Origin of the sequence: Undibacterium sp. Rencai35W (assembly GCF_049340185.1) — a bacterium.
Lineage (GTDB): Bacteria > Pseudomonadota > Gammaproteobacteria > Burkholderiales > Burkholderiaceae_D > Undibacterium.
The window spans coordinates 57,672-114,216 of the sequence record NZ_JBMPPC010000009.1 but is presented as its reverse complement, the minus strand read 5'-3'; the positions used below and the strand labels follow the sequence as shown (position 1 = coordinate 114,216).

Genomic DNA, 56,545 nt, shown 5'->3' with positions numbered 1-56,545 from the left:
AAGTACGCAAAAGAAGGCGACCGCACAGTCGCTGCCCTTCGGGTTCCCGTTTGAGCAGGTCAAAAAATGGGAAGTGTCCGAAACTCGCCTGCGGCTCAGACAACGGACACTTCTTTTTCCATTTTCTAACCTGCTCAAACGGCAGCGCCACAGCGGGTTACAAATCAACTGCAACTGCAACTTCAACTTCAAAAGCAAATCAACGGCAATAGCGTTGCGTGCCGTTTGCGTTCATCGTCGGGTGCGCCGTGCACACCATTTTCGTTGAATTACTGATGTCGTCTGCCTGGGTTGCCGGCCGGTGGTAGACCGGCGGCTACGTACTTTTCTTGCTTCGCCAAGAAAAGTACGCAAAAGAAGGCGACCGCACAGTCGCTGCCCTTCGGGTTCCCGTTTGAGCAGGTCAAAAAATGGGAAGTGTCCGAAACTCGCCTGCGGCTCAGACAACGGACACTTCTTTTTCCATTTTCTGACCTGCTCAAACGGCAGCGCCACAGCGGGTTACAAATCAACTGCAACTGCAACTGCAACTGCAACCTCAAAAGTAAATCAACGGCAATAGCGTTGCGTGCCGTTTAGGTTAGATTTCGTTGATGGTGAAATGCTGGCAGGCAAAATCTGCCTCACTCCTAAGCTTCAGAATTCGGCGAGTCATTTTGTCGGTTACTGCGTGTCTGGTTTGAGCTCTGCCATATCTAAACAGACATATCGTGCAAGGCTACGCTGACCGGTGAGTAATTGGTCAGCGAGCTTAACGGCGTCTTTGATAAGGCTTTATTTGTTCATGCAGGTCGCTGCTGTCTTTGACGTGCGCTCTGTGAGTATCAGCGACATGATTGCCAGCGCAGGGAGCAGCACGGTGGAGAGCAGACTCGGTGCGCCGACGATTGAGGAGGCGATGATGGCACCTGCCCACAGCACGGAATTGATGATCAGTGATTGACGATTCATGGTGACTCCTTCGGTTTTGACGTGCGTTAAATAAAGCGGTCTGTTGATCTAAAAAGATATCTCTAAAGATTCATCCAGGACTTCTAAAAAACCTTTAATCGAGTGTCGATGTAAGCCTTACTTTTGCTAGTCCTGCCTTTGCTCTGTGCCTCTGTGGTGAGAGGTCTTGATTTCTATATCAGTACCGTCGATGCGATTTTTCAATGTGGTGATTTTTAGAAATTTCCATCACTGACTTCGCAATCCCCATGCGGCTTTCAGGCTGATATTGGCTGCAAGTCCGCATAAACACTAGGCTTTCAATTTTGGGGGTATAACTTGTGTGTTTTGATTGCATCAGTATTGTCTTTATGAACGTCAGATGCAAACAAAGTTCCTTCCTACTATTTCTCTACAGCACAAAACCACCAAGTTTCGTACAAATTCACTGATATTTGCCATGGAACTGTCACATCCGTGGTCTAGAATATTTTTAGTACCAAAGGAATGACATCAATGTTGTGGCAGTAAATCTATAGCGTCAAAGAGTGGCCAACTAGCTTGATTGGAGACTGGCGATGGGTGATATTGATAATGCTTTAGCGCAAGCAGTTCGTTCGGCAAATGCGGCGGCGTTAAGCCGGTGGCGAGAGCGGACGGTGGTGCGGGAGGCGGGTCTTGCCAGAATTTCCCAGAGCGGCATCGGTGCGGCTGACCCGGCTGATCAGGTGCGTGCACATACTTTGCGTGAATCGGCCCGGGTTAATTTGCGTTTTCAAGAGCGGATTATCGGGCCGACGATGGACTTTACGATGGTGGCGCCGGGCGATCTGGCGCTGAAGGCGGCGGCTCCCGTGGCGCGGATTGTCAGATTGCCGGGTAATGGCTACAGCCCCAGCGCGATTGCGACTGGCTTTATGGTGGCACCGGGTTTGCTGATGACGAACCACCATGTTTTTCCCCGCAAGGAGGAGGCTTTTCAGGCGGCGGCTAATTTTGGTTATATCCAGGATGAGCGTGGTATCGCTGCCGGAACTTATTTCACGATTGACGTCGAACGTTTTTATTTTGCAGATCCTGTGCTGGATTTTGCGCTGGTCGGCGTGTCCGACAGCGGCACCAATGGCGAGCATCTCGCTGATGTCGGTGTGTGTCGCTTGATTGTTGCTACTGGTAAGACCCTGACCGGTATGCCTGTCAATATCATCCAGCATCCTGATGGCGGGCCACGTACGTTTGCGGTAACCAATAATCGTCTGGTGGATATTTTGTCTGAAGGTTTTCTTCATTACGAAACGGATACCTTGCCCGGCTCGTCCGGATCCCCTTTATTCAACGCCAATTGGGAGTTACTGGGCGTCCATCACGCGGGGATTCCGAAAATCGTCAATGATCAGGTAATTACCCGTAGCGGTCAGCCTTTTAATGAGGATGCCGATAGCGAGAATGATGTCATCTGGGTTGCCAACGAAGGCGCGCGCATCAGTGCGGTGATCAAGCGACTCGGGGCTTTGTATGCGAGCGCATCTGCTAACTCATCTGCCAACTCATTGACGACTGCGTCCGCAGCGTCATCCGGACTCTCTTCCGCGCAGCGACTGATGCTGGAGCGATTACTGACTAGCACCACAGACCCTCTGGTCGCCTACACCGCGAGTTCTCAAGCTGTTTCCTCCTCTGAAAGAAGTGCCATGGCAAACAATCTATTTTCATTCAACGGTCCGGTGACGATACATGTGTATGCAGCAGGAAATTCGGCGAATAATATCAATGACGGCAGTACCGGAGCCGATACCGACAACGCCAGCAATGTCAGCAGCAACATCAACAATAGGGCATTCACCTTGGGTGCCGTCGCGACCGAGGCCAGACAAACTTTCGATCCGGATTATGCATCGCGTACTGGTTACGATGATCACTTTCTCGGTGTTGCCTTACCGCTACCCGTCATCGCGGCATCACGCCTGAGCGAGCTCTATTGCGTCAAGGATTATCAGAGCTATGCCGATACGGACCGTGCCGTGCCTGATGTGGATGTGTCGGGTCTGACGGCGGATGATCCGCTGATCCTGCATTACCACCATTATTCGCTGGCGTTCAATCAGGTATTTCGTATGTGTATGTGGACAGCGTCGAATGTCGATTACTCCGATGCAGCACGGCAGGACAAGCGCAAGCGTCAGGATCTGGGGGGTGAGGACTGGGCAGTGGATCCGCGCGTTCCTCCTGCACTGCAATTGAAGGATAAAGACATCTACGGACCCGGCAAGCGTATAGATCGCGGCCATATTGTGCGCAGAGAAGATAACTGCTGGGGTGCCGAAGGTGAAGAGACCGCGTTCGCCAATGCCGACAGCTATCACTGGACTAATTGCACACCGCAGCATGAGGCGTTTAATCAGGAGAACCCGAAAGACAACTTCACCAAACAAGCAATGTACGCCGGTGTGAAAGGTATCTGGGGTGAGTTTGAATCCGTCGTGCAAAAACAGGTGACAGCCGGTGGCGGTCAGGCGGTCTTGTTTGCCGGACCGGTGCTGACTGATGACAGTATCAAGTCCGTCAAGGTTGGCGGAGTGGCGATTGCCGTACCAACATTGTTCTGGAAAGTGGTTGTCGTCCCGGCCTCGCCCGCTCGCCGTCCCAAGTTGCTCGCCTACGGTTATGTATTGTCGCAGGCCGACGTGGTGAAAAAATATGGCCTGGAAATTCAGGAAGAATTAGTGGTGCCGCCTAAGTTTGAACGCATGCAGAAGTCGATTGCGGCGATTGGCGAAATGATCGGGATTGTTTTTCCTGACGAGGTCATCAACGCGGATCAGTTCGGTAAGTAAGACAAGGATCGCGAATCCGGATGGAGATGTCACTGGCTTGATGTTCCCTGACAGAGGATTTTAAGTCCCCAATAAAGGATTTCTAAAAACCTCCACATTGAACAATTACACCGGCGGACTTACGCAAAAAAATCTGGACCTCTCACCAGAGAGACACCAAGGAAAGGCAGGAGTAGCGGTGGGAGTCGGAATAAGAGCTTCCATGAAATATCGATGAAAGGATTATTAGAAATTCCCACTATCGAATCCGCAGACTGGGTGCGGCTTTCAGAGGCATTTCAGGCCAGAAGGCGCATCACGCTTGCGGATTCGTTTTTTAAATGTCCTTTTTATGGTTTTTGCAGCGCTGATTTTGCTCATCGCCGCTCATCACATATTCTCCTATGTCGCCTGCATGATTGGTATTCAGGCGATGCTTAGAATCTCGCTCTGGTGTACGGCAAGCTCGTCAATTGGCGCAGGTTTGTGAAGTAAAAATCCCTGCGCAAAATCAATCCCGATCTCCCGTAGTTTTGCCAGTACAGCCGGATGATCAACAAATTCAGCGACCGTTTTTACGCCCACTACTTTGGCGACGTCGGCAAAGCATCTGACTGCAGCTTCATCCAAAGGATCCGTGACGACATCTACGACGAATTGACCATCAATTTTTAAATAATCGACAGGCATTTTTTTCAGATAGCCGAATGACGATGCTCCGGCACCGAAATCATCTAAGGCGACGCGCACGCCGATCTCCCGGATCTGCTCGATAAACAGCGCGGCATCCGAGAGATTGGTGACGGCGGCTGTCTCGGTAATCTCCAGACATAGCCGTGAACAGATCCGCGATCCGGTGTCTTTGAGCAGATCAATTGCCCAGCGGTGAAAGGCGCGGTCACCGACTGACTGGCCTGATAAGTTGACGCTGAGTTTGCCGATGTGATCGATGGACGTGAGTGTTTTCATCCATGCGATGGTGTGCTTTAGCACCCATTTGTCGATCCGTGTCGCGAGCTGAAAACGTTCTGCTGCCGGTAAAAAAGCACCGGGTCCGATCAGCGATCCGTCCGTGTCTCGCATCCTCAGCAAGACTTCGGCATGCAAACCCGGCGACTGGTCGTTCAGGGCGATAATTTTTTGTGCATAGAGTACGAAATGATTGTCGTCGAGTGCCTGTTCTATCCGTGTTGTCCATTGCATTTCGCCATGACGGGCGCGCATCGCCAGATCGGTATCAAACCAGGCATGTACGCGATTTCGTCCCGCCTCTTTCGCTGCGTAGCATGAGGTATCGGCGGCCTGCATAATCGCTTCTGTAATGGGCCAGCGGCTGTCGACGGGGACCAGACCGATACTGGCACCGATACGAAAACGCCGGTTGTCATGCGTGAAGCGGAAATCATCCATCCGGTCACATATTTTTTGCGCCACCCGTTGCGCCTGATCGACGGAGCACTGCTCCAGAAGGATGGCAAACTCATCGCCGCCCAGTCGTGCCAGGGTATCGCGGGTCCGTGCAGTTTCTGCAAATAGCTTGGCGACCTGTTGCAGTAACTGATCGCCAACAGCATGTCCGCAGGCATCGTTGACCAGCTTGAACTGATCAAGATCGATGTAGAGCAGGGCATGCTGACTGTGATCGCTGTGTGCCATTTGCAGCACCCGCCGCAGCCGGACTTCAAACTCTGCACGGTTGACCAGACCGGTGAGCAGATCATGGCTGGCACGGAAATTCATTTCGCCGGAGAGACGGCGCTGCTCTGTCACGTCATGAAATACCAGCACTACACCGAGTACCTCGCCGCGTTCATTACGGATGGGAGCGGCAGAATCTTCAACGCCGTACTCAGTCCCGTTGCGGGAGATGAGTATCGTTCTGGTCGCCAGGCCAACCACTTTTTCTTGCGCCAGACAGGCCGTGATCGGATTGGCGGCGGGCTTGCGGGTTTCTTCATTGACGATGTGGAAGACCTGCGTCAGCGACCGACCTTTTGCCTCATCGACAAGCCATCCTGTCATCCGCTCTGCGACCGGATTGAGCCAGTTGATATACCCTTTAGAATCGGTGGTGATGACGGCGTCGCCGATGGATTTGAGCGTCACGTGCAGCAGGGCGTGCTGTTCAGCTAATTCCAGTGCGAGTTTTTTGGGGACTGAGATGTCGATGGCCGTGCCGACCATGCGCAGCGCCGTGCCCTCGGCGTCACGCTTAACGATGGCCGAGCCTTTAAGATAGTGCAGGCTGCCATCCGGCCAGATCACCCGGTATTCGGTATCAAAATTATTTTCTCCGCGCACCGCTTGCTTTGCTGCGTATTCTATTTTTTTCACATCGGCTGGATGGATCTGATTTAGCCAGAGTTCAATCGTGCTCGTTTCATTACGGGGCACCAGCCCGAATAGGCGGTACATCCACGCGTCCCATATCACAGTACCGCTGATCAGATCGTATTCCCAGATACCGATTGCGCCGCTATCGGTGGCGAGGGTGGTGCGGTCATTCGCGGCTTGCAATGCCAGGTTTTCTTCAACTCGCTGAGTGATGTCCTGAAAAGCACCGAATAGCCGTATCGGTTTTTTATCTGCGAATTCCACCGTACCTACTGCGCGCACCCAGATAGGACTTCCATCGGCACGGATAAACGGCAATTCAAGATCCCAGCCTTTTCCCTTCAAGATGGCGTTTTGTACGGCGCTCAATATGACAGGCTGAGCGGCAGGTGCATAGAAGCGTATGGCTTCATCCATCGTCGGTTTAAAACCGGCAGCCACACCATGAATGCGGCAGGTTTCATCCGACCAGTAAATATCGTTGGTAATCAGATCGACTTCCCATCCACCGATACCGGCCAACTTGCCTGTCCTGTCCAGAAACAATTGGCTTTTACGAAGATTCTCTTCCTGATGTTTGCGTTCGGTGATGTCGAGTAGCGTGCCTAGCATCCATTCCGGTTTGCCCTCGGAGGTCCAGCTGATGACTCTGCCACTGTCTAATACCCAGATCCATGATCCGTTTTTATGCCGCAAGCGAACTTCGCATTCATAGCGGTAGACGCGATTGTTAAAGTGATTTTCCAGCTCGAGCTGCGACAATATTCTATCGCTCGGATGGGTGAGGTCGACCCAGGTTTGGGCGCTCAGCTCACCTAATTCGGCCAGCGTCCTGCCGGTGATTTCTGCCCACCTCTCGTTGTATTTAATGGCGCCTGTCTGGAAATTTTTTTCCCAGGTGCCGACGTGCGTGCTTTCGATAATATCGGCAAACCGCTGCCCCTTCTCAAGCAGCGCCCGCTTGTCGCGATGTCCTTCGAGGATCGCCGCTGCCGTATCTGCCAGGCTCAGCAGAATCTCGCGCTGCTGTGCGTTGAGATGTTGAGGTTGTTTGTCCAGGACGCATAAGGTGCCGATGCGATGGCCGTCTCCGATACTGATCGGGGCGCCTGCATAAAAGCGAATGAGCGGCTCATTGATCACCAGCGGATTATCGGCAAAGCGATGATCTTGCAAGGTGTCCTGAATTTCAAGCATGCCATTTTCCAGAATCGCGAAGGAACAAAACGCCATATCCCGGGGAACCTCAGAAACACCGGGTAGGCCCAGGTTGGCCTTCAGCCACACTTTTTCGGTATCGACCAGGCTAATCAGGGATATCGGTACCCCGCACACCAGTGAGGCGGCTTTGACCAGCGCGTCCAGTTCGGCTTTGGGGCCGGTATCAAGAACATTCAGCGCGTGTAATGCCGCAATACGTTCAGATTCATTATGTGGGAAGGGAGGTGCGTCCAAGATCTTTCTCCTAAAGGAACCCACACTTGACGATGGACAATAGAAATAAGTGAGACAAGCATCAGTTCACCTTCAGTCTAGCCAAGAGAATTTTGATGTGCAGAAATATTTTTAGGTTTAGGGGCTTTTATCACAATCGTTTGCAATCCCTGTTACACCGTGTAAAACGAGCATCTTTTTAGTCGGCAGCGCAACTCTGATCGCGAGTTGGTGTTAAGGTCATTAGCGCAGCGGGGGTGATGGGGATGAATTAAAGGTGCAGGCGGTATTTATCCCGGACTGGCGCAAAATCGAAGACCTCTCACCATAGAGGCACAGAGACATCAAGGTAAAGGCAGGAGGAAAAGCCGGTTCCACGAAATATCGGTTAACGGGTTTTTAGTTGTCCTTCCGCATTGAACGCGCAGGCTGGGCGCGGCTTTCCAAGGTATTTCATGCCAGCAGGCGCGTGCTGCCTGCGGATTGGTTTTGATATTGATATTCCATGGAGACGTTTACTCTGTTTTTTCTCTCGCCTTTCCCTCTGTATCTCTGTGCCTTTGTGGTGAGAGGTCTTGGTTTTTGCCTTAGGCTGGCCACGAATTGCCAGGCTGATTTGATGCGCCAGTTGCTCATTTGACTGGTTGTACTGAATACCATGGAAGAACCGGAGACGGAAAGGCGATTTCTCTTTTGTGCGTTAGCGCACAGTCGTCATATCCGTCTTGGCTCATATTGTAATGATCACCCTGGAGTCACTATGCGCAATCAACAATCCCCCTTTTACGGCGCCGATGATGCTGATAACGCCGCTCACGATAGGGCGGCTGTTCCGAGCGAGGCGCAAATCCGTGCCATGGGCGACGATGCTTATATGAACAGCACGCAGCTCGCCTTTTTTGCCCGACGGCTCAAGGACATGGAGGCCGAGCTGCAACACAATATCAATGAAACGACGGAACACCTGCGAGAAACCGTGCTGGTGCCAGATCCGGCAGATCGTGCCACCATGGAAGAAGAACATACACTCGAATTAAGAGCCCGTGACCGCGAGCGCAAACTGCTCAAGAAAATTCAAACGTCGCTGACCAGCATCGGGCAAGGTGATTATGGCTGGTGCACTGAGACAGGCGACGCGATCGGGATACCGCGACTGTTAGCCCGGCCAACTGCCACGCTCTCTTTAGATGCGCAACAGCGACTCGAAGCTAAGCGCAAAATGTATGGCTAACGCATCCGGACAACCATTGATTCCATCTGCCGTTCACTCAAGACAATCCGGCCATTTGCGTAAATTGCGCACATAAAACCTCAACGACAGTAAGCGATAAAAAGTTAGTTTTTGTCATGTCGCTTTAATACTTATTTGAGATAATCTTACCTCGCTGTATCTGCGCTGAGATTGGCGGCAAGTCACTCGCTTATTGAGTGACTAAGTGGTCGATAAAGATCCTCGTGGCGAGGGCGGTCAGGCCAAGACTGCTGTCACATGATTCCATTCGTTTCCCCGCTGCTGCGAAGCCGATCTTGTGTCAATCCTTCGCATGTGACCGCAGTAGCGTCGAAGTAGCATCAGCATCAGCACCATCTTCGTCTCGCCAGGCCGGCGTGGTGTTGCGATATCTCTGTTCCATCTCTATCTCTAGGAGTTATGACATGCCAATACTGAAAATCGAGAACGCTCAGCAAGCCCCGGTCGAGTTATATTATGAAGACCATGGTAGCGGTTTGCCCGTTGTCCTGATCCATGGCTGGCCACTGAGCGGACGCTCGTGGGAGGCGCAAGTCCCGGCCCTGATAGAAGCCGGTTACCGCGTGATTACCTATGACCGACGCGGTTTTGGCTGGTCCTCACAGCCATGGTCTGGCTATGACTACGACCATTTTGCTGCCGACTTGCATCAACTGATGACCCATCTCGATCTGAAAAAAGCAACGCTGGTCGGATTCTCCATGGGCGGTGGCGAGGTCGCTCGCTATATCAGCAAATATGGCACGGAGCGTGTCGCCAAAGCTGTGTTTGCCGGCGCTGTCCCGCCGTATCTCTACAAGTCCGAAGACAATCCTGAAGGCGGCTTGGACGACGCAACCATCCAGCAGTTTCAGGGAGCCGTCACTAAAGACCGCATTGCCTTTCTGGATGCCTTCACCACGAATTTTTTCAGCGCCGGCGGCAAGTTGCTGGTCAGCGAAGCGCAACGCGTATATGCACGCGAAATCGCCTCATTTGCATCGCCGCAAGGCACGCTGGATTGCATAGGCGCATTCTCCTACACTGACTTCCGCAACGACCTGACTAAATGCACTGTCCCCACCCTGATCATCCACGGCGACGCCGACGCCATCGTACCGCTGGAAGTCAGCGGCGCCCGCACTCATAAAGCGATTAAAGGCAGTCAGCTATGCGTCATCAAGGGCGGCCCGCACGGATTTAATCTTTCTCATGCGGCGGAATTCAATCAGGGGTTGATTGAGTTTTTGGAGTCGTAAACCGGGAGGTGGGGCGCTTGATACGAGGATCAGGTCCTCGGGTGATCAGGCGCCAAAACTGCTCCACATGTGGGACAGAACTGGTCGAATGGTGCGACCTCATGCCCGTGAGCGCACTTCCGGCTTTTTAGCAGATGCGGGTTATTGATTGCTGAGTAAAGCGTTGCCAACGCTACGGCGTAGAAGACCATCCAATGTCCGGAAAAGAGCCGCACTTCGGTTCCATCATTTGACGCATTCAATCCGCCCTGATGACCTGGCATATTGTTCATACAAAAGATGAAATTAATCACGGCATAGCCGAATAAGCCATAGAGCATGTAGCGCGCCCAAACGGGACAACCCGACAGCGCCAATGTCCAAAAATCTGAGCGCTTGCCGTGACGTGACATACGGTTGGCAACCAGGATTGTCGGAAGCCAAACAGCGAAGATGCCTGCGTGCAAACTCCAGACCAGATGCCCACCCGGAATGGGAATCCCTGCCAAGGCACTGAGGTGACTCGCTATGCTGAGAAGCAGACCAAGGGCTGATAGCAGCATGAATGGGTATAAGAGGGCGTTCACGGTGTATTGAAAATCTAGTGTTCGAGCTTATTGGATTTGCACAGAAGCTAATTAGATAGAGTGCTTGTCACGAAAACTGGGAGCAGCGGGAGCATAGGTAAAATTTTTCTGGAAAGTCTTATAGCAATGGACTCCAGTTGACTGAGTTTAATATCTACTCAGTAAAACCAAATCTAGAAACTGCGTTCAAGAATCAGTTTTGATTTTACCTACAACATTGGCAAAGACGAAATAAATCTCGATCACCGATGTTGACCCAATTGTAGTCACTTTCTTTGTAAATTTTAGAATTTTCATCAACAGTTTGCGACTTTCTTAGGCAGTAAAAATCATCCAAAGCAACAAATCGCAGAATCTTTCCCATCTGCAAATATACTGAGTTTATAATCAGGCATATTTTCCAAACAGAGATCAAACAATGATGGAAGCCCATATGTCCTCGCAGATCCGTACCCTGTCGTATATCGAGAATGAAGACCACCCGGTATTTGGTACCCTGGTTGAGCAAATTTTGCATTTGCTGAACTCACGTCTGAGTTTCAGCGACATTCTGATTCATCAAAATAGTCCTATCATGCTGCGTCAGCCTAAGGGGCTGGTTGCGGTGACGGATTCGCCGATTACCAAAGAAGAACTTGAAGAATTTTTTGAGGTCATTGAGCCGAACTGGTCTGCACGGATACAGGATCGTGCATTTGACCGCTCGATTGATCTGAACACGGCGCGCATCCGCGCTAACTGTTTTACGTTTCAGGGTAAGAAGCGGCTGGGTTGCGTGATTCGTCGTTTTCCGCGTGAGCCGATGGAATTGAGTCAGCTGGGTTTGCGTCAGTGCGAACAGGATTTCGCTAAACTGACCAGCGGTCTGGTGTTGATCATCGGCGATACCTGCCAGGGTAAATCGACCACGATTGCGTCGATGCTTGATCAGATTAATAAGACCCGCTCTGGTCACATCATTACGATCGAAGATCCGGTCGAGACGCTGATACCGCAACGCAAATGCATTATCACGCAACGCGAAGTTGGCTTTGACGGTGACGTCGAGAGCTATTATCTGGGTGCTCTGGATGCTCTGCGTGAGCGTCCTGATGTGATTGTGATCGGCGAGATCCGCGATGCGCAGACTGCACAAGAGGCGCTGGCGCTGGCGGAGTCTGGTCCTCTCGTGCTGGCATCCCTGCATGCGCGTTCGACCGAGCTGGGGTTGCAAAAAATGTTGCGCTTGCTGGGTAACGGTGAGCCGCAGGCACAAGCACTGGCGCAGGCTTTGCGTGGGGTTCTATGTCAGGCGTTATTGCCGTCAGTTGAAGGCGAGCGCTATTACCTCGCGACGGAATGTCTGACCTCTAGTCCTGCGGTGGCGCGGATGATAGAAACCGGTGGCATCTCCGGTCTGCGGGCCTTGATGGACGGTGATGCAACCAAGCAGCATCCGGGTTGTTTTTCGATGAACATGTCTTTGAAGCAGCTGCTGATCGAGAAAAAAATTGGTCTGGAAGATGCACGTAATGCGACAACCGATCGTATCGGCTTTCTGGATGCCCTGAAAAAATAAACTGGCTTGTTAGCGGCTAAACAAGCTAAACAAGCTAAACAAGCTAAACAAGCTAAACAAGCTAAACAAGCTGAATCGATAATGGCGCATTAGTAAATAATGCGCCATTTTTATTTTGTTACTGGCTTATTTGTTACAGCCTTACGCAACGACTGTCACACCCTTCCAGAAGGCGACAAAGCTGGTGATTTGTTTTGCTGCATCTTTAGGATGTTCATAGGTCCAGGCGGCGTTGGGATTGACCTCATCATTGACGATGACATCGAAGTAATTTGCGGTGCCTTTCCAGCTGCAGACGGTTTCTTTCTCTGTACGCCGGAAATGCTCGGCTTTGATCGCATGCCGCGGGAAGTAAGTGTTGCCCTCGACCACGATGACTTCGGAGGCATCGGCATCGGCGATGACGGCATTGTTCCAGATAGCGCTTGGCATAAGGTTCCTTGTTGAGGTCATAGGGCAGCCGCTACGCTGCGGGCGAGGCGGATGCCAGTTCTTTGCCACCGGGCGGTGGAGGGGAAAAAATTACGATAGCTGATGCGTGAATGATCTTTCGGTGTAAAGCACGAGGAGCCGCGCAATACATATTGGTTCGCCATGAATTTGCCATTGTATTCACCGATGGCCCCCGCTGCTGTTGCGTAGCCGGGGTAGGGCGCGTAGCTGCTACTGGTCCATTGCCAGCAACAATCGAATAGTTGAGATATGGCGTTATCGCTGGCTTCCTGGCTATGCTGTTTTTCTTGCTGTGCAGCGTATTCCCATTCGGCTTCGGTCGGGAGCCGCGCACCTGCCCAGCTTGCATACGCGGATGCCTCAAAATACGATAAGTGACATACGGCTTGCTGCAGCGGCAGTTCGCGTAAGCCGTATAAACTATATTCTTGCCAGTCCGATCCGTGTCGCCAATACAGCGGATGCCGGATATGGTGCTGCTGTATCCAGTCCCAGCCTTCGGCGAGCCAGTGCACAGGATTCTGGTAGCCGCCATCGTCGATAAACGCCAGATAGTCGCCGTTGCTGACGAGCGTTGGCGCCAGTTGAAATGCTTCCACGAATTGCCGGTGCCTGGGCACTTCATTATCGAAGCAAAAACCATCGCCAGCATGACCGATTGTCACAAGCTCCGCTGCGAATGTGTGCCATTGCTGTGTCTGAACGGTGTCGGTGCAATGATCTGTTATGGCGTCATTTTTGCCCGCGGCGATACTTGCCAGCATTGCCGGAGCCATAGGATTGCAGGACAGGAGATGCTTGATGTCAGTCAGCATCAATTCCTGATGCTGCTGTTCATGCTGTATGCCCAGCTCAATTAACTCGTCCAGGCTAGCGGAGATGCTCGTCGCAGTCAGGGTTGTATTTAAGGATTCACTGGAGGGCGGACTAAATAACTGCTGCATACGCCGGTCAACGTCCTGCCGATATCCTAGTACCTCGTCGAGGCTGGGGCGTGTCAGTAAACCTCGCTGCGGTCGCGGATGTTTTTCTCCTATGCCGTTGTAATAGGAGTTAAACAGCAGTCGGAACGCCGGGTGAAAAGCCTGAAAGCCGGATTCAAATTCAGCCAGGATAAAGGTCTCGTAAAACCAGGTGGTATGCGCTAGATGCCATTTCAGCGGACTGGCGTCTGGCATCGATTGTGCACCCGCATCTTCAGCCGACAAGCAGGCCGCAATGCGCAGCGAACGCTCTCTGACTTGCATCCAGCGCTGTAACAGCTGATGTGGTAAGCGGTGTGATGGCATAGTAAGATCGTTCAAGTCAGAGCGCTTTAGCATAGACCACGGCGAACCATTCTGCAGCATCGGTCCAGTGGCGGGACTGGCCAAACCCTGCTGTATGAAGCAAACTCATGAAGGACTCCAGACTATATTTGTAGCTATTTTCGGTGTGAATACGCTCACCACGGATGAAGTGCCGGTGTTCACCAGGCCAGTGGATAGTCAGATCTTGCCGCGCTTCCAGATGCATTTCTATCCGCGATAGTTCCGCGTTGAAGAAGGCCCGGTGCTGCCATTGTTGAACATCAAAATCGGTACCTAGTTGCTGATTGATGTGTCGTAATACATTCAGGTTAAATGCGGCGGTCACGCCCAGCCCGTCATCATAGGCGGCATGCAATACAGCATGATCTTTGATCAGATCTATCCCGATCAGAATGCCGCCGTCTTCACCACATAAGGCGCGTAGTTGCTTGAGGAAGGCGAGTGCCATTTCCGGTTCAAAGTTACCGATGGACGAGCCAGGATAAAAGAACAGACGACGGTCGCTACGCACTTCGCCAGGCAAACGCCATTCTTGCGAAAAATCGATGCCTAGAGCGGTCATCTCTATATGCGGGAAGCGTTGCTGTAAGCGCCGTACGGCATCACGTAAATGATCCACTGAAATATCAATCGGCACATACTGATCCGGATGGAGTTGCGGAAACAGTCGTGCTGCTTTGGCGCAGTTACCCGCTCCCAGATCGATGAGCGTGCCGCCAGGCCCAATCGTATGTGCGATGTCACCCAAGTGCTCTGACATGATGCTGGCTTCGGTACGTGTCGGGTAATACTCCGGTAACACACAAATTGCTTCGAACAGGACTGAACCGACGGCATCATAAAAATATTTGGGGGAAGTATGTGCCCTGTCGGCCAGCAGCCCTGCGGCAAGTTCTTGCTGGATTGCCTTATTTTCGTGAACGATATCAGACATACACCACCTTTTATAAACCATCAGTAAGACCACTATGTGAGGCGCACTTGGAATGTTCAGTCGCCAGTAGAGCGGGCAACGAAGCAGGCAGCAAACCGGATCACAAGCTGGCGACGAAGCAAGATTCCTGTACTTTACCTGTTGGATAGTAGCTTGAATCAATGACCAGTGTTTGACATCAAAAAAGAGTTTTTCTATTGCAGATCAGCATGCTTTTCTTAAAGAAAATCCGGAGCTCATTTTTTTTGCGTTTTTCTCAAAATTTACCAGAAATTTAGCCAGAATTTGCTATAACGAGATAAGAGGCTTTGCATCGATGTACTTTGCTTCTGACCACCGTTGTTGACAAACTTGCCGTGACTCTCCTGCCAATACCGGCGTACAACGCAAAACCTCCGGGATACTTTTTTTCCAAAAAATGGAGGCCATTATGAAACGCCGACTGTATTTCATGCTCCCCGATGTGCCGAGTGCCAGGGCGATGCTGGATGAGTTGTTGCTGGCGCGTATCGACGAACGTAGTTTACATTTTCATGCCAAAGAAGGCAGCTTGCCGCGTGATATGCCGGAGGCGAATTTTTTTCAGAAAACAGATCTAATCCACGGTGCAGAAGTCGGGATGCTGATTGGCGCATTTTCGGGTTTGCTGGCTGGCAGCATGATCCTGATTTTTCCTCCCGAGGGCATAGAGTTGCGTACGATTTCTCTGCTGGTGTCGATACTCGGCGGCGCAGTTTTTGGTTCTTGGGCATCGGGGATGGCGGCTGCGGCGATTCCGAATTCCCGCCTGAAACAATTCAGTGAGGATATTGAACGTGGCCAGGTGCTTTTGATGGTTGATGTACCTTATCACCGGGTTGCCCAGGTCGAGGATCTGATTGCGAAGCGTCATCCGGAAGTGCGCTTTGGCGGTGTTGAACCGCATATGCCGGTATTTCCCTGATGATCTTAAATGGTTCCTTAAGCGATGCGGTCAGCATCTACTTGCTGTATCACCCAGGTAGCGTCATCCAGCGGCAAATCGTGTCCGGCTGCCGGATGCAGGCGTAGTTCGCATTGCCATTTTTTTGCCAGATGGATCGAGCATTGAGGATTGACCAGATCATCTTGTTCACCCGCCAGCATGAGTAGTGCTACTGAGGGTTTTTGTGCAGGGGCGCGGTAACACAATGCGGCCCGTAATTGGCGCCAGATATTACCGACTGAAATCGGCGCGCTCTCTGCATATGCCTGCCACTGTTTTAAAATCGGCTCTGCTACGGTAGTGCTCTGTTTGCTGGTTGTACTGGTAACGCACAAGATCAGCTGCTCGCGTTTTGCCACACTACCAAATAACATGATGAAGAGTAGTGCTGGATAATTCTTGGGTCTTAAACGGTGATAAAACGGATTGTGCGGAGCGAGGCTGGTGTTGATCAGCACGACCCGGCTGAGCTCTTCGGGATGGGCATCTGCCCATGCGACGGCGACCATGGCCCCCAGTGATACGGATAAGAGCTGATAGGGTGGCGCGTAGTCCCGTTTTTTCAGCTCATGACGGCAGAATTCTGCCATTTCTTGCACACTGCTGGCGCTTGTTTCCCGGTACAGCACACCGTTCCCCGGAAAGTCTAAGGTGACGATATCCTCGTCCGGATGCGCAGCTTGGAATTGCGTTGCAAATTCACCCCAGTGACGCGATTCACGCATCAGCCCGCGCAGCAGTACCCAGGTCATGGCCGATACCAGCGGGCGACGGCACGTTCTTGCAGGCGCAGACGGCTTGGCCCCTGTGCCAGCCACTGCTGATGCCCGCAGGTCGCGCGCATTAAGAAATCCAGCCAGGAATTATGACGGCGCAATACCCGTTGCAAGCGATGTTCCGCAATCGGATTGAACATACCGTGACGTGAGAATAATTGACGTGGATTCTTTTTCACCCACAACCACGATCCCATCTCCAGTGTGAGTGGTAAAAAAGTATTGCCATGATGCTGCTGTGATTGCAGATACAGATAATCCCAGACATCACCATGCGTCTGATATTGCAGGCTTTGCGGTTCAAATAGGTAGTGATGATTCGGATGTGTTTGCTGAAATAATTCTTCCAGCGACAAAATATCCGCCAGATGCGGAATCGGATGAACATCATGTGCATGCGGAAACCAGATCCGGTCACGCAGCCCAAAACCCGAATGACAATCAATCGCCATGCTGAACGAGCGGCCCAGCAACTCTTTTTGTACAACCTGACATAGCGCCTGATTTTCGACTTCCATTCCGGCATCGGCGGCACCGCGATACCAGGGGAGATGCCGGCTGATCCGATGACCGCCCACCAAAAAGGGAACCTTACCTTCGGCATTGACCGGTGCATTGCGCATCAGGTCGACACCTTGCGGATTGCAGCGGGTAGACTGCCACATGCCGCCGGGATTAATCAGCGGCATAAATACCAGCCGCACATCTTGCAACAGGTGATGCAGGCTTTTATCCCACGTCAGCCGTGTCAATAATCCACGCAAAAAACTCAGCAGGACTTGCGTGCCGATTCTCTCAAGACCATGAATGCCACCAAAAAAACCGATCGCCGGCAACGCGGGATCAGGATTGCCCAGGCAGATCTGATAGACCGGAAAACGTTGATGAGCCGCACTGACTTCGCAGACCACTTCTGCTTCCAGATGGCCGCGACCTAATTCCAATATACGTTCCAGTTCCTGCAGTTCTGGTAAAGCGGCCATGGCGAGGTCGGGTGAGTAAAGAGACCCGCCCATGCTAGTAGAGTCACATCAAGAACGCAAGGCGAATACCTTGATCCGGATTTTCCAATCGAAAATCCGAGCCGATGAAAAATAAAACCGACAGACAACAAAAAATTCCCTTTTGGAAAATATAATAGATTCATTATTTCCAAAAAAGCAAATAAAAATGAACTTGACACCGACCACTCCGGCGCTAGAACTCAGCGGACTGAGCAAGCAATTTGGCCGTCCTGCGGTCGATCAACTGAATCTGCAAGTCCGGCGCGGCGAGCTGTATGCCTTGCTGGGGCCGAATGGCGCGGGTAAGACGACGACTTTGCGCATGGTGGCGGGTCTGCTGGCACCGGACTCGGGCAGCATCCGGATACTGGGTACCGATCTCGCCAGTGAGCCCCATGTGGCCAAGCAAAAGCTCGCCTACTTGCCTGACGATCCCATGCTGTACAACAAGCTCAAGCCATTTGAATATCTGGAGTTCGTCGCGGGTTTGTGGGGAATGCCTGCGCAAATTGCACAAACCAAAGCGCAGGAATTACTCGACTGGCTTGATCTCAGCAAACATGCGGATGAACTGACCGAAGGGTTCTCGCGTGGCATGAAACAAAAACTCGCACTGGCCGGTGCGCTGATTCATTCGCCGGAACTGATTATCCTCGATGAGCCATTGACCGGACTGGACGCTGCCGCTGCGCGCCAGGTCAAGGATTTATTGCTGCGGCATGTGCAGGCCGGTGGCACGGTCATCCTGACCACGCATATTCTCGACGTGGCAGAGCGTCTGGCCGAGCGAATAGGGATTATTCAAAACGGCAAATTAATCGCCGAGGGTACTCTCGACGAGCTGCGTAGCCAGACCAGTCACGGTGCGACGACACTGGAGGACGTTTTCCTGCAACTCACGGAGCCGACATAATGGCGGGCCTGCTCCAATTGAAAGAGGGAAGCGCCGCCTGGCTGCTGGCGCATGAAATACGTTTGTTTTTTTATGATATGGGGGAGAGCAAGTCTGGCAAAAGGCGCAAACGCGGTATGTCACTGATGAGCAAACTCCTCATCATTGCGATGTTTTTGCTGGTGCATACCGTCGTCTGGCTGGTGATGCGCAAAATGCCGGTACTCAGCACCGAACCGCCTGCGATGATCATGATGGGGGCGGGTGCCGCACTGTTTGTGATATTTACCTTCATGCTTTCCTTTGGTCTGAACCGTAGCGTACGGGCCTTGTTTGAGCGCGGCGATCTGGACTTGCTCTTGTCTTCGCCGCTGGCATCGGAGACGATTTTCACGGTCAGGCTGACTGGCATTGTGATTGGTGTGGCGATGTTGTTTTTACTGATTTTGACACCGATTGCCCATGTGGGCTTGATTCTGGGACAGCCACGCTATCTGGGCGTTTATCCGGTCATCGTGAGTATGGCTTTGATCGCCTCATCCTTATCCATGATGCTGACCTTAAGCCTGGTGCGATGGCTAGGCGTGCGCCGCACGCTGGTTGCGGCGCAGTTGCTGGGGGCGGCGACTGGTGCGTCAATTTTTCTGATCATCCAGTTGATGAATCATCTGGATATCGCCTGGCGTCAAAAAGTTTTTGCTCAGATTCAGCCACTACTGGAACCTGGTCGCTTGCTGAGTGAGCAGAGCGTGGTCTGGTTACCTGCACATGCTTTGTTCGGTTCACCTTGGGCTGTGCTGGTCATGGCGGGCTTCGGCTTTGCTTGTTTCAAGCTGACGACATACTTGACACATGATTTTTTTGTACGAGGTGTACAGCAGGCAGGCGGCGTCAGTGCGGCATCGGTCACGGCACACGCACGTAATGGCGGCAAGCGCAAAGGCGCTCAGCATCAGTTCAAGTCAGGATTATGGCGCACCGTCGTTGTAAAAGAATGGCGCATGATCCTGCGCGATCCGCAGTTGATTTCTCAAGTCTTGCTGCAATTACTGTACCTGATGCCGATGTTTTTTATCGCGTACAAAAACGGTACAGTCTTGCCCGCTACTGCGGCGATGGTGATTTTTATCGGCGCATCGTTAGCAGGATCGTTGATCTGGGTCATGGTCTCTGCGGAGGACGCACCGGATTTGCTTATGTCTGCACCCGGCAGTCAGCGGACTATCCGCAACGCCAAGGTCACCGCGGCAGTGATTCCTTTGCTGATACTGATTGCGCCATTTTTACTCTGGCTTGGAGTGCAGGCGCCACTGAACGGACTGATGTTAACAATCGCTGCGTTCGCTGCAATGACAAATATCGCCATGCTGAATTTATGGCTGGCCAAGCCTGGCTCCAGAGCACAATTCAATAAACGCGGACAAGGGAACTGGTTGGCAAGTGTGCTTGAAGCCTTCAGTGCGATGTCATGGGCTGCGACTGTTTATTTCAGCATGCAGTATGGCTGGATAGGGCTGATACCGCTTGTTGCGGTGCTATTGTTATTGGGCTTTGCATGGTTGATGCGGATTGAACGAAATAGTCAATAATTGGTCAAACAGTATTCTTCCGGCTATACCTGAGTTCCGATTTTCCACTGATTTTTTACCTTTTTGATTGATCTTGCGATGACATTCTTTACTAAAAAACGAGTTGCTTGGGCTGTTGGTATTGTGGTCTTGGCCGGCGCGGCTGGCAGCTACTACCAGAAAAATCAAAAATCAAACAAGGAAGACGAGCCTAAGTTTAAAACTGCCATCGTTGATAAGGGCAACATCACGCAAACGGTGACCGCTAGCGGCACTTTAAATCCGGTCGCGCTGATCAACGTCGGTTCGCAAGTCTCCGGCACGGTCGTTGAGTTGAATGCTGATTTTAACGACCGGGTCAAAAAAGGTCAGGTGTTGCTGAAACTCGATCCGACTATTTTTAATGCACAGATCAAGCAAAGTGAAGCAAGTCTGGCATCCGCAGAGTCGTCGAAACGCCTGGCAGTCGCGAATTTTGAGCGCAATCAGAAGCTGGTCACGCAAAACTATATTTCTGGCAGTGTGCTGGATCAGGCCAAGCGCGAAGTCGAAGTTGCCGACGCCAATATCAAACTCGCCAAAGCCCAGCTCGACCGGGTACAGGCAGATTACAACAACAGCGTGATTCGCTCGCCGATCGACGGCGTGATTATTAAACGGACGATTGACATGGGACAGACTGTTGCTGCGTCATTCCAGACGCCCAATCTGTTCCAGATCGCCCGTGATCTGACCAAGATGCAGATCGATACCAGTGTCTCTGAGGCCGATGTCGGCGCCTTGAAAGACGGTCAGCCTGCACGCTTTGTCGTCGACGCGTATCCTGATCGCGAATTTGAAGCCAGCTTGCGTCAGTTCCGTCTTGCGGCCAACGTGCAGCAGAACGTCGTCACCTACAATGTGGTGCTCGATGTTGATAATAAGGACGAGTTACTGAAGCCCGGGATGACGGCTCAGGTTCGCCTGGTCGTCGGCAATCGCCAGAATGTCTTACGTATTCCGACCGCCGCATTGCGCTTTAAATTGAGTGACGAAGAGATCGCCAAAGAAGAAAAAGCGAAAAAAGAGGCAGCAAAAAAATCCGGTACCGAGAATGCATCCGCGTCAGCCAGTGCCAATGCGGTCCCTTATCCCGAAGCCGATGATGATATTGCGTTCCGCAGTAAAAGCGAGATGACGCGTTCGTTTAAAATATTTGTTCTGGATGAGAAAAACAAGGCAAAACCTGTCGATATCAAGATTGGATTGTCTAATTTTCGTTATACCGAGGTACTGTCCGGCGATCTGAAACTCGGCGATAAAGTCGTCATCCGCGCACTAGACAATGCCAGCACCAGCGCTCGCTAATGGGCAGCACTATGACTGCCTCCAATGCACTCAATGCGTCCAGTGACATGCCAAAGACACTGATTGATATCCATCAGGTTACCAAGAGCTATTTTTCCGGCGGTATCGAAACCCAGGTTCTGCACGGCATCGATCTGCTGGTGCCTCGCGGCGACTTCCTCGCCGTCATGGGGCAATCCGGCTCTGGTAAATCGACGCTGATGAATATTCTGGGCTGTCTCGATCAGGCGACCGGCGGCACGTATCTGCTCAATGGCGTCGATACCTTGACGCTTTCACGCAGCCAGCTGGCGACGATACGCAACCGTACGATTGGTTTTGTATTTCAGAGTTTTAATCTGATCAAGCGCATGAGTGTCGCGGAGAATGTTGCCTTGCCCCTGATTTACGCCGGAGTTTCGCGTGATAAGGCTTATAAAAAAGCATTGGTTGAACTGGAGCGGGTGGGATTAAAAGACTTGGCGAAACGTTTGCCGAATCAGCTATCCGGCGGACAGCAACAACGGGTAGCGATTGCCCGTGCACTGGTTGGCGATCCGCCTTTGATCCTGGCAGACGAGCCGACCGGCAATCTGGATACCCAGACTAGTGTTGAGATCATGCGGTCTTTGCAGCAGTTAAATGCGGAGCGTGGTATCACGATTTTACTGGTCACCCATGAGCCTGATATCGCGACCTATAGCAAGCGCCTGGTGCGCTTAAAAGACGGTCATGTCTTATACGACGGCCCGTCTGCCGAGGGTTTGCAACAGCTGGTGCAAAGCCATGAAGCACACGCGCTGGCTAGCCTGCAACAAGGATTAAGCGGGGTACAGGTATGAATTTTCTTCAGGTATTTATTGAAGCATTCCGCTCAATGAATGCAAATCGCTTGCGCACGTCGCTGACCATGCTCGGCATTATTATTGGCATTACCTCTGTTGTCATGATGCTGGCGGTCGGTGAGAGCGCCAAGAAGTTCATTGCCAAAGAGCTTGAGGTACTGGGTAGTAATTTAATGATTATTTCTCCCGGGGCTAACCGGACACAAGGAGTACGGGCGCGTACTGGTACCGCGCCATCGTTGTCGGTAGAAGATGCACTGGCATTAAACGATTTGCAAAGCCTGAACGGTGCGGCACCGGCTTTACAGGGTTTTTTCCAGATTGCGGTTGGTAACGACAACACGAATAATGCTGTGCTTGGTATCACGCCTGAGATGTTCAAAGTCCGCAACTGGAAAGTCGATCAGGGAAATTATTTTAGCGAATCCGATATCCGGGGCGCCGCCCGTATGGTGATTATCGGCAAAAAACTCGCGGAACAATTTTTCTATAAAACCAACCCGATTGGTCAGTTTGTCCGCATCGATAATGTGCCGTTTCAGGTGGTCGGCGTCTTGCAAGGTGAGGGGCGCATGTTTGATGGCGGGGATCTCGGCGAGATGGTACTGGTACCGATTACTTCAGCGAGGGCAACACTGATGCGTAGTCCTTTTCCACGTAATGTGCACTATGTTGTGGTGCAGGGAAAAAGTGATAAAGGTATGAAAGATGCGGAAGATGACATCAAAGATATGCTGCGTGACCGCCATCGCATTCGCGCTGATCAGGTCGATGATTTTCGTATCGACAATTTGGCATCAATTGCCGAGACCGGCGCAAAAATCAGTGCAGGTTTAGCAGCGATGCTAGGAGCTATCGGCGCGATTTCATTGATTGTTGGCGGTATCGGCATCATGAACATCATGCTGGTATCGGTCACGGAACGTACCCGTGAAATCGGTATCCGCATGGCAATCGGTGCCAAGCCACGCGATGTGTTATTGCAGTTCCTGACCGAGGCGGTCGTAATCTGTTTAGTCGGCGGTGTAATCGGTATTCTGCTTGCGAGTGCAGGCGCGGCGGCGATTACATCGACCGGCAAACTCGATGTGGAAATTGGTGTCGGCGCAATGATCGTCGCATGCGGTTTTGCCAGTTTTGTCGGTATCTTTTTTGGATTTTACCCAGCAAGACGTGCGTCCAGATTATTGCCGGTGGATTGTCTGCGTTATGAATAAACAAAAATTCAGATTTGTGCCATGTCAACGAGTCTTCATGGGAACTGACCGGCGATGACGGTATTTGCGTTAAAATCTGGTTATGGCGAAATTACTCAAAACAGTTCTTGTGTGCTTGATGATGCTGGCGATTCCTTTTCAGAGCTTCGCCGCGACGTCTATGCTGTTGTGTAATAGCCGCCATCACCAGGCCAATCAGGCCAGCCGTGTCATTGCATCGTCGGGGCATCAACATCATGTGGAGGCCGGATCTACCCAAACACAGCATCAACATGCTCATACGGATCTGGGTAAGTGCAGTACCTGCGCCGATTGCTGCATCGCTGCGGTATTAATGCCAGCGCAGCGCTTGCTGAACGTAGAGCGCCAGCCTGCGAACTATCTTCCCACTGCGTTTCTTTCATATACGGGCTTTATTGCCGACCATCCTCATCCGCCGCCCCGGCTATCCTGACTGTTTATTGTGATCACAATCCGCTGAGATTTTTGTAGTCTCCGCGTCCTTCTACACAGTTTGATGTGAGGTTTTCATGTTTCCATTGTTCGCTTTCAGGCGAAAGTTGGTAATGTCCGTCGCTATCTCATTAGCGACGGTATTGCTTAGTGGTTGTGCGACGTTTTCTTCTGATGGTGGTTTTGAGTTTTTAGAAAAAAATGCCCGTACCCAACTCGATAAACAAGTGGTCTGGCACAAATCCGATGCTGATCAATCCAGAATCCAGCAATACACAGACGCCCTGTTACGGCAGGAGTTGTCGGTAGAAACGGCAGTGCAGGTCGCATTGCTGAACAATCCCGGTTTGCAAGCCAGTTTTGATGAGCTCGGTATTGCCGAAGCTGACTTGGTACAGGCGGGTCGTCTGGCAAATCCTGGTTTTAGTTTCTCAAGATTACATCGTGGTGATGAGATTGAAATTGATCGCGGCATTCATTTCAATCTGGTACGTCTGTTGACGATGCAGCAGACACGAAAAATTGAACAGCGGCGTTTTGACGCAACGAGAATGGCAATCCTGCAAGCGATATATTCGCTATCGTCAGAGACGCGAAAAGCTTATTTCAATTTGCTAACCACGACCGAAACCTTGAGCTATACCGGGCAGGTTAAAGATGCTGCACAGGCCGGTGCCGAGCTGGCACAGCGCATGCAAAAGGCCGGTAATTTTAGTCAGTTAAAGCAAGCAAGAGAGCAAAGCTTTTATGCCGACGCCGAATTGAACAGACAACGTGCTGCGCTGGCGCATAGCCGCGCCAGTGAAAATTTCTACCGGTTACTGGGCCTCGATATGACGAGAATAAGCCTAAAGTTGCCTGAACGCTTGCCAGAGCTACCTGCTGTGCTGGAAACACCGGCAGAGATGCAGCAGGCACTATCACAGAGGCTGGACGTACAGATGGCGCTTTCCAATACCGACGCACTTGCGCACAATTTGGGTTTAAATAAATTCACCCGATTTATCAATGTACTAGAAATCGGTGCCGTTAAAAGTAGCACAAGTCAGCAAAGCAATCAGACAGGTTACGAAATCAGTATCGAACTGCCTTTATTCGATTGGGGCACTGCCAGAGTGGCTAAAGCAGAGGCGCAATATATGCAGGCGATTCATCGCACTGCGGATATCGCTCTGGCGGCACGTGCGGAGTTACGTCAGTCATATCAGCAATATCAGTCCAGCTATGCCATTGCGAAACACTATCGCGATGAAGTTTTACCGTTGAAGAAGCGTATTTCAGACGAAAACCTGTTGCGTTATAACGGCATGTTGATCAGCGTCTTCGAGTTATTGGCGGATGCCCGTTCGCAGATCGCCAGTGTCAATGCCTCGATCGAGGCGTCGAGAGATTTCTGGTTTGCACAAGCGGATTGGCAGATGTCAAAGTTAGGGAAATCCAGCGGTAATTCTATGACCACAGGCCAGAACATCGGCAGCGAGTCCGGTGACAAGCCGGTCTCACATTAGTGATTAGCGAGCAGATAAGGAATAACTATGACTTCGAGAAGAGATTTTTTTAAAGTAGCGAGTGCAATTACTGCCGCTGCCAGCGCTACTGCTGTCAGTCGCGTAGCGATGGCTGCATTACCTGAAGCTGTCAGTCACCAGAGTGCGGAGTCGATGCCGCCTTTAATGCCGAAGAATGGCAGACCATACAATCCTGTGTTGACTCTGAACGGTTGGACTTTGCCATGGCGTATGAATCAAGGTGTTAAAGAATTTCACCTGGTGGCAGAGCCAGTTATACGCGAAATGACGCCGGGTTTTACGGCACATCTCTGGGGCTATAACGGACAGTCGCCGGGACCGACGATTGAAGTGGTCGAAGGTGATCGTGTCAGGATTTTTGTCACTAACAAATTACCGGAACACACCAGCGTCCACTGGCATGGCCAGCGGTTGCCAAACGGCATGGACGGTGTCAGCGGCTTAACGCAGCCCGCGATCCCTCCGGGCAAAACCTTTGTGTATGAATTTATCGCCCGTCGCCCGGGCACTTTTATGTATCACCCGCATGCGGATGAAATGGTACAAATGGCGATGGGAATGATGGGCTGCTGGATTACTCACCCTAAAGAAAAACATGCTTTGATTGATGCAGTGGATAGAGATTTCGTGTTTCTCTTGAATGCCTACGATATCGATCCCGGTAGTTACACACCGAAGGTGACGACCATGACGGAATTTAATCTCTGGACGTGGAATAGCCGGATTTTTCCGGGCATCGACCCGCTGGTCGTTCGTAAAAATGACAAGGTCCGAATCCGCGTTGGTAATCTCAGCATGACGAATCATCCGATCCATATTCATGGACACGAATTTCAGGTCACGGGTACTGACGGTGGCGCGATTCCAAAAACGGCGCGCTGGCCTGAAGTGACAACGGATATTGCAGTTGGACAGATGCGCCAGATAGAGTTTGTTGCCGATGAGGAGGGAGACTGGGCTTTTCATTGCCACAAATCGCATCACACCATGAACGCGATGGGCCACGATGTACCGAATATGATCGGTGTGCCGCATGCTGATCTCGCAGAAAAAATGACGAATCTGATACCCGGCTATATGACGATGGGATCTGAGGGCATGGCCGACATGGCGCAAATGCAGATGCCCTTGCCGCACAATACGGCACCTATGATGGGCGGGGAAGGGCCATTCGGTTCTTTGGGTATGGGGGGAATGTTCAGTGTGCTCAAAGTACGTAAAAACCAGTCAGTCGGTGATTACAAAGATCCGGGTTGGTATCAACAGCCAAAAGGATCGCAGGCATACGAGTGCACTAGCGCTGTAGATGAGCCTAAACGCGCAACGACCGCGGCGACGACGAGCAAAGACAAATCAGAACAGATTGAGGTGCAGATCAGAAAACCGCTTCACCATGAGCATTGAACCCGGATTTTTCACCAGACCCTATCACGTCGTATAAATCCAGATGGCATGCGGTTTGCGGAGAGATAGCAACATCGGGTTTGCTGACGCAAGGGATTGTCTTTGCCAGACAATCCGCCGCTCTGTAGCGGTAAAGGGCAACAGGTCTGCCCAGTCAGTTCGCCACATACCTCTTGCTGCTGTTCTTGTGAAAATCCGTTTGAATGTTGTTGAATTAGCTAAAACTCTGAATATGGCTTGCAAAGAGATTTAAATAGAGCAAAATGAGATCAAATCAGCAGTGTTACGCTGTAATCGAGCCTGCTCTGTTTATATTGAGGGAGCGAATGAAGCGATCACTAAGCGACCACCGAGCAACAACTGAACATATCCGGCGATTTTTATTACAATTTTGCCGGATATATTTTTTAATCTATGGTCCCACACCCGACAGGAGCCAGTGATGATGACCGTGCCCATCATTATCGATTTTGAAGCCTCAGGATTTGGTAAGGGCAGTTATCCTATTGAGGTCGGATTCTCTGGCCGGCATGGTGAGGGTTGGTGTACCTTGATTCGTCCGGAAGACGATTGGGATCATTGGGATACCGATGCGGCGAAAGTTCATCATATTCCCCGAGAGATCCTGATCGAACGCGGTCGTTCTGCCAGTTATGTCGCCGATCAGCTCAATTATTTTTTAAGTGGCTATACGGTCTACACCGATGGCTGGGCGCAGGATTATGTCTGGATGGCACGCTTGTTTGATGCCGCCGATAAAGTACCGAGATTCAAATTGGCAGATTTGCGCGAAATTATCTCGGATGAACAGCAGGCACTCTGGCATGCGACCAAAGACCGGGTTCAAGAAGAGCTGCATGTGGCGCGTCATCGGGCCAGCAGCGATGCGCGGGTCTTGCAATTAACCTGGCTGCGCACTTTTGAATCTAAACTCAGTGCCAGTAATGGTAGCCGCGCGCAATAAACGTCAGTTCCGACTAGACAGACAAAGCTAAGCTAAGCAGGTTCTAGCGCTTCACAGCCAGAAGCTTCGCCAACGACAGATTGATCTTCCGCATGGTTTCGGCAGAGACATCCTTGCTACATACAATATAGCGATTCAAGCCCGGTGGCATGCCTTTCAGATCAATTTGCAAGGTCTCACGCATGCTGTCCTCCTTGTCATGTAAGTATTCCCAGTCCTCACGGTCAATAAACATAAACGATGCCCGGTTTGCGCCGACCATGCGGGCCATGATCATTGGCGCCGCACTACTGCGTACCTGATTATTCTGGCTGGTCTTGATCAGGCTATCAATCGCCTCGCCGTAGGACACGCCCTCCACAACACCTAAGGTTAAACTGCTGTCAGATAGCAATGAGCCCAGCGTTTTATGCGCGGTCACTTGCGCTGCCGCTACCTGACTGACGAGCAAAGTGTGTGGCGGATCCGTATGAAACACATTGCTGAACTGTACCAATGCCTCACGCTCCGGAATCTTGTACCAGCCAAATGAACAGTAATTCTGCGTCCCGATCGTAAAATTATTCCAGATCCGCTTGGCGGGTTCTTCTGAAAAGCGCACGACAATTTTGGCATCGGCAAACACCTGCCTGGCACGATCCAGCAATATCCCTTTCTCAACACCATTTTCAATGTACTGATGCGGTGGCTTAATCCGCCAGGCGATAGTCAGCGACTCTGCGTTTGTGATGACAGGGATACTGATCAGCGCCGTCAATATCAGTGTGAAAAATTTTCGCATAGTTGAAGAACAAAAAAGTCGATTGAGAGCCAGTGATAGCAAAAGACGGCAAGAGTTATTGACAATACCTGCGTCTTACATGCCATCATAGCAATCTATATCTATCCATGTGGCAAATCAGGGGAGAGTTATGCTTAAAAAAATATTGATACGTAGTGCAATCGGCATCTTTATTGTGATCTTTCTTTTATTCGCCTATCTATTCTTTGCACCAGTACCGATACAACCCCTTGCCTGGCAGGCGCCATCTAATGCCGGATACACCGGTGCTCATGCGACTAACCGTGATCTCAGCGGTTTGCAAGTAGTCTCTCTCGGTAAAGAGTTCGGCCCAGAACATATTCTGCCTGGCCCGGATGGCAAAATTTATGCGGCGGTGGCATCCGGCGCGATCTTGCGCATGCAACCAGATGGCACACAGCTGGAGACATGGATCTCAATGGGTGACCGTGTACTGGGTTTCGCGTTTGATGCACAGGGCCGTATGATCGTTGCCATGCCATCACGCGGCTTACTTATGATTACTCAGGACAAAAAAGTCAGCGAACTGGTCACACAAGTGAAACAAATCCCGTTGCAATTTGTGGATGCCGTCGTTGTTGCTCGTAACGGCAAAATTTACTTCACCGATGCGACTCAGCGTTTTGGCGTCAATGCATTTGGCGGAGTACTGAACGCCAGCATGCTCGATTTTTTAGAACATTCTTGTACTGGACGTGTGCTGGAATATGATCCCGCCACTTCAGCCGCCCGCATCATCGCTGACGGCTTCTGCTTTTCTAACGGCATCGCCCTGAGCCAGGATGAGCAACATCTGTTCGTCAGTGAAACCGCCGGCTACCGCGTCTGGAAGCTCTCGATACAGGCGGATCAACTGCAACTCAAGGACAAGCCAGATCCGCAACGAGCGTCGGTACTGCTAGATAATTTGCCGGGCTTCCCTGACAACCTGATGCGCGGTACAGACGGAAAACTCTGGGTCGGCATCGTCAAGCCACGCAGCGTCGACTTTGACAAAATGTCGCCCAAGCCTTGGTTACGTTCACTGACCTTGCGCCTGCCACGTTCGATGTGGAAAGTGCCGCGGGATTATGGCCACGTCATTGCCTTCGATGAGACGGGCAAAGTCATCAGGGATATGCAAGATCCTGCGGGCGTCTATCCAGAAACATCCGGCGTCACCGAGACGGCAGATCGTCTGTATATCCAGAGCCTGCGCGCCAATAGCATAGGCTGGCTTGCCAAAAAATGAGGCAGATGCGCAACAGGATTGTCAGGCCGGAGCGCAATACTGTCGTCATATCAGACATGCTTTTCGTCCTTGCTGTCGAGCTAAATAACCGTATCAGAGGCAGGAGCATAGCTATTTAAGATGATACAAAGCAAAACTTGCCAAAAATACTTGGCTTGACTGCATCAAAAGGCTATAAAATTCCCTGTTGTAACAAATTCATCCCTCCACAACTGAAGCGAGTAATTATGTCTAAATTATTGGATTACCTGAATACTCTGGATAAAGATGCAGCGGCGCGTGAAGCGCACGTAAACGATCCGAAAGGCACAATGGATCAGTTTGGTTTGTCTGAAGAAGAACAGAATGTTTTTACATCTGGTGACAAAGCAAAATTGGCCCAGCATATTGGTATCAATGAAGATGATCTTCCTTCTATTCAAGTAACCGAAACTACTTATGAGTAAATATTTTTTCGATAGAAAGATTGTCGTATATTCAAAGTGAGGTTAATAATCTCTATTTTATTTGTCATGGGATATTTTTTACCCATGACATCTTTTTCCGATAATCTTATGTCGGTTGATAGTTTGTTGCAGCAAGCTTCAGAAAATCTAAAAATATCACCAAATAAAGCCGAAGAAGCACTTACACAATTAGAGTCCCTAGCAAAGAGTTTTGATAGCAAACAGAAAGACAGATACCATATTCTGCGCGCATCATTCTTAGGTTTTAGAGGTCGGCATAAAGAGCGAGTTTTATTGGCAGAATCCTACATAGCTCAAGTCACAGATCCCGAAGTTAAAGTTAGATTTCTCTATCAGCTGTCCGATGGCTATACAAATCTTGGCCAGTACGAACAAGCATTAGATGCAATGAACAAAAGCATCTTACTTTTACCAAAACTCGTAAAGTTAAATGCAAAAATAGATACTTTGCAGACAGCAATCACTTTACTGAATTCGCTACATGCCTACGATGAATCCATGGTTTACGCAGACCGCATGTATTCTTTGGAGGCAGAAGAAAATAATTTTTTCCCGAAGTGTATTGCGCTTGCCGATCGTATCGACATTAATTTTTTACGCGGTAAAAGAGACGAAGCTTTATCGCTAGTAAAGGAGGCAGAGGATTTATGTGGAGCTAATGACCGTAAGATTATTGTTTTGATCGTAAAGGCATTAGTAGTTCTTGACTCTATTAAAGCATCTCAATATTCTAAAGATCTGGATGTGGCGATAGCGCTTTTATCAGAATTTAAAAAAATAAATGATAGTTCTGATTACCTTATTCATCTGAACGATGCGGTAGCGAAGATTTATTTAAAATCGGAAAATTTCTCTCAAGCTGAGCGATATGGGGCGATAGCTTTTGAGACTGCAAAAAAACAAAATGTCGTTCAATTATTAGAGCGATCTGCCGAGACAATGGCAGCGATCAAACGCGCACAAGGTCAATTCTCCAGCGCACTCGAATACTACGACACCAGCCTCGCGCTGAAAGATAAAATTCTCGACGATCAGTTACATAAAAATCTTGCTTATCAGCGCGTCAAATACGATAGCCAGGATAAGGCAAACCAACTGAGTTTGCTGGAGCAAAAAAATAAAACCCTGGCGATCGCACGTCAACTGGAGAAACGTAATAATCAAAATTTGATTTTGCTGGTGACTTTAATCTCCGTTACTTTATTGATCCTGACCGCATGGCTGATCCGTACCTGGCAACAAAAGAATCAATTCCGCCAGACGGCGCAAATTGATGGTCTGACCCAGATCAGTAACCGTGCTCACTTCATAGCAAGTGGTACGCATACGATGCAGTCTACCCATAATGCCGTCAGCGTGATCTTGTTTGACATGGACTTTTTTAAACGCATTAACGATAGTTTTGGCCATGCAGTGGGCGACTGGGTGTTGCGCACTGTGGCTGAAAAAATTAAAGCTTTACTGGGTAAAAAAGACTTATTTGGCCGCCTCGGTGGTGAAGAGTTTGTGATCTGTATCCCAGGCGCTAGCGAAGAGGAAACGGTGGCGCTGGCAGACCGCTGTCGTGTTGCGATCATGGAGATCGATACCAATCCTAGCGGCTACCGGTTCCCTATTTCGGCGAGTTTTGGTGTTGCCACCCGCGCTGCGCATGCTGATACTAGTTTTGAAGACATGCTGGCGGCTGCTGATAAGGCGTTATACGTATCAAAAACCGATGGACGTAATCGCGTTTCGACTTTTCAATAATTTACATTAAAGCACTCAATGCCAAATACAAAAAAAGGAACGCTGGTCTGTGTCGGTACAGGTATGCGCATGGCTGGGCAATTAACACCGATAGCCCAGAGTTACATTGAAACTTCTGATGTTGTTGTTGCTGCAGTACCGAATATTTTTGCACGAAAATGGCTGCAGGGAATTGCCAAGGAATATGTGTGCCTGTTGGGTTATTACTCTGACTGTGATGAAGAGGGTAAAGACCGTCGTGATACTTATCGTCGTATGGCTGACACAATTCTGGCAGAGCTGCGCGCCGGTAAAAACGTGTGTGCCGCATTCTACGGACATCCTGGGATTTTTGCCTGCATCTCGCATATGGCGATCGCGGATGCGCGGGCTGAGGGATTCAGTGCCCATATGGAGCCGGGTATTTCTGCTGAGGATTGTCTGGTCGCCGATATTGGTATCGATCCGGCCAAAACGGGAATGCAATCAATGGAGACCACGCAATTCATGATCTATGAGCGCTGTCTTGATCCAACCGCCTTGTTGATCCTGTGGCAACCGGGTATTGCTGGCGATTTGAGTCTCAAACGGTTTGATACCAGTACCCAGCGTTTGCAGTTGTTGGTGGATAAGCTGGCACGAGACTATCCGCTTGATCATGAGGTGATTTTGTACGAGGCGGCGACTCATCCACTGGAACAAACCCGTATAGATAGATTGCGCCTCGGTGATTTACCGTATGCTGATTTGAAACAGATTACGACACTGGTGATTCCACCAGCCAGAGCGATGAAGATCGATCAGGCGATGATGGATTTATTGAACGTGGCCGCGTAGCGTTCTGGATGGTAAGACCGGGTGTGGCGGGCAAAATATAAATTCTGCAAAATCCAATCAAGAATGGCTTACTATGTACTGTATAGCACGCCTTATTCGCTGACGAACTGGAGTGACATTTTGTCTAATCGATTCGATTTGCCTGCCACTGAGGTCGATAGTGCCCTGTCTGTGTTAAGCCAGCAGACGGATGCCATGATCGAGAGTGAGCCTGCCAAGACCATTGTGGTCTTACTGGAAGCGATCCGGCAGGCAGACCGCCATACGGATCCCAAATTGCTGGGCGACCTTTACTGCAAGCTCGGTAATTGCCGCCTCATGCTCAACGACCCTCTGGGCGTACGCGACTTCGAATCTGCACTGGAGTTCGCCGAGCGCAGTAACAGTACTTCATTGAAGGCCGATGTATTCCACGGTCTGGCCAGGACTTTTGTCATCTTCGGTGATACCCACAGCGCATTGCAGTATGGTGAAAAATCGCTAGCGATCGGTCGTGAGGTCGATAATCCGAAAAAATTTGCCCAGATATTGATTACGCTGGGGTTGATTTTTACCTATACCCAGCAGTTTGAGCGTGGTGCCCTGATGTATGCAGAGGCGCTTGAATTATGTCTGCGCCATGATGACCAGGACGGTTTGGCAAGAGTGAAAAATAATTGGGCAGACAATCTCGTCATTTATTTTGAAACCTTAAAAGAAGATAACGCGTCGCCGCCGTTTGGCATGCTGGACGAGGCGATACGTCTTGCACGTGAATCACTTGAACACGCGCAGTCTGGCTCGTTGCTGCGAACGCAGTTATTGGCCACAGAGACCCTGGCGCATGCGCTGGAAGAGCGCGGTTTTTATGCCCTTGCTCTGGAGGAGCTGGCAACGGGGCTGGCCCGTGCATCCGGACATGGTTTTGCAAAAGAAGAACTCGACATCAAAGTTCGCATCGGTGCTCTGCGCTTACATCTGGGGCAGATTGCCGAAGCCATCCAATGTATGCTGGAAGCACGCGAATCCGCTTTGCATATTGGCAATTATCCTTTCATGGGGGATCTGCTGAAAATTTTATCGACGGTCTATGAGGCCAGTCATGAATTTGATGCTGCTCTGAAAGTATATAAAGAATTTCATAGCGTTACCCTGAAATCCCGCGACCAGCGCGCCCAGATTAGCGCGCAGATTTTTGCTGCAAAAATGGATCTGGAGCGGGCGCAGAAGGAGGCCAGCGTCCATAAAACACGGGTGGATCAGCTCGAGGATTTCAACCGTACTTTGCGAGTTCAGGTACACGAAGACACTCTGACGGGATTGCCAAATCGTCGCGCTCTAGAAGAAAAAATGCTGCAACGCCTGACAGGTCGCGTGACTAATGTCGCATTCGCGATGTGTGATATCGATTTCTTTAAAAAAGTGAACGACGGTTATTCGCATCTGGTCGGTGATGACGTATTGCGTGAGGTCGGTCACTTGATACAGTCTTGCCTGCGCTCCGGCGATCTGGCAGCACGTATCGGGGGCGAGGAATTTGCTCTGGTACTGGACAGGACTGCCAAATCGGTCGAGGCCTGTGAACGTATCCGTAAAGCGATTGAGGCATTTGACTGGACCCGGCTTGCTGCAGGTCTGCACGTTACCATGAGTTTTGGCGTCACCCATATTCAGGACGGCGACGATCTGAAAGCAATGATGAGTCGTGCTGACTCGGCTCTGTATCGTGCTAAACATAATGGCCGTAACCGGGTAGAGAAGGCTTAGCTTGTCGTCTGCCACGAGTCTCCTGTTCAAGCCTTCAGCCGTAATCGACTGTGATGTGCTGGTCGTCGGCGGAGGTATCAATGGTGCCGGGATCGCACGGGATGCTGCCGGACGCGGACTGTCAGTGGTGCTGTGCGAGAAAGATGACCTCGCCTCACATACCTCATCGGCTTCTTCTAAATTAATTCACGGTGGCCTGCGTTATCTCGAGTATTACGAATTCGGACTGGTTAGAAAATCGCTGATTGAGCGTGAAGTTTTATTGCGTTCAGCTCCCCACATTATTACGCCATTGCGCTTCGTCATGCCCCATATGAAAGGCCTGAGACCCGCATGGATGCTGCGTGTCGGGCTATTTTTATATGATTATCTGGCACCTCGCGAATTGCTCCCGTCATCATTTGCCATCAAACTTCATCAGCATCCTGCCGGCGTCCCGCTACAGCAACATCTGGTTCGGGGATTTGAGTATTCCGACGGCTGGGTCGATGATGCCCGCCTTGTCGTATTGAATGTGATGGATGCGGCAGAGCGTGGCGCAACGGTCCTTACGCGCACAATTTGTCTGTCTGCGCAGCGAGACAACGGTATATGGCTGGCCGAATTGCGTGGTAATGACGGCCGGCTGACGACGGTACGTGCGAAAAGTCTGGTCAATGCGAGTGGCTCCTGGGCGGCACAATTTCAGCAGATGGTCGCTCCCGATCAGGCAGGTAAAACCTTACGTCTGATCAAGGGCAGTCATATCGTCGTCAAACGCTTGTTCGAACATCCATATGCCTATATTTTTCAGCATCCCGATGGCCGGATTGTGTTTGCGATTCCTTATCAGAACGACTTTACGCTGATCGGTACAACCGATATCGATTATCACGGCGATATCAATCAGGTTGCGATTGAGCCGGACGAAATTCAGTATCTGTGTGAGCTGAGCAGTTTGTATTTTCAGCAGAGCATTCAGCCTCACGATGTGCTGTGGTCTTATGCGGGAGTGCGTCCGCTGGTGGATGATGGCAGTGTAGATGCCAAAGCGATTACGCGCGATTATCGTCTGGAATTATCCAATACTGACGCGCCCATGCTGACGGTGTTCGGCGGCAAGATAACGACGTTTCGCAAACTCGCAGAAGAGGCCATCGACATGTTGATGCCTGTCATCGCGAGCGACAAGCCACATCCGTCTGCGTGGACGGCCGGTGCCTGCTTGCCAGGCGGCGATATTTTTACCAACCGGCCAGATAACCGCGCAGTCCTCGAATTTGATCACTTCATTCACCAACTCGCTGACGAATATCCCTGGCTTCCTCCCGCGCTATTGCACCGTTATGCCCGAGCTTACGGCACACGTATCCGCACGCTGCTGACGGGACGACAGTCTCTGGCCGCCATGGGACAGCAGATTGTTGAGGGCTTATATGAGGTCGAAGCCGAGTATTTGTTGAACTACGAGTGGGCATGCACGGCACAAGATATATTGTGGCGCCGTACTAAGCTGGGTTTGCATAATCCAGCGGAGGCCAGCGCTGTAGTAGATGCATGGATTGCAAGGTGCAATGCTGCCCATCGCTAGTATCTGTAGGACTATCATCGCTGGCAGAGCCTGCTAAGAGCGCTCGAACGCACTCATCCTGTCGCTGATCCCTGCCATCTGTTCCCCCATTTCTGCGCACTGTCGCATCCTGCTGGTCTTGCCTCTGGCATTTGCTTACAGTCACCCTACGCAATCCAATTTGCCTCAATTCGATGAGGTATTCATCACAAATTGATCAGGGAGATAAGACATGAACAAAGCCGATTATATGAATTCACTCAAGCAAGCCCTTGAGGGTTTGCCTGCCATCGTGATTGAAGAAACGATGTGGGATTACGAAGCGAAATTCGTGAATGCCATGATGGAAGGGCGCACCGAGGAGCAAGTTGCGGCCAGCTTGCCAAGTCCTCAGCTGGTTGCAGCGCAGAAGCGCAGCAAACAGCGTCTGGATGCATTTAAACAGCAAGCCAGTCCGTCCAATCTCGCTGCCCTGTTTGTGTCTCTGATCGGCGTGATGGTGTTTAACTTCTTCATGATTATTCCGGCGATGGTGTATGCCAGCATGTTATTCACTGCATTTGTTGCTTCAATGGTTTTTTATGTTGCGGGTATTGTGATTACCGCAGGCAGCTTGTCGGGCGTGGAACATTTCAAAGTCAATATGCCTTCGCATCGCTACGAAGTCATGATGGACGATGGCGACGACGTACGCATTCATTCTCGCTCCAATGATGGATTCAAGGTTGATATTTCGTCCTCCGGCATCGTAGTTGAAGGGCAGGAAAAAATACAAGAAAAAGCGCAAGGGAAAAATCTGGAAAAAACTCCTGTTAGCGCAGCATCCGCCTCAGCTTCTGCATCAGCAACTACCGCGGGCAATCCCGTCGCCATCGCCGTACTCGGCGGCGCTGAGGTGGCGTCCGCTAGTGTATCGACCGTTGCGCCTGGCCGTGTCGAAGTCAATGTGGAGAATAAATTACGCCACTACAACGCTATTCAGGGTATCGGTATTTTGCTGGGTGGCATCGTTCTATCTTTACTGAGTTTGCTGATGACCCGATATACCTTCGTTGGTTTTAAAAACTACCTGCAATGGAATATATCTTTGCTTCGTATTCCAGCAAATGCTTGATTGAATTAATCCTCAAAGGAGAATCATCATGAAAAAATTAGTTAAAACCGCGTTAGGAATGTTATTGATGGCCATCGTCCTGATCGCCATCAGCACGGCGGTAATGCGGGCTCATGCAGGCACTCCCGCTGCCAGCTCCAGCGCCTCTGTGTCAAGTGAGGTGCGTACCGTTGATGCCGGTATCGTCAATATCGTTATGAATGGTCCTATTGATCTGGTACTCAGACAGGCGGCCACACCAGAACTGATGGTGCGCGGCGAACCCTCGATGCTGTCACGTGTGACTACCCGGATCGAAGGCAATACCTTATACATCGGTACCCGCGGTATGTTCGTTATGATCCGTCAGCCTTTGCAGGTAGAGATGGCCTTGCCAGCACTGGAAAAATTACAAATGCAGGGGAGCGGTGATGCAAGTGTGAAGGGTTTTCGCGGGAAAAAAGTCGATGTCTCCATTCGCGGTTCCGGTGACTTACAGTTTGATAGTGATTTCCAGGACGTACTGGCCAGCATTGTCGGCAGCGGTGATATGAAGATGACTCTGGCTGGCTGCGAGAATGTGGACATCAGCGTGATGGGTTCTGGCGATGTCATGGTCAAGGGGCAAACCAAAGTGTTGCGTGCAAAATTAAGCGGCTCAGGTAATCTGGATGCGGCTGGCTTGAAAAGTAACCAGGCTAGCATCAGTCTCAGCGGTTCATCCGATGCCAAAATCACGGCAACGCAAGAAGTCAAAGGTCAGCTGAGTGGTAGCGGTGACGTCAGAGTGTACGGCAACCCGGCAAAACGCCAACTGACAAAATCAGGATCTGGCGATATTTACTGGCAGTAAATAAGCAATAAGCAAGCAATAAGCAAGCAATAAAAATCGGAAAATAAAGCGGACATAGTCAGACAGTGTCGCCGCCAGATCAGGCATGCCCTTACATCAGAATATTCACCAAATCAGTGAGTGTCAGCAGGAAAATTGTGTCGCGCTGCAACCACTGATTTTGGTATTTATCATGGGAAATGTTGCTTTGCACCAAATATAATGTAGTAATGCTTCAGTAAAATGAAATAAAATTCAATGGCCGCTGCTTGGTAGTGAAACTCTATTTACTTGGGACAATTTTCTGCAATAATCGTTCCGCATTTGTAAAAAAAGTTTCATTCGTGGTGCGGATGTCTCAAAAAATAAAAAGACATGCCGGTTTTTCCTCTTAACTTGACCGACCCAGAATCATGACTGCTATCCAAAGTAAGTGCCTGACCGTGTTGCTTGTTGCTTTTTGTCTGATTACCGATGCTGTAGCGCAGGAAAATCCCATGCAGTTCCTGAGCCGTGCGAATGCGAAAGTAGCGAAAGCTGCCGCATTGAAGACACGTTGGGAAGGTCCGGTTGACGGTCCTAAATTATTGAAAAAGAAAAAGATCGTATTCATTGCCTCCGATCTCAGCGACCCGAGTATTGCAGGTCTGTTTAACGGCGTGAAAGAAGCGATCAACGGTGCTGGCTGGGAAATTCTGTACATCGATTGTCGTGGTCGCTGCAATCAGGGGGCCGCAATCGTAAGTCAGGCACTGGACATGTCGCCGAACGGTATTATTCTCGCCGGTGTTGATGCAGCAAGTCAGGCAAAGGGTTTAGTCGCCGCGTCGAATGCGAAAGTTCCTGTCGTTGGCTGGCATGCTTCCGTGAAGAGCGGCCCTACTGACGGACTGTTCACGAATGTGACCTCGAATCCAAAAGAAGCTGCGCAGATCGCCGCCTTGTACGGTGTCGTCGAATCCAACAGCAAAGCCGGTATTGTGGTTTTTTCAGATACCTCAAATCCTTATTCTGTCGAAAAATCGAAGGCGATTGTTGAAGTCATCAAACAGTGCGAAAGCTGCCGTCTGTTGAGCGTAGAAGATGTTCCTGTCGCAGAAGCTGGTGCCAAAATGCAGCATGTAGTCGAGAACCTGACCAAGAAATTTGGCGCCAAATGGACTCATGCGATCGGTGTGAACGATATGTATTTTGATTTGATGGAACGCCCTGCGATTGCTGCACTGATCGCGACGAATAAGGTAGCGGGTTTGTCGGCAGGCGATGGATCAAGCGGTGCTTTCAAGCGTATTCGTGCCAGTTCATTACAAATCGGTACGGTGCCTGAGCCTCTGTTTATGCATGGCTGGCAATTGGTTGATGAGCTTAATCGTGCATTCTCAGATGTCGCTCCCAGCGGTTACATCACACCAGTGCATCTGGTGACCGCGCAAAATATCGCCTACGACGGCGGGCCGAAAAACGTATTTGATCCGAGTAATGATTATCGCAGCCAGTATCAGAGAATCTGGGCAAAATAAACTACGTCGTGCATGGATGACTTTATGAGTTGACCGGTTAATCGGCTACCGAGAGAAGGGCGATCAGGCAACTGATTGCCCTTCTTGTTTTGTGCGACCTGATGGCGCTGACAAGATGATGGAGAATCTGGGATTATTCCTGAAACGGTGAAATAGAATTACAATTCGCGCATGAAAAATGATGAAAAAAATACCCGATCAGCATCGTCAGGAGCCATCGTAATTGGCGGAGGACCAGCCGGTTTAATGGCTGCTGAAACCATGGCGGCTGCCGGTATTCAGGTGGATCTCTATGACGCGATGCCATCGGTAGGACGCAAATTTTTATTGGCTGGTAAGGGCGGCATGAATCTCACCCACTCAGAACCGGCCGGTGCTTTTCATGCACGTTATCGTGAACATCAGACGGATCTGACTGCGATGCTCGCAGAATTTGGTGCGCAGGAATTGCGGGCTTGGGCAGATGGTTTAGGTATTGCGACTTTTGTCGGTAGTTCCGGGCGTGTATTCCCCGTGGATATGAAAGCTGCGCCTCTCTTACGCGCTTGGCTGCACCGCTTGCGGCAAGCCGGTGTGCGGTTTCATATGCGTCATCGCTGGCTGGGCTGGCACGGTAATGACTATCTGTTTGCGACGCCCGACGGTGAGCAAATCGTCCCCGCTGATACCGTAGTGCTAGCAATGGGCGGCGGCAGTTGGGCGCGTCTGGGATCCGACGGTGCCTGGGTTGCGCCTCTGCAGCAACGTGGTATTGCGGTTGCACCTCTGGCGCCATCAAATTGCGGTTTTGATGTGGCGTGGTCGGACTATTTCCGGCAGCGATTTGCAGGTCAGGCGCTGATGACGGTTGCCGTGCAGTTCGGGCAGGACGATGGCACTTCGTTAGTGCGTCAGGGACAGTTTGTCGTTACTGACGGTGGTGTAGAAGGGAGCCTGATTTATGCGCTGTCGGCCTTGATACGCAACCGGATTATGAGCCAGGGCAAAGCGCTGCTGCATCTCGATCTGGCACCGGGTAAAAGTACCGAGCGTATTTTGCAAGAAGTCACTCATCCACGCGGATCACGCTCGCTTTCAAGCCACTTGCAAACGAAAGTCGGACTTGATGCAGTAAAGGTGGCCTTGTTACGCGAATGCTTGCCTCCGGATCAATTTCAGCAACCGGTTCTGCTGGCCGCAGCGATCAAAGCCTTGCCTTTGGTGCTGCACGCGGCAAGGCCGATTGATGAGGCGATCAGCAGTGCAGGAGGTGTGCGTTTTGAGGGACTCGATGACCAGCTAATGTTGCGAAATTTGCCCGGTATTTTTTGTGCGGGTGAAATGCTGGATTGGGAAGCCCCGACTGGCGGTTATTTGCTTACCGCTTGTTTTGCCACGGGCAAGCGTGCAGGTAGCGGAGCGCTAGCCTGGTTAGCAAATAAGACAATGAGATAAATTGAAACTCATTGATTGAGTCATGTTTAATAAATCATATTATTTATTCCATGACTTACACAAAATGATACGTTGCTTACCAGCATACACCGTGTTTAAAAAACCTTGAATCGATATTGCATGGAGCCCCTTACTCCCGCCTTTTCTCGGTATCTCGGTTTCACCGTGTCACCATGTCCCTGTATTGAAAGGACTTGATTTTTGTGTCAATCCTGTCGGTGTGATTTTTCAATGTGAAGGTTTTTAAAGGTTCCGGCATTGAATTCGCAGGCCGCATGCTGCTTTCAGATACATTTCATGCCAGGAGGCTTACCAGCGTTGCGGATTCGTTTTGATATCGATATTCCATGGAAGTGCTTACTCCTGTTTTTTCTCGTTGTCTCTGTGGTGATAGGTCTTGGTTTTTGTATAAGCCCTGCAGATCAACTCAGATCAATTTACAACTCAGTATAAACAGCAGAAATGGGTTTATCCCCTGCGACCATTTAAATGTTAAATAGTCTGGACTAAGCCATCTTGCAGTGCGGAAATTTGGTACAATCTACGCGCCATATACCGTAACTGATTTATGGTACCGATTGGCTCCGATTCTGTATGTTCTGTTTGATACCTGTGTTTGTGGCATGAGTGACTCTCGTTCTAATCCCCGGTCTAAAGTTTCCTGGCGTGCTGCGGTTCAGCTCGCGCCCGGCAATATTGTTGCAGCCAAAATTCTGGATTTCACGATGGCAGGTGTACAGCTCCAATGCGCGCATGTGTTGAAAGAGGGACAGACTTATCAGATGATGATGGAAGTGCCATCGAAGCGCGATGCTTCGCAACGCACGCAGGTCGTCTGCAAGGCGACGGTTCGCTATAATATTTTAAGCGGTAACGAATATCGCTCCGGTATGAAATATTTTGACTTTGCACCGGAGCACCTGCTGCTCCTGCAAAGCTGGGCCGGTGTTCCGGTCACCATGGAATAAGTGCATCAGCGTATCAACGCATTAGTGCAGCTTTTCAAGATAATCCCAGAACACGTCCCTCACTCCTGAGCATGGCACTGCATGCTGTGTTATAAACATACTCTTCCGCTTTCGCCGGAGTTTTTCAATACGATTAAGACGATGAGCGAAAATTCGCCATCAGCACTCCCTGGTAGCTGTGTACCCGTCTACCTGTGGTGTATCGAATAGAAACTTCGGTTTAATTAATTACTATGTCATCACATCCTACGCTTCCAGATACAGCACAACGCGTCGCCGCTTTGCTACAACAACTTGCTCATGATCACCGCATCGTCATGCTCCCGGAAACTGGCAAGACATCTGCCGAGGCCGCTGCTGGTCTCGGTTGCAGTGTCGCCGAAATTGCTAAATCGATTGTCTTCCGCCGCTTATCCGATAATGCCGCCGTGATGGTGGTTGCCAGTGGTAGCAACCGTGTCGATGAGGCCAAAGTCGCAGCACTTGTCGGCCCTTTGGGCAAGGCTGATGCGAAGTTCGTGAAAGAAAAAATTGGCTATGCGATTGGTGGCGTTTGTCCTATTGGACACGTTGAAAAAACAGTGATGCTGATTGATCAAGACTTGCTGCAATACGCCGCAGTCTGGGCCGCAGCCGGACATCCGCATGCTGTGTTCAAACTGACGCCTGCACAATTGATTGCGATGACACAGGCGCCGGTGGCAGATATCGCTTTGAGGGCCACCTGATGAGTATTTTGTACGATTACGATCCGACGAGTGCACAGGCTGCTGTCAATGAGGTACCGTCGCCTTGCGTTGGTATCTGTAAAATGAATGAGACGCGGAGCTGGTGCGTTGGCTGCTTTCGTAGCATTGATGAGATCACGATGTGGAGTCGCGCCAGTAATGATGCCAAGCGACGCGTCTGGATCGAGATTAAACAGCGTATGTTTGAGCCGGGTTAGGCTGGATCTTGTTCAGATTTGTTTTTTAAAAAATCACACAATCCAACAATGCAGATCAGGCAGTTCAGATTATTTAGTTCAGATCACTTAGTTCCGATTAATTAATCAAGCCAAAATAAGCGACGACCTCTATGTCAACAGCAGCCGCACAAGTACCAGAACTCCCTGCCAGCATGCAGGTATTCGAGCGGGGCTGGCTGTCGTCGAATAATATTTTATTCATTGATGACGCGTCTGATTCTGGATCTGCTGCGCTGGTCGATAGCGGCTATATGACCCACGCTGATCAGACGCTGGCGCTAGTGCGGCATGCACTGCAAGCGCGGCCACTCGATCTGCTGATCAACACCCATCTGCATTCCGATCATTGCGGCGGCAACGCGATATTGCAACACACGTATCGCTGCCATACCCTGATTCCGGAGGCAGATGCCGCAGCGGTCGCTACATGGGATGACGACGGATTGACTTTCAGCGCGACCGGGCAGCGTTGCCAGCGGTTCACCTTCGATGGCATCCTGTCCCACGGTCAGCCGCTGCATCTGGGCGGTTTATCATGGCAGGCACTGGCGGCACCCGGGCATGATCCTCACTCATTGATGTTGTACTGCGCCAGCGAAGCCATACTCATTTCTGCGGATGCATTATGGCAAAACGGTTTTGGCGTTATTTTCCCCGAGCTGGAAGCTGAGTCGGGTTTTGCCGAGCAGGCAGCCGTGCTGGATTTGATCGAGAGACTCGACATCCGTGTTGTCATTCCCGGTCATGGCGCGCCGTTTAGTGACGTGGCAGATGCGATTGATCGTGCCCGCAGCCGGCTTGCGTATTTATCCGCCGATCCCAGACGCAATGCGCGGAATGCGCTCAAAGTCATGATCGCTTTTCAGTTGCTGGAATCACAGCAATTGCCGCTCCGTCAGATCAGGCAATCCTTAGTTCAGAATCGCCTGATGCAAGCCTCGGTGCATCTTGTCGATGAGCCGCTGGCCCCTTTGCTCGACTCTCTGATCGCAGATTTGCTGAAGTCCGGTGTCGCAAGCCTGCAGGGCGATGTCTTAATTAGTACACGGTAATCAGTAAACCTTAATTAGTACACCTTAATCAGCACACCTTAAGTCTGATTCCCTGCATCATCAGCCTCAATCCTGAGATTGTTGAAACCAAAAGCGATATTCCTGCGAATAAAGTCGTACACATCTTGTCGGAGGTATCGTGACAGTCTGGCTCAAAATACTACTTTCCTTTAGCGCATTGCTGATGCTGTTTGGCGTGATCGCTGCTTGCTCACCAGTGCGTACGATTAACGCTCTGACACCCGGTTCAGCCTATGTCAAAACGGCGGACCTTGCTTACGGATCAGATCCACGGCAAAAACTCGATATCTATGCCCCGGCTCATGCGCCCTCTGGCAGTAGCGTTCCTGTCGTGGTGTTCTTTTATGGCGGAACCTGGAACTCCGGTCAGCGTGCGGATTATCTCTTCGTAGCAGAGGCGCTCACATCACGCGGTATCCTCTGTGTGCTGGCAGATTACCGGCTATATCCTCAAGTCCGTTATCCGGCTTTTTTGCAGGATGGTGCGCTGGCGATTGCCTATGTCAAAAAAGAGATATCGCGTTATGGCGGAGATCCTTCTCGCCTTTTTGTGATGGGGCACAGCGCGGGGGCGTATAACGCGGCAATGCTCGCGCTTGATCCGCGCTGGCTGGCAGAAGTCGGGATGCAGCCATCGATATTTCGAGGTCTGATCGGACTGGCCGGGCCCTACGACTTTATTCCGATTACCAATGTCGATGCCCGTCCGGTATTTTTTTATCCTGATACCCCCAGAGATTCACAACCGATTCATCACGTCAGCGCCAGTGCGCCGCCCAGCCTGCTCATTGCGCCACTTGAGGATACATTAGTGAATCCCGTGCGTAACACGACGGGCTTGGCGAACAAGCTCCGTGCCGCGGGTGTGCCGGTGCAGGAATTTCACTTCGATCATACTAACCATGTCAGTCTGATTGGTAGTATGGCCTGGCCTTTACGCGCTCTCGCACCAACTCTCGATACCGTGACTCAGTTTGTGTTGAGCGACGGTGGTAGAAATCCTGCCATTGCAGTAACACCCGCTGCACCTTAGTCCCTGGTAATAATGCCAGCCTGTGCCGGATTCACTTTTTTGAACAGGATTTTTCCATTTAAAAATCGACCTAGCCAGGTATGCCTTACCAGCAGTTGATAACTCAGCAGACAGACAGCGCTCGTCAGCACGATATTGACAGCGATGCGTCCGACGGCATTGAGCGGACTGTTATACAGCAAAGCTCCGACGCCGATGGTTACCACCAGATGAACCAGATAGACCCAGTAGGAACTCTCTGCGATATACGCCAAGAACCGGTTTTGTTTGGGCAGGTAATGTAAAAACAAACCGATCATGCCAAAGCACCACAACCAACTGACACAGTTATATAAAAACGCCATCCCTGCCTTAAGAGGTAACAGACTGTCTTGCAGGGGCTCAAAGCGTTTAAACAGCGCCAGATAGAAAAACAAAAGTACAAAGCCAGCCAGCATATACCGCCAGCGATAGCGCACATAGAGGACCAGCACCGCCGACTGATTTTGATACAGGTAGCAGCCAAAAACGAAAAACAGCCCGCTGTGTATGAACTCTGCCGGGTCAGGAATGAACGATCCGCCCGGCGCTACCACGCCGCCACGATAGAAGGCTCCCGTCATTGCCAGTGGCAAGGCCAGCACGATACAACCCCACCATGCCGAGGACAGGACTTTCCAGATGTGAGTGATACGAGTTTTCAGCGTATCCGTCAGATGCTGACTCAGGCGATCTACGGCGGCTGCGGTCAGGCAAAACAGCATCAGGTAATAGATAAACCACAGATGCAGCGTATGTATGACCGCTTTACCCGGTATCTGAGGAATCAGTGAAGTATCAAATCCAATGGTACCAAACTGGTTCAGATGTACATACAAACTGATCATCAAACCGGAGGCGATAAAGAGCGGAGGCCAGAACGCGATAAAAGGCAGCGCCAGGCGGCGCAGTCGATTATGCAACATCGCCTCTGCTCCGCGCTGTTGCATCTGCATCCCCACAAAAAATCCGGCCACGATAAAAAATACCGGCATCCGGAATGCATGGATGACGACAACCAGCAAATCTGCCGCCAGCGTACTCTGATTGTCGTGCCAGGGCAGCATGCGTGGTCCCGCCATATAAATGACGGCGACGTGCAGGACGATGCCTAGCCACATCATGACCGCGCGCAGATTATCGAGTGAATGAAGACGTTGTCCTTGGTGCATGAAATATCCTTATCGATGACTCTGCATATTAATGCAGAAAATAATGCACAAAAAACAGACAGTGCGACTTCAGGCGAGACATCCAGTCGCTCTGGTTGTTCTTCGTATCGTTCAAAATTTGCTGCGGACTACGACCGGTAATTTCTTTACAGTCCCTGACCATATGCGATTGATCAGAATTTTATTGAGTTTGGTCGCCGCCATAAAAAGCATACTACCCGGTTAAAAAAGTGGCGTATTGAACGACTACGACATCGGACCGTGAGAATTGTAAGCGCTAGAGTAAGAAAATTTCAAAAACGAAATTTCTAAAAACCTGCACATTAAAAAATCACATTGATAGGGCTCACGCAAAAACTAAGACCTCTCACCACAGAGACACGGAGACACGGAGAAAAGGCAGGAGTAAGCGATTTCATGACATAGCGGTTAAAGAATTTTTAGATACTTTCAAAACCCAATCCGCTTATCCCGTGCGGCTTCTGGGGCAAAAACACGTGGAAAGTCGCATGGAATATGCGGATTCTATTTCGGGAACTTCTAAAAATCTTCACATTAAAAAATCATATCAATAGGGCTTACGCAAAAACTAAGACCTCTCACCACAGAGACACAGAGGCACGGAGACACAGAGAAAAGGCAGGAGTAAGCGATGTCCATGACATAGTGGTTAAAGAATTTTTAGATATTTTCAAAGCCCAATCCGCTTATCCCGTGCGGCTTCTGGGGCAAAACCACATGGAAAAGCGCATGGAATAAGCGGGTCCTGTTTTTGATGCGATTCTTTTCATGATTTGTAAGCGCTGATTGAAAAAAATCATACGCTCAAAGGTGCCAGCAATGCCTGCAGATCGTCTGCATTAAATTTCGGTGCCAGCGCGGCATCGCTACCTAGAACGCCATCTGCCAGCGCAGCCTTACGCGCTTGCAGATCGAGAATGCGTTCTTCGATGCTGCCCTCGACTACCAGCTTATACACAAACACGGCTTGCTCCTGACCGATGCGGTGAGCGCGTGCGCTTGCCTGTTCTTCGACTGCTGGATTCCACCACGGATCCATGTGAATCACCGTGTCAGCCGCGGTCAGATTGAGGCCGACGCCACCGGCTTTCAGGCTGATCAGCATGACGGGCACCTCCTTGTTCTGGAACTGCGCGACGATGCAGCCGCGTTGTGCGGGCGGGGTTTTGCCGGTCAGGCTCAGGTAGGGCAACGCCAGCGTCGTCAGTCGTCCGGCGATCAAGTCGAGCATTTCTGTGAACTGGGAAAATACCAGCACACGGCGGCCTTCGACCACCAGACTGGGCAGCATATCGCTGAGCAGTTCAAGTTTGGCACGCTCCATGGTATCCGGTGTTTTTGTCCCTTTCAGCAGATAGGGATCGCAACATACCTGCCGCAATTTGAGCAAGGCATCGAGTATCGTGATCTGCGCTCCGGCAAAGCCTTTGCGCTGCAAAATACGGCGTACCTGCTCGTCGGCGGCGACCCGCACGCTCTCATACAGATCGCGTTGTTGTCCGCTGAGTTTGAGCCGTTTAATGATCTCGGTCTTGGGCGGCAATTCGCTGGCGACATCCTGCTTCCGGCGTCGCAAAATAAAGGGGCGCACGCGTTGTGCCAGCAGTTGTGCGCGCAGAGTCTCACCATTAATTTCGATGGGTTTGCGCCATAAGCGGGTAAAGCTGCGCATGTCGCCAAGAAAGCCCGGCATCAAAAAATCAAACTGGGTCCACAACTCGCCAAGATGATTTTCCAGCGGCGTGCCGGTAATGCACAAGCGATGCCTGGCTCGTAAGCGGCGCACTGCGTCGGCACTACGGCTGGCAGCGTTTTTGACGGTCTGGGCTTCGTCGAGTAGTAGCAGGTGGAAGGTCTGCGCTTCCAGCGTCGCCAGATCGCGCCACAGCAGGGGATAGGTCGTCAGCACGATATCGGCATCTGCAATATTGGCAAATTCATCGGCGCGTTGTGCGCCTTGTAGTGCCAGCACACGTAAGTCCGGTGCCGTGCGCCGGGCTTCGGCCTGCCAGTTAAATACCAGCGAGGTTGGCAGGACGACCAGTGCCGGACGATCAAGCCGGCCCGCCTGTTTTTCAATCAGGATATGGGCAAGAGCTTGTGCAGTTTTTCCTAGCCCCATGTCGTCTGCCAAAATACCTGCCAGATGATTCGCTCGTAAATACTGTAGCCAGGCGACGCCATGTAATTGATACGGTCGCAGTGTAATGCCCAGACCTGCGGGGGCGCTGATCGCCTGTGGCTGACCAACGGCTTGCAGACGCTTTGCCAGCATGCGTAAACCGGACTCGCCTTGCAATTGCCAGCCGCCATGCACACCGGCGCGCGCGGCCTGGCTCTCTAGCAAACTGAGGCGCAATGCCTCTATTCTTTGGGCATCCCAGGCGGATAACTGCAGGGGACCTTGCAATTTATCTTGCAGACGTTTTTCATCGGTCAGCAATTCCAGCATGTGCATGACAATCGCTTTGAGCGGAGCCGCCAGCGCATCGATCCGCTTGCCGCCCGGTGCCCGTAAACGGATCACTGCCAGATCGTCAATCGCAGCGACTTGCGCCGCGCTCAGCCAGCGAGCATCGCGCTGTATCAGATTCGCCAGCATGGGAACCAGATCCAGCACCTGACCGTCGATTTCTATCCCCAGACTGAGCAGCCACGATCCCTCGCGTGCCGGCAGTCCCAGCGGGGTGATGGCAGTGGTATAGCCGTGCATAGGCGATGCCACTTCTTTACCGCTTATTTCACCGGTTTCCTGATCGATGATCAGATGCCAGGCATCGACAGGCACGCTCTCATGCGCGAAGCCCGGATGCACGACTACGGACCAGCCAAGCGCTTGCAATGCAGGTAATTGCTCCGCCCAAAAGTCAGCAAAAAAATCTTCTTGCTGCAAGCTCCATAAAGGCCCGAATGGCAGCGCGGCATCGTTATTGCGCCATTGCAGACTTGCTGCGGGCACGGGTTGCAAATGCAAATCCCAGACCCGATCCAGCGCATCTGCTTCTGCGCCGAGATCGCGTAGTAACACGACGGGTTTTCCTTCTGCGTCAAGCAGATCCTGTGTGGAATGCGGGCGGCGATTGAGTAAAGTGGTCGGTGCCGACGTCTGCCAGCGTATTCCCGTGTCTGTGGTGTAGAGCCAGTCAATCTGGACAACCGTTACACTGCCGCCACGTGGTCCGAAGGTGCCGGTCGGTTTCATTCCTAATAAGCCATCGCCACGCGTCAGGGTTTGCAGCGTGATGCGCGGGCGGAAGATGCCCGCCAGAGTATGAGACGTCGTCATTCAGGGACTTTGTCTAAGGGGCGTGCTGTGCGCTTTAACCGGATACCGTGCGGGCAGGCATGAGGTAAGGAAACAGATCATGTCGATAAAATTGGCAGCGATGGATAGAGAGCGAGCTTGATCATAAACGATGCAATGCGGTGCAACCCAATGCAATGCGATGAAATCACTCGTCACGGTTTGCCGGGTTTGCCGCGAATAATCGATACTCGTGACACCTTCCGCGTAAGCCATCAGGTCGACTGTCTAATGCGTATGACAGTTTGTTCAATGATACTGGTCAGGCTAGGGAGATGTACATCCGACAGCCGTTTGATATACAAACATCCTTTACCCAACTTGTGTTTGCCCAGACCCGCCAGCAAGTCATCATAGCCACCGGCTCCCAGCATCAGGTACAGCGCCAGATCCTGTTTGCGCGATGCAAAGCCGATCAGGCAAATATCGCCCTCCCGCCCGCTCTCGTACCGGTAGTGGCGTGTGTCAAAACCGACGATGCTGGTCCCCCACATTCTAGCTTGGTGTCCTGTCGCCGCAGACATCAGTTCAATCAGCGCCAGACAATCCTGCCGGCGAACTGGATCAGTGATTGCGTCAACGTAGTCGCTGACGCTCAGATCGTTTTGCCTGGTTTTGTTTTCTGCCATGATCGCCTCGCTAGTGGATATCCGTATTTTACTAGCGTCCTGAATTGCCAGGCCTGTTTCACTACTTGAGACTACCGGTGGCTGAGTTGAGTATGAGCATGCTTATTTCAACTGATATGGCGCGTCTTCAAAAGAACTGACCGGTGCCAGATCCGCATAGTCTGTTGGCCTGCCTTGTTGTTTCGCCATAAAGGCTTCCATCAGATTGCTGCTTTGCCAGATGCCCGATTGCAGCCAGCCCATTTGTTGCAAGGCATCGTGAGTTGAATGGTCGCGCGCGTAGTGGATCGCCTGTTTGCTGCCCCAGATCGCTACCGGCGGTTTGCTGGCGATTTCGGCAGCCATGTGTAGCGCGGCTTCTATCATTAATTCTCGGCTCTCGAACACGTCGTTCACCAGCCCGACCGCCAGTGCGCGCTGGGCGGGCAGGCGGCGACCGGTATAAGCCATCTCATGCACGATGCCCTCGGGGATCAGTTTAGGTAAGCGCTGTAAGGTACCGAGATCCGCAGTCATGCCGATATTAATTTCCTGGATGCAGAAAAAAGCATCAACGCTGGCGAGCCGGATATCGCTCGCGCAGATCAGATCGACGCCGCCACCGATACAGCCGCCATGAATCGCACTGATGACTGGCATGCGCAATTGCTCGATCAGATTAAAAGAGTGATGCATGTCTTGCAGGACTAGCGTGATATTGGCGCGGCCAACCGCCGTGGCGTCATCCAGACTCACACCGCCACCCGCGAATACGTCGAGTGCCATCCCGGCAGTGAAGTGTTTACCGGTCGATGAAATTACCAGCGCGCGGGCTGATGCCTCACGTTGCAGAGTACTCAGAATACTCACCAGTTCACGAAAAAATACCGGCTGCATCGTGTTCATACTGGCTGGCCGGTTCAATTGCAGATGAGCGACTTTGTCCTTGATGCTGAAGTCAAAACATTGATAAGTCATAGGGTCTCCGGAGGTGGGAATCGTGGGCGATTGTTGTTGATTGTTGGTGATGTAGCTAATAGTGCCGGTAGTGCTGATAGTGCGGATACAAATGGCGTAAGAGTGCAGCGTAAAAATTACGAGGCGAAACTAATTTATCGTATCAAATTCAGGATATTTTATTCAGGATGTTTTAGCGAATGCAGCACCGCCCGGATTGCAGCGCGGTAGAGTTCGTCCGAATGTTCTTTTTTCAGGTAATAGCCTTTGAGCTCCAGACTGATCACACCATGCATTGCCGCCCACAACAAGCGGGCCGCGGCACTCGGGCTGGATTTAGGCAAGCTGCCTTCTTGCATGCAATGCTCAAATTCATTAATCAGCGGCGTGAACGATTCCCACGCTGCGACCCGCGATTCCAGCGGCGGCAAAAATCCGGCAATCGCATCGCCGAACATCACCATGTAATAGCTAGGGTTGCGCCTGGCGTAATCGTGATAATTCGTCGCATACATCCAGATACGATCAAGCCCGTGGGTTTTTTGGGCGGCGGGCAGACTGGCTTCATATTGTGTGAAATCCTGGATCAGGCGGCTAAACCCCTCTAGATACAGCGCATTAGACAATCCGTCTTTACCGCCGAATAGCGAATACAACAAGGTGGTGGAGCAATTCACCGCATCGGCGACCTTGCGTACGGTCAGTGCTGCTGCGCCTTCTTCAACCAGCAAGCGGGTTGCCGCGTCGAGCATGCCCTGACGCAGGGTATTGCGCAGCTCTTCCTGCCCTTGCTTAAAATCGATGACTTTGGTTTTCGGTGTTGGCATAAATGACCCGCAAAATTCTGGTGAAAAACAACGTTTTTTCTGATAACATCATATCAGCCTCACTAAAAAACGCCAAGAACAACCCGCTAAACACGCAACCAAACCAGGTTTCTTGTGCAATTTGATTGATACGGCGATGCCTGACGCCAGCTCGGTATCATCCAGTGAGAACCAATTTAATTAAGAGACCGGACCCCTTATGACGACTTCTCATCTGCCTAAAGCATTACAGAATCTTTCCTTGCCGGTGATCGGCTCACCGCTGTTTATCGCTAGCGGACCCAAGCTGGTCGCCGCCCAATGCAAGGCCGGTATTGTCGGCTCATTTCCTGCACTGAACGCCCGTCCTGCTGAACTGCTCGACACCTGGCTGACCGATCTCAAAGCCGAGCTGGCCGAGTACCAGGCAGCCAATCCCGATGCCAAAGTCGGCCCTATCGCCGTCAATCAAATCGTGCACCAGTCAAACGACCGTCTGGCACATGATGTCGAAGTCTGCGTCAAACATCAGATCCCCATCATCATTTCGTCACTGCGCGCACCGCCAAAAGAAATGCTGGACGCCATCCATAGCTACGGCGGTATCGTGTTGCACGACGTGATCTCTATCCGTCACGCTCAAAAAGCTCTGGAAGCTGGTGTTGACGGTCTCATTCTGGTGGCCGCAGGCGCTGGTGGTCACGCCGGTGGTCTATCCCCGTTCGCCCTGGTGGGCGAAGTCCGCAAATTCTTTAAAGGACCGATCGCCTTATCCGGCTCGATTGCCTCCGGCGACGCGATTCTGGCAGCTCTGGCGATGGGCGCAGACTTCGCCTACATAGGCTCACGCTGGCTGGCGACGCAAGAATCCAACGTCGATGACGACTACCGTCAGGCAATTATCGAATCTAGTGCCGCCGATATCGTCTACACCAACCTGTTCACCGGAGTGCACGGCAACTACCTGAAAAAATCCATCGTCGCCGCAGGACTGGATCCCGACAACCTGCCAGTCGCAGACAAGACAGCCATGAACTTCGGCTCAGGCAGTAGCAGCAAAGCCAAAGCCTGGCGCGACATCTGGGGCGCAGGCCAGGGCGTAGGTCTGATGGAAGACGCACCAAGCGTCGCCGAAGTCGTCACCCGACTGAAGGCGGAATACGATGCGGCAAAACAGCGTATCTGCAAGGCGTAAATAGGGTTGTGGACGAATGCAGTGATTAATTGCTGAAACAAAAAAGGCATCCGATGGATGCCTTTTTTCTGTTGAATAGTTGTCTCAGTCAATTAATCGAAGTTGATTCTGGTCGCCGCCCTGACAACCTCCGTTATTCCTTTCCACCCTGCCAACTAAATTCCATCATCGGAAAAATTTCCTATTGTCTAAAGGGTACTTCCAGCCACTTGGCAATCGATCTAACCAGCACCGCATGTGTCTAAATAGCTGCCCAAATTCAAGTTTTTTCGCTTGTTTGCCGTAACCAGACTACCTCCAGCCTTTTCCGCGAAGAAACTTCTTATGCGCCGCCTCACTCTTGTTTTAATTTCCTTATTGGCACCGCTGACCTGTGTGCAAGTCCAGGCTAATGATGCGTCGACTCCTTCTAAGCCGATCAAGCAGGCGTCGGCGAAGGAGGAGGCTTCTTCAAAAGATAAGGAGGAGAGCAAGGCGTCCAGTAAAGATAAAGACAGCAAGGACAAAGAGCCTAAGGAAAAAGACACTAAAGAGAGCAAGGCTGCTGCGGCAGCGCGGGCCAAAGAGTCGCTTGCGGCTGACGAGCTCGCCGCCAAAATCGCTGAAAAGCTTGCCGTGATCCGCAAGGAAAAAGATGAGGCCAGCGTTCGTTCCAATCCGAATCCACGTCCAGTGATCCGCAATTCGTATATTGCACCGGTCAGAAAGCCGGTCGAGTCAATGGAAAGCAAGGCCAAGATGGCTGATGCGCACGGCGCGTCTACGTTGGCGGCGCATAGCGCTGTGCACTGGAGCTATGAAGGTGAGGGCGGTCCGTTGAGTTGGGGTAAGCTCAGTCCGGCTAACGCTAAATGCGATACCGGTGAGCGTCAGTCGCCGATTGATATCCGTGACGGGATAAAAGTTGAATTGGATCCGATTGGATTTGACTACAAATCGGCGAGTTTCAATGTTCTGGATAACGGCCACACAATCCAGGTCAATCTGGGCGCGGGTAACTACATCATGGTGGGCGGTCATAGCTATGAACTGGTGCAATTTCATTTTCATAAGCCCTCAGAAGAGCGGGTAAATGGCCGTAGTTTTGAGATGGTTGCGCATCTGGTACACAAGGATGCCAATGGCAAGCTTGCCGTTGTTGCCGTATTGATTGAGCGCGGCAAGCCGCAGGCGCTGGTGCAGCAGGTCTGGAATAATTTGCCTTTAGAGAAAGATGACCCGGTTAAGGCGCTGACCACGATCGACATGAATCAGATTTTGCCTGCCAAGCGTGACTATTACACTTACATGGGATCGCTGACGACACCGCCATGCAGCGAAGGCGTGTTATGGCTGGTGATGAAAGAGCCGATTGAAATTTCACCGGAACAACTCGCAATTTTTAACCGTTTGTATCCGATGAATGCGCGGCCCATCCAAAAACCGTCGGGTCGTCTGATCAAAGAATCGAATTAGCGTTGAGGGTGATATTTACTATACTCCCCCTATTTTTTAGAAAAACAGGCAGCAACCGCTAATGTTTGCGGTGTAAATTATTTATACTGGATAGGAGTATAGATACTACTGTTCGTAAGGTAGCGTCAGCATACAAGGCGGACGACGTTTTTCCAGGCAACAATGACCGTGCACTATGCGGCGTGGCAAGGCTACAAACTCTTACAAATTCTGCGTCAACTCAACAGGCATCTCAGGGGTTATCTCCTTAGTGTTATGCACACTATCGAACAGGAGCACCCCATGCGTTTATCTCAACTTGCACTCATTAGTCTCATCGCTGCATCAGCCGCGTTATCCGGTTGCGCGGTGTATGCGCCTGCACCTTATGGCCCCGCTGTTGTCGTCAGACCCGTACCAGTTATCGTTAGTCCTGGCTGGGGTTATGGTTACGGCTACCATCACTGGCGTCGCTGGTAGTACCAACGCGGTGACTGAGTCCATCACGTCGCTTCAGGTTTCGGATTGCAGCTTGCAGGCTCAGCATTGACCCTATTATCTGACATTTTAAAGACGGCAACTACTTTGCCTGCTATTGATAGCTGCGCGCATCGTCAATGACTTTGCCGTCATTCGGTAATTGCAGATCATCGACAAATAGCACGTCACCGCGTAGTTTGGTGACCTCGCGCAAACTATCCACGATCGCTGCTTTCAGGGCTGCGTCGCGCATCGTGCTTTCGCAATGTAGCGTCATCGCGTCATTCGCCAATTCACCGGTGACGACCAGTCGTGCTTTGCGGATTTCGGGATGCCGTTTGATGACTTCGGCAACTTGAGACGGATGGACAAACATGCCCTTGACCTTGGTCGTCTGGTCTGCGCGACCCATCCAGCCTTTGATGCGGGTATTGGTGCGGCCACAGGGCGATATGCCGGGCAGTATCGCTGACATGTCACCGGTGCCAAACCGGACCAGGGGATAATCTGGATTAAACGAGGTGACCACGACTTCGCCGACTTCTCCCTCCGCCACCAGATCTCCGGTGCCCGGTCTGACGATTTCGAGGATCAGGTCTTCATCGAGAATCATGCCGGGATTGAGTGCGCCATCGCTGACGGTTTCATACGCAATATTGCCAATATCGGCAGTTGCATACATCTGCACCACATTCGGTATGCCGTGCTCTTGCAGCCACAGGCGCAGGCTCGGTGGCAGCGCTTCTGCACCGACGACGGCATATTGCAGGCTGGAGATATCGGCACCCATCTCCGCCGCTTTTTCGATAATAATTTTTAAAAAACTTGGCGTGCCCACATACGCATCGGGTCGCAATTCAACGATCGCCTGCACCTGCATCTCTGTTTGACCTGTGCCTGCCGGGATCACTGTGCAGCCGATTCTGGCAGCGGCACCTTCAACCATAAAGGCCGCTGGTGTGAAGTGGTAGGAAAAACAGTTTTGAATCAGATGTCCGGCGCGCAAGCCAACCGCATGCAGCGGACGCGCAAACCGCCACCAGTCCGGTGATCTGCCCTCGGGATCGAAGATCGGTCCCGGCGACATAAAGATGCGATTCATCTGCCGTAAGCCCGTCGTTGTCAGTGCGCCGAATGGCAGTGCGCTTCTTTGTATCTGTTTCAGATCCGATTTACGCGTTACTGGCAGTTGCGCAAGGGCTGTGCGGCTTTTGATATCGCTGGCCTGTACTCCTTGCAAAATCGCGGCCCATCCCGCTGCGGTTTGTGCCTGTGCGATCAATTGCGGTAGCCGCGTCATCAATGCCTGCTCGCGGCTTTGTGGGTGACGGGTTTCTAATGCGTCCAGATATGCGTCAAAATATGCGCTCATGGCTGATAGAAAAGAAGGAGGTTATCGGTAAAAATCACGTTGGTGTTATCGGAGAATGCCAATTCTGCTGAGACCTTGCTACGCCAGCCAGCGCTTACGACGGCGATAAAATTTCATGTCGCGAAAACTCTTGC

Annotated in this window: 49 protein-coding genes (1 of these 49 running past the window's edge); 33 read left to right on the top strand and 16 right to left on the bottom strand. The window is 51.2% G+C overall.

The genetic code is table 11. The annotated features are described in order from the left end of the window. Nucleotides 1–268: hypothetical protein (locus ACO0K3_RS17810; RefSeq protein ID WP_422986925.1), on the top strand; the 268-nt coding region annotated here is incomplete at its 5' end. A 506-nt stretch (nt 269–774) separates the two neighbouring features. Here the strand turns inward: ACO0K3_RS17810 and ACO0K3_RS17805 are convergent. Next, the gene (locus ACO0K3_RS17805; protein ID WP_422986923.1) at nt 775–951 is read right to left on the bottom strand and encodes a hypothetical protein; all 177 of its coding nucleotides are present in this window, start codon (nt 949–951) and stop codon (nt 775–777) included. 557 nt (nt 952–1,508) lie between these two features. Here ACO0K3_RS17805 and ACO0K3_RS17800 point away from each other — a divergent pair. Beyond that, nucleotides 1,509–3,764 carry a DNA/RNA non-specific endonuclease gene (locus ACO0K3_RS17800; protein ID WP_422986921.1) on the top strand — a complete coding sequence of 752 codons (2,256 nt, stop codon included), beginning with the start codon at nt 1,509–1,511 and terminating at the stop codon, nt 3,762–3,764. Between the two features lie 405 nt (nt 3,765–4,169). Here ACO0K3_RS17800 and ACO0K3_RS17795 read toward each other — a convergent pair whose 3' ends face one another. Then, nucleotides 4,170–7,532 (bottom strand): EAL domain-containing protein, encoded by a 3,363-nt coding sequence (locus tag ACO0K3_RS17795; RefSeq protein WP_422986919.1) that lies wholly within the window; start codon nt 7,530–7,532, stop codon nt 4,170–4,172. A gap of 835 nt (nt 7,533–8,367) precedes the next feature. Here ACO0K3_RS17795 and dksA point away from each other — a divergent pair. Both dksA and ACO0K3_RS17785 read left to right on the top strand, forming a co-directional pair. Further along, nucleotides 8,368–8,742: an RNA polymerase-binding protein DksA gene (gene dksA, locus ACO0K3_RS17790; RefSeq protein WP_422986997.1), complete on the top strand. Its 375-nt coding sequence runs from the start codon at nt 8,368–8,370 to the stop codon at nt 8,740–8,742. Nucleotides 8,743–9,167: 425 nt separating this feature from the next. Continuing rightward, on the top strand, nt 9,168–10,001 hold the full coding sequence (locus tag ACO0K3_RS17785; protein WP_422986917.1) for an alpha/beta fold hydrolase: 834 nt from the start codon (nt 9,168–9,170) through the stop codon (nt 9,999–10,001). 29 nt (nt 10,002–10,030) lie between these two features. Here the strand turns inward: ACO0K3_RS17785 and ACO0K3_RS17780 are convergent, their stop codons facing one another. Continuing rightward, nucleotides 10,031–10,567 carry a hypothetical protein gene (locus ACO0K3_RS17780; RefSeq protein ID WP_422986915.1) on the bottom strand — a complete coding sequence of 179 codons (537 nt, stop codon included), beginning with the start codon at nt 10,565–10,567 and terminating at the stop codon, nt 10,031–10,033. 421 nt (nt 10,568–10,988) lie between these two features. Between ACO0K3_RS17780 and ACO0K3_RS17775 the strand changes: the two genes are divergently transcribed. Beyond that, nucleotides 10,989–12,125 (top strand): type IV pilus twitching motility protein PilT, encoded by a 1,137-nt coding sequence (locus ACO0K3_RS17775; protein ID WP_422986995.1) that lies wholly within the window; start codon nt 10,989–10,991, stop codon nt 12,123–12,125. 141 nt (nt 12,126–12,266) lie between these two features. Here ACO0K3_RS17775 and ACO0K3_RS17770 read toward each other — a convergent pair whose 3' ends face one another. The 3 genes from ACO0K3_RS17770 to egtD are packed head-to-tail and all read right to left on the bottom strand — an operon-like array spanning nt 12,267 to nt 14,822. Beyond that, nucleotides 12,267–12,557, bottom strand: a complete 291-nt coding sequence (locus ACO0K3_RS17770) for a DUF427 domain-containing protein (RefSeq protein WP_422986913.1) — start codon at nt 12,555–12,557, stop codon at nt 12,267–12,269. Between the two features lie 17 nt (nt 12,558–12,574). Further along, nucleotides 12,575–13,867 (bottom strand): ergothioneine biosynthesis protein EgtB, encoded by a 1,293-nt coding sequence (gene egtB / locus ACO0K3_RS17765; protein WP_422986911.1) that lies wholly within the window; start codon nt 13,865–13,867, stop codon nt 12,575–12,577. A 16-nt stretch (nt 13,868–13,883) separates the two neighbouring features. After that, entirely contained in the window at nt 13,884–14,822 is a 939-nt protein-coding gene (gene egtD / locus ACO0K3_RS17760; RefSeq protein ID WP_422986909.1) for an L-histidine N(alpha)-methyltransferase, read from the bottom strand. 430 nt (nt 14,823–15,252) lie between these two features. Between egtD and ACO0K3_RS17755 the strand changes: the two genes are divergently transcribed. Then, a complete protein-coding gene (locus ACO0K3_RS17755) occupies nt 15,253–15,765 on the top strand; it encodes a DUF1269 domain-containing protein (protein WP_422986907.1) in 513 nt (170 codons plus the stop codon). A gap of 17 nt (nt 15,766–15,782) precedes the next feature. Here the strand turns inward: ACO0K3_RS17755 and ACO0K3_RS17750 are convergent, their stop codons facing one another. Further along, nucleotides 15,783–16,538, bottom strand: coding sequence for an alpha/beta fold hydrolase (locus ACO0K3_RS17750; protein ID WP_422986906.1), 756 nt, complete (start codon nt 16,536–16,538; stop codon nt 15,783–15,785). Next, a complete protein-coding gene (locus tag ACO0K3_RS17745; protein ID WP_422986904.1) occupies nt 16,535–17,545 on the bottom strand; it encodes a M14 family zinc carboxypeptidase in 1,011 nt (336 codons plus the stop codon). Before ACO0K3_RS17745 ends, ACO0K3_RS17750 begins: the two co-directional genes overlap by 4 nt. Nucleotides 17,546–17,732: 187 nt before the next feature. On the opposite strand from ACO0K3_RS17745, the gene ACO0K3_RS17740 reads away from it, so the two are divergent. The 9 genes from ACO0K3_RS17740 (at nt 17,733) to ACO0K3_RS17700 (ending at nt 27,764) form a co-directional block, all read left to right on the top strand. Beyond that, nucleotides 17,733–18,479, top strand: coding sequence for an ABC transporter ATP-binding protein (locus tag ACO0K3_RS17740; RefSeq protein WP_422986902.1), 747 nt, complete (start codon nt 17,733–17,735; stop codon nt 18,477–18,479). Next, on the top strand, nt 18,479–20,047 hold the full coding sequence (locus ACO0K3_RS17735; protein WP_422986900.1) for a putative ABC transporter permease subunit: 1,569 nt from the start codon (nt 18,479–18,481) through the stop codon (nt 20,045–20,047). Before ACO0K3_RS17740 ends, ACO0K3_RS17735 begins: the two co-directional genes overlap by 1 nt. Nucleotides 20,048–20,125: 78 nt before the next feature. Further along, nucleotides 20,126–21,373 (top strand): efflux RND transporter periplasmic adaptor subunit, encoded by a 1,248-nt coding sequence (locus ACO0K3_RS17730; RefSeq protein ID WP_422986898.1) that lies wholly within the window; start codon nt 20,126–20,128, stop codon nt 21,371–21,373. Between the two features lie 11 nt (nt 21,374–21,384). Continuing rightward, nucleotides 21,385–22,194 (top strand): ABC transporter ATP-binding protein, encoded by an 810-nt coding sequence (locus ACO0K3_RS17725; protein ID WP_422986896.1) that lies wholly within the window; start codon nt 21,385–21,387, stop codon nt 22,192–22,194. Next, a complete protein-coding gene (locus tag ACO0K3_RS17720; protein ID WP_422986894.1) occupies nt 22,191–23,414 on the top strand; it encodes an ABC transporter permease in 1,224 nt (407 codons plus the stop codon). The genes ACO0K3_RS17725 and ACO0K3_RS17720 overlap by 4 nt, the downstream gene beginning before the upstream one ends. An 82-nt stretch (nt 23,415–23,496) precedes the next feature. Continuing rightward, nucleotides 23,497–23,868 (top strand): hypothetical protein, encoded by a 372-nt coding sequence (locus tag ACO0K3_RS17715; protein WP_422986892.1) that lies wholly within the window; start codon nt 23,497–23,499, stop codon nt 23,866–23,868. A 112-nt stretch (nt 23,869–23,980) separates the two neighbouring features. Then, a complete protein-coding gene (locus ACO0K3_RS17710) occupies nt 23,981–25,375 on the top strand; it encodes a TolC family protein (protein ID WP_422986890.1) in 1,395 nt (464 codons plus the stop codon). Between the two features lie 27 nt (nt 25,376–25,402). Beyond that, nucleotides 25,403–26,800, top strand: coding sequence for a multicopper oxidase family protein (locus ACO0K3_RS17705; protein WP_422986888.1), 1,398 nt, complete (start codon nt 25,403–25,405; stop codon nt 26,798–26,800). A 442-nt stretch (nt 26,801–27,242) separates the two neighbouring features. Further along, nucleotides 27,243–27,764, top strand: a complete 522-nt coding sequence (locus tag ACO0K3_RS17700; RefSeq protein ID WP_422986886.1) for a hypothetical protein — start codon at nt 27,243–27,245, stop codon at nt 27,762–27,764. A gap of 43 nt (nt 27,765–27,807) precedes the next feature. On the opposite strand, the gene ACO0K3_RS17695 is transcribed toward ACO0K3_RS17700, so the two are convergent. Then, on the bottom strand, nt 27,808–28,545 hold the full coding sequence (locus ACO0K3_RS17695; RefSeq protein ID WP_422986885.1) for a hypothetical protein: 738 nt from the start codon (nt 28,543–28,545) through the stop codon (nt 27,808–27,810). A 130-nt stretch (nt 28,546–28,675) separates the two neighbouring features. On the opposite strand from ACO0K3_RS17695, the gene ACO0K3_RS17690 reads away from it, so the two are divergent. The 15 genes from ACO0K3_RS17690 to ACO0K3_RS17620 all read left to right on the top strand — a co-directional run bounded on the left by ACO0K3_RS17690 (nt 28,676) and on the right by ACO0K3_RS17620 (nt 45,044). After that, nucleotides 28,676–29,797: an SMP-30/gluconolactonase/LRE family protein gene (locus tag ACO0K3_RS17690; protein ID WP_422986883.1), complete on the top strand. Its 1,122-nt coding sequence runs from the start codon at nt 28,676–28,678 to the stop codon at nt 29,795–29,797. Nucleotides 29,798–30,024: 227 nt separating this feature from the next. Next, entirely contained in the window at nt 30,025–30,243 is a 219-nt protein-coding gene (locus ACO0K3_RS17685) for a hypothetical protein (RefSeq protein ID WP_422986881.1), read from the top strand. A gap of 84 nt (nt 30,244–30,327) precedes the next feature. After that, nucleotides 30,328–32,013, top strand: coding sequence for a diguanylate cyclase (locus tag ACO0K3_RS17680; RefSeq protein WP_422986879.1), 1,686 nt, complete (start codon nt 30,328–30,330; stop codon nt 32,011–32,013). Nucleotides 32,014–32,031: 18 nt separating this feature from the next. After that, entirely contained in the window at nt 32,032–32,829 is a 798-nt protein-coding gene (locus ACO0K3_RS17675; RefSeq protein ID WP_422986877.1) for an SAM-dependent methyltransferase, read from the top strand. A gap of 120 nt (nt 32,830–32,949) precedes the next feature. Next, a complete protein-coding gene (locus tag ACO0K3_RS17670; protein WP_422986875.1) occupies nt 32,950–34,575 on the top strand; it encodes a diguanylate cyclase domain-containing protein in 1,626 nt (541 codons plus the stop codon). 22 nt (nt 34,576–34,597) lie between these two features. After that, a complete protein-coding gene (gene glpD, locus ACO0K3_RS17665; RefSeq protein ID WP_422986993.1) occupies nt 34,598–36,145 on the top strand; it encodes a glycerol-3-phosphate dehydrogenase in 1,548 nt (515 codons plus the stop codon). 211 nt (nt 36,146–36,356) lie between these two features. Continuing rightward, the gene (locus ACO0K3_RS17660; protein ID WP_422986873.1) at nt 36,357–37,238 is read left to right on the top strand and encodes a DUF1700 domain-containing protein; all 882 of its coding nucleotides are present in this window, start codon (nt 36,357–36,359) and stop codon (nt 37,236–37,238) included. Between the two features lie 28 nt (nt 37,239–37,266). Then, on the top strand, nt 37,267–38,070 hold the full coding sequence (locus tag ACO0K3_RS17655) for a head GIN domain-containing protein (protein ID WP_422986871.1): 804 nt from the start codon (nt 37,267–37,269) through the stop codon (nt 38,068–38,070). A 392-nt stretch (nt 38,071–38,462) separates the two neighbouring features. Continuing rightward, nucleotides 38,463–39,569, top strand: coding sequence for a substrate-binding domain-containing protein (locus tag ACO0K3_RS17650; protein WP_422986869.1), 1,107 nt, complete (start codon nt 38,463–38,465; stop codon nt 39,567–39,569). Nucleotides 39,570–39,740: 171 nt separating this feature from the next. Then, complete coding sequence (locus tag ACO0K3_RS17645) at nt 39,741–41,003, top strand: TIGR03862 family flavoprotein (protein ID WP_422986867.1); 1,263 nt, start codon at nt 39,741–39,743, stop codon at nt 41,001–41,003. Between the two features lie 623 nt (nt 41,004–41,626). After that, on the top strand, nt 41,627–41,971 hold the full coding sequence (locus ACO0K3_RS17640) for a hypothetical protein (RefSeq protein ID WP_422986865.1): 345 nt from the start codon (nt 41,627–41,629) through the stop codon (nt 41,969–41,971). A gap of 233 nt (nt 41,972–42,204) precedes the next feature. Beyond that, the gene (locus ACO0K3_RS17635) at nt 42,205–42,699 is read left to right on the top strand and encodes a YbaK/EbsC family protein (RefSeq protein WP_422986863.1); all 495 of its coding nucleotides are present in this window, start codon (nt 42,205–42,207) and stop codon (nt 42,697–42,699) included. After that, entirely contained in the window at nt 42,699–42,917 is a 219-nt protein-coding gene (locus tag ACO0K3_RS17630; RefSeq protein ID WP_422957881.1) for a DUF1289 domain-containing protein, read from the top strand. The genes ACO0K3_RS17635 and ACO0K3_RS17630 overlap by 1 nt, the downstream gene beginning before the upstream one ends. Before the next feature lie 131 nt (nt 42,918–43,048). Beyond that, nucleotides 43,049–43,990 carry an MBL fold metallo-hydrolase gene (locus ACO0K3_RS17625; RefSeq protein ID WP_422986861.1) on the top strand — a complete coding sequence of 314 codons (942 nt, stop codon included), beginning with the start codon at nt 43,049–43,051 and terminating at the stop codon, nt 43,988–43,990. A gap of 139 nt (nt 43,991–44,129) precedes the next feature. After that, nucleotides 44,130–45,044: an alpha/beta hydrolase gene (locus ACO0K3_RS17620; protein ID WP_422986859.1), complete on the top strand. Its 915-nt coding sequence runs from the start codon at nt 44,130–44,132 to the stop codon at nt 45,042–45,044. On the opposite strand, the gene ACO0K3_RS17615 is transcribed toward ACO0K3_RS17620, so the two are convergent. The 5 genes from ACO0K3_RS17615 to ACO0K3_RS17595 all read right to left on the bottom strand — a co-directional run bounded on the left by ACO0K3_RS17615 (nt 45,041) and on the right by ACO0K3_RS17595 (nt 51,951). Further along, complete coding sequence (locus ACO0K3_RS17615) at nt 45,041–46,234, bottom strand: acyltransferase family protein (protein WP_422986857.1); 1,194 nt, start codon at nt 46,232–46,234, stop codon at nt 45,041–45,043. The genes ACO0K3_RS17620 and ACO0K3_RS17615 overlap by 4 nt on opposite strands. An 817-nt stretch (nt 46,235–47,051) precedes the next feature. Continuing rightward, nucleotides 47,052–49,541, bottom strand: coding sequence for a DEAD/DEAH box helicase (locus ACO0K3_RS17610; protein ID WP_422986855.1), 2,490 nt, complete (start codon nt 49,539–49,541; stop codon nt 47,052–47,054). A 233-nt stretch (nt 49,542–49,774) separates the two neighbouring features. Beyond that, nucleotides 49,775–50,188, bottom strand: coding sequence for a DUF1801 domain-containing protein (locus tag ACO0K3_RS17605; protein WP_422986853.1), 414 nt, complete (start codon nt 50,186–50,188; stop codon nt 49,775–49,777). A gap of 102 nt (nt 50,189–50,290) precedes the next feature. Further along, entirely contained in the window at nt 50,291–51,145 is an 855-nt protein-coding gene (locus ACO0K3_RS17600) for an enoyl-CoA hydratase-related protein (protein WP_422986851.1), read from the bottom strand. A 158-nt stretch (nt 51,146–51,303) separates the two neighbouring features. Next, nucleotides 51,304–51,951: a TetR/AcrR family transcriptional regulator gene (locus ACO0K3_RS17595; RefSeq protein ID WP_422986849.1), complete on the bottom strand. Its 648-nt coding sequence runs from the start codon at nt 51,949–51,951 to the stop codon at nt 51,304–51,306. 199 nt (nt 51,952–52,150) lie between these two features. Between ACO0K3_RS17595 and ACO0K3_RS17590 the strand changes: the two genes are divergently transcribed. The 3 genes from ACO0K3_RS17590 to ACO0K3_RS17580 all read left to right on the top strand — a co-directional run bounded on the left by ACO0K3_RS17590 (nt 52,151) and on the right by ACO0K3_RS17580 (nt 55,039). Beyond that, the gene (locus ACO0K3_RS17590) at nt 52,151–53,125 is read left to right on the top strand and encodes an NAD(P)H-dependent flavin oxidoreductase (protein ID WP_422986847.1); all 975 of its coding nucleotides are present in this window, start codon (nt 52,151–52,153) and stop codon (nt 53,123–53,125) included. Nucleotides 53,126–53,449: 324 nt separating this feature from the next. Next, nucleotides 53,450–54,580 (top strand): carbonic anhydrase, encoded by a 1,131-nt coding sequence (locus ACO0K3_RS17585; RefSeq protein ID WP_422986845.1) that lies wholly within the window; start codon nt 53,450–53,452, stop codon nt 54,578–54,580. Between the two features lie 282 nt (nt 54,581–54,862). Then, nucleotides 54,863–55,039, top strand: coding sequence for a hypothetical protein (locus ACO0K3_RS17580; RefSeq protein WP_422958778.1), 177 nt, complete (start codon nt 54,863–54,865; stop codon nt 55,037–55,039). Nucleotides 55,040–55,151: 112 nt separating this feature from the next. Here ACO0K3_RS17580 and ACO0K3_RS17575 read toward each other — a convergent pair whose 3' ends face one another. Together ACO0K3_RS17575 and ACO0K3_RS17570 are read right to left on the bottom strand one after the other, a co-directional pair. Beyond that, nucleotides 55,152–56,411 (bottom strand): phenylacetate--CoA ligase family protein, encoded by a 1,260-nt coding sequence (locus ACO0K3_RS17575; RefSeq protein ID WP_422986843.1) that lies wholly within the window; start codon nt 56,409–56,411, stop codon nt 55,152–55,154. A 78-nt stretch (nt 56,412–56,489) separates the two neighbouring features. Further along, a protein-coding gene (locus tag ACO0K3_RS17570) for an ABC transporter ATP-binding protein (protein WP_422986991.1) crosses the window boundary here: on the bottom strand, nt 56,490–56,545 show its end. The gene runs 757 nt beyond the window's last position; 56 of the gene's 813 nt are visible here — the last part of the coding sequence; its start codon lies beyond the right edge, outside the window — the gene reads right to left on this strand; its stop codon occupies nt 56,490–56,492.

Coding starts and splice junctions, on each gene's coding strand:
- ACO0K3_RS17805 (WP_422986923.1), bottom strand. CDS start 951: ATGAATCGTCAATCACTGATCATCAATTCCGTGCTGTGGGCAGGTGCC.
- ACO0K3_RS17800 (WP_422986921.1), top strand. CDS start 1,509: ATGGGTGATATTGATAATGCTTTAGCGCAAGCAGTTCGTTCGGCAAAT.
- dksA (WP_422986997.1), top strand. CDS start 8,368: ATGGGCGACGATGCTTATATGAACAGCACGCAGCTCGCCTTTTTTGCC.
- ACO0K3_RS17785 (WP_422986917.1), top strand. CDS start 9,168: ATGCCAATACTGAAAATCGAGAACGCTCAGCAAGCCCCGGTCGAGTTA.
- ACO0K3_RS17775 (WP_422986995.1), top strand. CDS start 10,989: ATGGAAGCCCATATGTCCTCGCAGATCCGTACCCTGTCGTATATCGAG.
- ACO0K3_RS17770 (WP_422986913.1), bottom strand. CDS start 12,557: ATGCCAAGCGCTATCTGGAACAATGCCGTCATCGCCGATGCCGATGCC.
- egtB (WP_422986911.1), bottom strand. CDS start 13,867: ATGCCATCACACCGCTTACCACATCAGCTGTTACAGCGCTGGATGCAA.
- egtD (WP_422986909.1), bottom strand. CDS start 14,822: ATGTCTGATATCGTTCACGAAAATAAGGCAATCCAGCAAGAACTTGCC.
- ACO0K3_RS17755 (WP_422986907.1), top strand. CDS start 15,253: ATGAAACGCCGACTGTATTTCATGCTCCCCGATGTGCCGAGTGCCAGG.
- ACO0K3_RS17750 (WP_422986906.1), bottom strand. CDS start 16,538: ATGACCTGGGTACTGCTGCGCGGGCTGATGCGTGAATCGCGTCACTGG.
- ACO0K3_RS17745 (WP_422986904.1), bottom strand. CDS start 17,545: ATGGCCGCTTTACCAGAACTGCAGGAACTGGAACGTATATTGGAATTA.
- ACO0K3_RS17740 (WP_422986902.1), top strand. CDS start 17,733: ATGAACTTGACACCGACCACTCCGGCGCTAGAACTCAGCGGACTGAGC.
- ACO0K3_RS17735 (WP_422986900.1), top strand. CDS start 18,479: ATGGCGGGCCTGCTCCAATTGAAAGAGGGAAGCGCCGCCTGGCTGCTG.
- ACO0K3_RS17730 (WP_422986898.1), top strand. CDS start 20,126: ATGACATTCTTTACTAAAAAACGAGTTGCTTGGGCTGTTGGTATTGTG.
- ACO0K3_RS17725 (WP_422986896.1), top strand. CDS start 21,385: ATGACTGCCTCCAATGCACTCAATGCGTCCAGTGACATGCCAAAGACA.
- ACO0K3_RS17720 (WP_422986894.1), top strand. CDS start 22,191: ATGAATTTTCTTCAGGTATTTATTGAAGCATTCCGCTCAATGAATGCA.
- ACO0K3_RS17715 (WP_422986892.1), top strand. CDS start 23,497: ATGGCGAAATTACTCAAAACAGTTCTTGTGTGCTTGATGATGCTGGCG.
- ACO0K3_RS17710 (WP_422986890.1), top strand. CDS start 23,981: ATGTCCGTCGCTATCTCATTAGCGACGGTATTGCTTAGTGGTTGTGCG.
- ACO0K3_RS17705 (WP_422986888.1), top strand. CDS start 25,403: ATGACTTCGAGAAGAGATTTTTTTAAAGTAGCGAGTGCAATTACTGCC.
- ACO0K3_RS17700 (WP_422986886.1), top strand. CDS start 27,243: ATGATGACCGTGCCCATCATTATCGATTTTGAAGCCTCAGGATTTGGT.
- ACO0K3_RS17695 (WP_422986885.1), bottom strand. CDS start 28,545: ATGCGAAAATTTTTCACACTGATATTGACGGCGCTGATCAGTATCCCT.
- ACO0K3_RS17690 (WP_422986883.1), top strand. CDS start 28,676: ATGCTTAAAAAAATATTGATACGTAGTGCAATCGGCATCTTTATTGTG.
- ACO0K3_RS17685 (WP_422986881.1), top strand. CDS start 30,025: ATGTCTAAATTATTGGATTACCTGAATACTCTGGATAAAGATGCAGCG.
- ACO0K3_RS17680 (WP_422986879.1), top strand. CDS start 30,328: ATGACATCTTTTTCCGATAATCTTATGTCGGTTGATAGTTTGTTGCAG.
- ACO0K3_RS17675 (WP_422986877.1), top strand. CDS start 32,032: ATGCCAAATACAAAAAAAGGAACGCTGGTCTGTGTCGGTACAGGTATG.
- ACO0K3_RS17660 (WP_422986873.1), top strand. CDS start 36,357: ATGAACAAAGCCGATTATATGAATTCACTCAAGCAAGCCCTTGAGGGT.
- ACO0K3_RS17655 (WP_422986871.1), top strand. CDS start 37,267: ATGAAAAAATTAGTTAAAACCGCGTTAGGAATGTTATTGATGGCCATC.
- ACO0K3_RS17650 (WP_422986869.1), top strand. CDS start 38,463: ATGACTGCTATCCAAAGTAAGTGCCTGACCGTGTTGCTTGTTGCTTTT.
- ACO0K3_RS17645 (WP_422986867.1), top strand. CDS start 39,741: ATGAAAAATGATGAAAAAAATACCCGATCAGCATCGTCAGGAGCCATC.
- ACO0K3_RS17640 (WP_422986865.1), top strand. CDS start 41,627: ATGAGTGACTCTCGTTCTAATCCCCGGTCTAAAGTTTCCTGGCGTGCT.
- ACO0K3_RS17635 (WP_422986863.1), top strand. CDS start 42,205: ATGTCATCACATCCTACGCTTCCAGATACAGCACAACGCGTCGCCGCT.
- ACO0K3_RS17630 (WP_422957881.1), top strand. CDS start 42,699: ATGAGTATTTTGTACGATTACGATCCGACGAGTGCACAGGCTGCTGTC.
- ACO0K3_RS17625 (WP_422986861.1), top strand. CDS start 43,049: ATGTCAACAGCAGCCGCACAAGTACCAGAACTCCCTGCCAGCATGCAG.
- ACO0K3_RS17615 (WP_422986857.1), bottom strand. CDS start 46,234: ATGCACCAAGGACAACGTCTTCATTCACTCGATAATCTGCGCGCGGTC.
- ACO0K3_RS17610 (WP_422986855.1), bottom strand. CDS start 49,541: ATGACGACGTCTCATACTCTGGCGGGCATCTTCCGCCCGCGCATCACG.
- ACO0K3_RS17605 (WP_422986853.1), bottom strand. CDS start 50,188: ATGGCAGAAAACAAAACCAGGCAAAACGATCTGAGCGTCAGCGACTAC.
- ACO0K3_RS17600 (WP_422986851.1), bottom strand. CDS start 51,145: ATGACTTATCAATGTTTTGACTTCAGCATCAAGGACAAAGTCGCTCAT.
- ACO0K3_RS17595 (WP_422986849.1), bottom strand. CDS start 51,951: ATGCCAACACCGAAAACCAAAGTCATCGATTTTAAGCAAGGGCAGGAA.
- ACO0K3_RS17590 (WP_422986847.1), top strand. CDS start 52,151: ATGACGACTTCTCATCTGCCTAAAGCATTACAGAATCTTTCCTTGCCG.
- ACO0K3_RS17585 (WP_422986845.1), top strand. CDS start 53,450: ATGCGCCGCCTCACTCTTGTTTTAATTTCCTTATTGGCACCGCTGACC.
- ACO0K3_RS17580 (WP_422958778.1), top strand. CDS start 54,863: ATGCGTTTATCTCAACTTGCACTCATTAGTCTCATCGCTGCATCAGCC.
- ACO0K3_RS17575 (WP_422986843.1), bottom strand. CDS start 56,411: ATGAGCGCATATTTTGACGCATATCTGGACGCATTAGAAACCCGTCAC.